We start from the raw sequence: 57,671 nt of genomic DNA, 5'->3' as shown, positions 1-57,671 counted from the left end.
GTCCAGCCCGTTGGCGCAGCCCTGGTCCATTCTCGGCGGCAACATCGTCGCGTCCGTGATCGGGGTGACCTCATCCCTTCTCATTCCAGAGCCGGTGATTGCGGCGGCAGTCGCGGTCGGGCTTGCAATCGCAATCATGCTGCTGCTCGGCTGTCTTCACCCACCGAGCGGCGCGGTCGCCTTGACTGCTGTGCTTGGCGGCACATCGATCCATGAGGCCGGCTACTGGTTCGTATTGTCGCCGGTCGCGATCAATTCCGCCCTCATCCTCGTCGTCGCCCTGTTGTTCAACAACGCAACGGGCCGGCGCTACCCTCACCTGGCGCCTGCCGGCAACACCCACCGCACCGACGATCCCCTGCCGACGCAACGTCTCGGCATCGTGCCGGAGGACTTGCAGGCGGTGCTGGCGCAATATGGCGAGGTTGTCGACATCAGCCCGGGCGAACTCGATGCGCTCATCCACCAGGCGCAGATCCGCGCCTTCAATCGGCGCTCGGGCGAGATCACCTGCGGCGATGTCATGTCTCGCGATGTAGCGACGGCAACGCCGGAAACCTCGCTGCGCAAAGCTTGGCAGACCTTGCTCGAACACGATATCAAGGCCTTGCCGGTGGTGACGGAAAAGGAAGGCCTCGTCGGCATCATCACCCAGACAGACTTCATCAAGCACGCCATGCTGGCACCGCATGGCGGCTTCAGGCAGCGGCTGGGCAACGTCATCGGGCTTGGCCCCAAAGCGCCGCGGCTCGTTTCCGAGATCATGACACGGCGCGTGCAGTCGGCACTGCCGGAAACGATGATCGCCAAACTCGTTCCACCGATGGCCGATATCGGGTTGCACCACATGCCCATCGTCGACGCCGACAACCGATTGGTCGGCATCGTCACACAGTCCGATCTGATTGCCGCGCTCTTCCAGCGGAGGCTGGAGAATGACGACGAGCGCGACGTCGCCTGACATCTTCCGATTTCCTTCCCTGTACCAGCACGGCCAAGCCAAGTTTTAGCCAATGGTAAGCCGGGCTTCCTGCTGAACCAGCGCTGGTCAAATCATCACAAATTCATTCGATTGACTTAATCGATTGACTGGCGTAATATGCGCACATGATGAAAAACAAAAACTCCCAATCCGTACCCAAGCCCGATCGCGGCGACGCCACGAAAGAGAAGCTTCTTTCGATGTCGATCGACGTCTTCGGACGCTATGGGTTCGACGGCGCAAGCACCCGCAAGCTCGCGGATGCTGCCGGCGTCAATCTGCAGGCGATCCCCTATTATTTCGGCGGCAAGGAAGGTCTCTATATCGCTGCGGCCGAGCATCTGGCGGCGATTATCGGCGGGCACGTCGCCGATCTGCGAACGGTCATCCTGCAGCGCCTGGCACGACTGGATGCGGAAGGTGCGGCAATGAGCCCGAAGGAGGCACGCGCCCTGCTGACGCAGATGGTCCAGCGTATGGTCGGGCTGTTTGTCAGCCGCCAATCCGAGAGCTGGGCACGCTTCATTATCCGCGAACAGATGGAGCCGACGGAGGCCTTCGCGCGGGTCTATGAGAACATCATGGGGCCGATGATCGGAATGGCAGGTCGGCTGGTTGGCACGATCCTGGGCGAGGATCCGGCGTCGGAGCGCGTGCGGTTGAAGACACTGTCCTTCGTCGGCAGCATCCTCGTTTTCCGCATGGCGCACGCGGCGCTGCTGCGACAGATGCGGTGGGACGCCGTCGGCCCCGCCGAACTCGAGATCCTGCAACGCCACGCCGCCGGCCTCGTCGAAACACTCGGCGCGGATGGGGAATTGCAGCCATGAATCGGAAGATACTCGTTCCCGTCGTTCTCCTTGCAGGAGCGGCTGCTGCCGGCTGGTGGCTGGACCTTCCTTCGCGCCTCGGCTGGACCGGGCAGCGGCCGGCCTCGGTGCTCTATGGCAATGTCGATATCAGGCAAGTGTCTCTCGGCTTTCGTGTCAGCGGGCGCATAGCCAAATTGGCCGTCGACGAAGGTGACCCGGTCAAGGCCGGCGATCTTCTTGGCAGCCTCGACCCCACTCCTTTTCAACAGGCCGTGGATGCAGCCGAGGCTGATCTTGGTGCGCTGCGTGCCAATCTCGAAAAGCTGAGGGCCGGCGCACGCAAGAGCGAGATCGCCCAGGCGCGAGCCGTCCACGAGGAGCGTATCGCCGAACTCCAGAATGCCGACCTTGCCTATGAGCGGGCCGTGCAGTTGCGGCCGAACGGCACGATTTCGCAGGCGAACCTTGATGAAGCGAGTGCTGCACGCGCGGCCGCCGCAGCCCGCACCACCTCTGCCCGCGAAGCGCTCGCGTTGCTTGAGGAGGGAAGTCGGGTCGAAGACATCGCTGCCGCCGCCGCTCAGGTCCAGGCTGCGGAAGCCAGGCTCGCCAGTGCGCGCACCTCGCTTTCCGATACTCGGCTGTTGGCGCCCGACGACGGCATCGTCCTTTCCCGCGTTCACGAAACTGGCGCGATGATTGCGCCGTCGGACACGGCCTATGTGATTTCCTTGACCCAGCCCGTCTGGGTGCGCGCCTACGTCGCCGAACCCGACCTCGGACGCGTCCATCCCGGCATGAAAGTCGAGATCGTCTCGGATACGGCCCCGGACCGGCCGTACGAGGCAACGGTGGGCTTCATTTCTCCCGTTGCCGAATTCACGCCGAAGTCGGTCGAAACACCGGAACTGCGCACCGATCTCGTCTACCGCCTGCGTATCGTCGTGGCGAAACCGGGAGTGGATCTGCGCCAGGGCATGCCCGTTACCGTTCGCCTGCCGCCGGCTGCAGGAGGTACATCATGACCGCGGACGAGCGCTTCGTGCGGATTTCCGGGGTCGTCAAGCGCTTTGGCAAAGATGCGCCCGCGCTTGATCATGTCGATGGAGACATTCTCGGCGGTCGCATCACCGGCCTTGTCGGCCCCGACGGCGCGGGAAAGACGACGCTGATCCGGCTGATGACCGGCCTGATGCTTCCCGACGAAGGAAAGGTGGCGGTATTGGGTTTCGACACCGCCAAGGACGCCGCCAGCATTCAGGCATCCATCGGCTACATGCCGCAGCGTTTCGGACTTTACGAAGATCTGAGCGTGCAGGAAAACCTTGATCTTTATGCAGACCTGCGCGGCCTTCCACTCGTTGAACGTACGGCGACATACGACCAACTGTTAGAATTCACCGACCTCAAGCGCTTCACATCCCGGCTAGCCGGCAAGCTTTCCGGAGGCATGAAACAGAAACTCGGACTTGCCTGCGCTTTGCTGCGCAAACCGCGTCTGCTTCTGCTTGACGAACCCGGCGTCGGTGTCGATCCCATATCCCGGCGAGACCTTTGGAAAATGGTCGAAAACCTGACCGCTTCCGGTATCGGCGTCGTGTGGTCGACGGCCTATCTCGACGAGGCGGAAGCCTGCGACAGGGTGTTGTTGCTGAACGAAGGCAAATTGCTTTTCGAAGGCGCGCCTGCCGAGTTGACAGGACGGGTCGCCGACCGCGTCTTCAAGATCTCCGGCACGACCGGACGAAAACGCGAGGCCCTTGCACACTACCTTGACGCGGACGGTGTCGTTGACGGCGTTATCCAGGGGGACGCCATCCGGCTGGTCATGGCGTCGGGGTTTGCGGTCCCGGAAGCGCCGACCGACACGACCGGAACCGCGCCACAGGCAACAGTGGCGCCGCCGCGGTTTGAAGACGCATTTATCGATATGCTGGGCGGTGGTCCCGGCGGCCGTTCGAAGCTGGCGGAGGTCCAGACGCCGTTTGCCAACGAGGACGGTAAGCCGGTGATCGAAGCGCATGGGCTGACGAAGCGTTTCGGCGATTTCACCGCAGCCGACGACATAAGCTTCGACATTCCACGCGGCCAGATTTTTGGCCTACTCGGGCCGAACGGCGCGGGAAAGTCGACGACGTTCAAGATGCTGTGCGGACTGCTGAAGCCGAGTGTCGGTGAAGGCCGGGTCGCCGGCTTCGACCTGCGCCGCGATGCCGCCGAAGCCCGCAATCGCCTCGGGTACATGGCACAGAAATTCTCGCTCTATGGCGATCTCAGCGTCGCGCAGAACCTGAATTTCTTCGCCGGCGTCTACGGCCTTTCCGGCTCGCGCAAGCGGGAGCGCACGCGGTTGATGGTCGAGATTTTCGGTTTTGGTCGCCTGCTCGACATGTCTGCCAAGGACTTGCCGCTCGGCCTCAAGCAGCGTCTCGCGCTTGCCTGCGCGGTCTTGCACGAACCGGAGGCCTTGTTCTTGGACGAGCCGACCTCCGGCGTCGATCCGATCACCCGGCGCGAGTTCTGGACCCATATCAACGGCCTGGTCGAGAAGGGCGTGACCGTGCTGGTCACCACCCACTTCATGGACGAGGCCGAATACTGTGATCGCATTTCGCTCATCTATCGCGGCCGTTCGATCGCGCTCGGCTCGCCGGACGACCTGAAAAAGCAGGTGGCCACTGCGGCCTACCCCGACCCGACGATGGAGGACGCCTTCATCGCGCTGGTGCAGGGATCGGAAGAGAGGCAGGCGGCAGCATGACAACGCCTGCGCAAATCGAGACGCAGACATCCGAACGCGGACGTCGCTTTGCTGCGCTGGTGCGCAAGGAAAGCTACCAGATCGTCCGCGATCCCAGCAGCATTCTCATCGCCTTCGTCCTGCCTCTGATCCTTTTGTTTCTGTTCGGTTACGGTGTATCGCTCGACACGACGCAGACACGCATCGGCCTCGTGGTGGAACAGGAGACGCCACTGACGCGCGATCTCGCGGCGGGCTTCCAGGCTTCGCGCTACTTTTCCGTCAGCCTCGGCCGCGACCGCCGCGATTTCGAAGACGATCTTGTGCTTGGGCGGCTCCGCGGCATCGTCGTCATCCCCGCCCGCTTTACGGCCGATCACGCCGCCGGTCGGCATCCGGCATTGCAGGTCCTGGTCGACGGCTCAGACCCGAACACAGCCAACTTCGTGCAGAATTACGCCCAGGCGACAGTCGCCAACTGGGAACGTCAGCAACGCGGGGAAGACGCTGGCCAACCACCGGCAATCTCGGTCGAGCAGCGCTTCTGGTTCAATCCGGAGCTGACCAGCCGCAATTTTCTCGTTCCTGGCTCGATCGCGATCGTCATGACCCTCGTCGGCACGCTTTTGACCTCACTGGTGGTCGCGCGCGAGTGGGAGCGCGGCACGATGGAGGCGATGATGGCGACGCCGGTATCGGCAGCGGAACTGCTTGCCGGCAAGCTCCTGCCCTATTTCCTGCTCGGTCTGGCGTCGATGACGCTCTGCGTGCTCCTGGCCGTCTTTCTTTTCGGCGTGCCGTTCCGGGGCTCGGTTGCGGCACTCTATGCGCTCTCGGCAACATTCCTGATGCCGGCGCTCGGTCAGGGCCTGCTGATTTCGGCGGCGACCAAGAACCAGTTCCTGGCGTCGCAACTTGCGCTGATCTCGGCCTTCCTGCCCGCCTTCCTGCTCTCCGGTTTCCTGTTCGAGATCAACTCCATGCCGACGGTCATTCAGTGGATCACCTTTATCGTGCCGGCGCGCTATCTCATCCCGAGCTTGCAGACAGTGTTTCTGGCTGGCGACATCTGGCCGATGTTCCTGCAGGCAATTGCCGTCATGCTTTTGATCGGGTGCGTCTTTTTCGCGCTCGCGGCACGAAGCACCCGCAAGAGGATCGGCTGACATGTGGTGGACACGGCTGAAGGCACTGATCGTCAAGGAACTTCTGGCGGTGCTGCGCGATCCCAAGGGTCGCGCGATCCTGATTGGGCCGCCGATCCTGCAGCTTCTGGTGTTTTCCTATGCTGCCACGCTCGAAGTGACGAATGTCGATGTCATGGTTCTCAATCGGGACAACGGCCATTGGGGCCAGGAACTGGTCGAGCGGATCGACGGCTCCCCGACGTTTCGAAGCATTGCTTTTACGGACAACCAGAAGGAAGTGCGCGACGCCATCGACAGGCAACGCGCCATAGCGGTTCTGGAGATCGGCCCGACCTTCTCGCGCGAGATCGAGGCGGGCCGGCCGGCGGAGGTCCAGATCATTCTCGACGGACGCCGGTCGAATGCATCGCAGATCGTCTCTGGCTATCTTGGGCGCATCGTCGCCACGCTTGCCGCCGACACGCCGGCCGGAAAGCGTTCTGCGTCCGAGACAATCGCCGTCGTGGCGCGAAACTGGTTCAACCCCAACCTCACCTACCAATGGTTCATGGTGCCCAATCTGGTGGCCAGCATCGCATTGCTGATCGGCCTTATTGTTACTGCACTGTCGATCGCGCGCGAACGGGAACTGGGCACCTTCGACCAGCTAATGGTGTCGCCGCTCAGGACGCATGAGATCCTGATCGGCAAGTTGATACCGCCAATGATGATCGGGATGTTCCACATTACGGTCTACATTCTCGCCGCCGTCTTCATCTTCGGCGTGCCGCTGCGCGGGTCGCTGTTCCTGCTCTACGGCAGCGCGATATTCTATCTTGCAGCGGTCGTTGGTCTCGGGCTGTTCATTTCAGCGTTGTCGATGACGCAGCAACAGGCGATCCTCGGTGCCTTCCTGTTCATGGTGCCGGCAATGTTGCTCTCGGGCTTTGCGACACCGATCGAGAACATGCCTGCCTGGCTGCAGCCGGTCACGCTCGTCAATCCGCTGCGCTACTTTCTGGTCATTGTGAAGGGGGTGTTCCTGAAGGATATCCCGCTGGCCGAGGTCGTGCGCCAGACGATACCGCTCTGCGTCATCGCCCTCGTCACGCTCTCGGCCGCTTCGTGGTTGTTCCGCCGCCGGCTGGAGTAACTGTCAGCCCCTGACGAAGCGCTCGATTGCGGAGATTTCATTCTGGCGGATGTCATGGCCACCGGCATGCCATTCGATTTCAGTGTCAGCGGCCTGCGCCGTGAAATAATCCGCCAGCGCCTGCGTCTGGGGCGCCGGGCAAATCGGGTCGCGTTCACCGGCCGTGATCAGAACGTGGCGCCCTGCAAGCGCCGCATTGTCCTTCGGCCGGAACGGGATCAACGGATGCATCAGCATCGCCTTGTCGAAAAGGCCATTCTCGATCAGCACGTTGGCGAGAATGTTCGCCCCGTTCGAATAGCCAAGGGCAACGATCTCGGACGCCTGGTGTTCGTCGGCAAGCGCCTTTACGAAATGGGTCATCTTCTTCGTCGCTCGGGACAAGTCCGCCATGTCGTAGACGCCTTCGCCGGTCCGCTTGAAGAAGCGCGCCGCGCCATGTTCCGACACGTCGCCGCGCGGTGAGACGATCGTAGCTTCGGGCATCAGTTGCGCACCGAAGGAGAAGAACTGGTTTTCGTCGCCGCCCGTGCCGTGGAAGACGAAGAAGATCGGATTGCCGGGTTGGCCGGCCTTCAGTTTGTGGACGTAGCCGTGATCGGCCATGGAAATCTCCTTGTTTCTTGCGGGATGTCGCATCGGCGGCAAAGCATCGCCCGGCCGCCCTGCGCCCTAAGCTTCCAGCTTCTGCAGATGGCTTTCGAGAACCGGGCGCAGGTGCTTGTGCTGCTGCGGCAGCTTCAGCGCCTCGCCGAGATGGGCCAGATCCTCGTCGCGGCTGAAGCCCGGTTCGTTGGTGGCGATCTCGAACAGGACCCCGCCCGGCGTGCGGAAGTAGATCGCCCAGAAGTAGTCGCGATCGATGACCGGGGTCACCTGATAGCCGGTGTCCATCAGCGCCTTACGCACTTCAAGCTGCTTTTGCCTGTTGTCGACGGCAAAAGCGATGTGATGCACGGAGCCTGCGCCCTGGGCGGCGCGATTGAGGTTCGGCATGGTCTCGAGATCGATCACGCCCGCGCCATTGCCACCCGGCATGATCAGGCGGGTGACGCCGTCCTTGCGGTCCAGTTCCTCGTAGCCCATGAACTTCAGAAGCTCCGCTGTCGCGCCTTCGTCGCGCAGCCGCATCGCCGCCGAATGAAAACCGCGGATCGCGTGGTCGCCCGAAACGCCGCCATCTGTCCAGGGCGCCCGCGGGTCGTCGCGCACTTCGACAAGTGCGAAGCCGTCACCATCAGGACCCGCGAAATTCAGGCGCTTTTCACCGAAGGTCTGTTCGTCCTTGAGGCCGGTGACACCCAGCTTCGAAAGCCGATCGCGCCAGAAACCGAGCGCGCTCTCCGGAACGGAAAAGACCGTGGTACCGACTTCGCCGGTGCCGGCACGTCCGCGCGGCATCTGTGGAAACGGAAAATAGGTCATGACCGTGCCGGGTGTGCCGGCCTCGTCACCATAGTAGAGGTGATAAACGTCAGGGGAATCGAAGTTCACCGTCTTCTTGACGCGGCGCATGCCCAGCGTCTTCGTGAAGAACTGATTGTTGGTGAAGGCATCGTCCGCCATCGACGTAACGTGATGCAGGCCCTTGATCTGATTGAGCATTGCCTTGATCCTTTCCGCCCGCCGTGACCGGGCCTTGTCATGACGCATAGATGCGCTCATCCGGGTCGTTGCGAAAGACAGTTGCCACCAAACGCATTGTCTACGTTTTGTTGACGACCTGGGAGAATCGTTGAACGAACAGTGTGGACATACCCGACGCCTTGTGAGTGGACCGGCGGCTGCTTAAGATTGGTGCCAGCCATAGTATGGCTGTCGGGAACGAACGGGAGGAGGAGCCCAGACATTCCGTGAAATACCGCCTGATCGTTGCTGTCATCCTGCTGCCGCTGGCGGTTGCCGTCCTTGCCTGGCAAGGCAATGCCATGGCGACACGCAGCTATTTCGACGAGGCATCTGCCCAGGCAAACACCGCCCTCCGGCTTGCGGTGGCGGCGCTGGACGGACATCTCAACAGATACCAGGCCCTGCCCGCCCTGATCGCCGATCACGATGACATCAAGGAGCTCGCCACGCGGCCCCGCGACCGGCGTCTGCGGGAAACGGTCAACGCCTATCTCAAGGATATCAATGGGCTGCTGCACTCCTCCGATATCTATGTGATCACGCCCGACGGCGACACCATCGCCGCCAGCAATTATGACGGCCCGACGAGCTTCGTCGGACAGAACTTCAGCTATCGCCCCTATTTCCAGGAGGCGTTGCAAGGGCGACAATCCAGGTTCTACGCGCTTGGCACGACCTCGCTGAAGCGCGGCTATTTCTTCGGTGCTCCCATCCGCGTCGGCGAGGATATCCGCGGTGTCATCGTCTTCAAGGTCGATGTTGAAAGTATCGAGGCGTCCTGGCAGGGCGGCGAGTACAAGATTTTCGTCTCCGATCCCGAGGGCATCATCTTCATGACCGGGACGCCGGAGTGGCTCTATACCGCGATCCTGCCCCTGACGGAGGAGCGGCGCGCCCAGACTGTCGCTTCGAGGCGCTATGCGGATGCCGCCGTTGGCCCTTTGCCCCTCACGCGTCACGACAGCGGCGATCACCACTTGATGCGCGTATCCTCCGGTCAGTCCGGCCGCGAATATCTTGTCGTGTCGCAATACATGACGGACGCTGATTGGACCGTGAACGTGCTCGCCGACACGGCCTCGGTGAAGACACAGGCCCTGACGACGACAATCGCGGCGCTGCTGCTGATCTGCCTTGCCGGATTGGCGGCGGGGATCCTTTGGCAAAGACGTGCGCGGCTCAACGAACGCATCTCGATGCAGGCCGAGGCACAGGCGGAATTGGAACGGCGCGTTGACGAACGAACGGCGGATCTCGCACGCGTCAACGCGCAGATCGAGGAGGAGATCGCCGAGCGCCGCCTGACCGAGCAACAACTGCGCCGCACCCAGGCCGATCTCATCCAGGCCGGCAAGCTGGCGGGCCTCGGGCAGATGTCGGCGGCGTTGTCGCACGAGTTCAATCAGCCGCTGGCGGCCGCAAAGACCTATGCAGACAGTGCAACCTTGCTGATTGAGCGCGGGCGAACCGATGAAGCCAGCGACAATGTCAGGCGGATCTCCGGCCTCGTCGACCGCATGGCGGCAATCAGCCGGCACTTGCGCAATTTTGCCCGAAAGCCCAACGAAAAGCTCGGACCGGTACCGATCGAGGAGGTGGTGCGCGACACGATGGAGATCGTCGCCGTCAGGCTCAAGGCGGCGTCGGCTGAGATTGACATCGATCTCGGGCCGGAGCCTCTGGTCGTGCGCGCCGGTTTCGTCCGTTTGCAGCAGGTTTTGGTCAACGTGATCTCCAATGCGGCCGACGCGGTCGAAGGTCTGGATGATCGCCGCATACGGCTACGCGCCTGGCGCGACGGGCAGAAGGTCATTCTCGCCGTCAGCGATCACGGACCCGGCGTGCCGGCGGCAATCGCCGAGCGGATTTTCGACCCGTTCTTTTCGACCAAGGGTGTCGGCAAGGGGCTGGGCCTTGGCCTGTCAATTTCCTATAACATCGTCAAGGACTTCGGCGGCAGCCTTGTTGCCACCAACCTTGCCGAAGGCGGTGCGGAATTTCGCATCGAACTTCCTGTTGTAGACGACCTGGGCCAGGAGGCCGCCGAATGATCGAAAGCCGTGTCCTGCTCGTCGACGACGAAGAGGAACTGCGCCATTCGAGCGCGCAGGCACTGGAGCTTGCCGGCTTCCGCGTCGAAACATTCGCCAGCGCCGAGCGCGCCCTGGAATTCATCGGCTTCAGTTTTCCCGGCGTCGTCATCAGCGACATCCGCATGCCGGGCATGGACGGCATGACCTTTCTGCAGCGCATTCGCGAAATCGACGTGGAGGTGCCGGTGATCCTTGTTACCGGCCATGGCGACGTTCAGCTCGCCGTCCGCGCCATGCGCGACGGCGCCTATGATTTCGTCGAAAAGCCTTTTACCGCGCAGATGCTCGCCGGCACCATTCGCCGCGCGCTCGACTGGCGCGCGCTGGTGCTCGAGAACCGGCGCCTCAAGGCCGTTGCCGGCAAGCGCGACGACATCGAGCAGCGGCTGCCCGGCCGCAGCCAAGTCATGGTCGACCTGCGCTACCGCATCCGTGCTATCGGTGCCTCCGATGCAGATACCTTGATCATCGGCGAGACCGGTGTCGGCAAGGAGGTCGTGGCCCGTACCCTGCACGATCTGAGCGGCAGGGCAAGCAGTCCCTTCATCGCCATCAACTGCGCGGCCCTGCCGGAAAACCTGATCGAGAGTGAACTTTTCGGCCATGAGCCAGGCGCGTTTCCCGGCGCGATCCGTCCACGCTACGGCAAGTTCGAACATGGACGCGGCGGAACCATTCTGCTCGACGAAATCGGCTCGATGCCGATCGATCTGCAGGCGAAATTTCTGCGCGTGCTGCAGGAGCGCGTGATCACGCGGCTCGGCTCCAACGAGGTCGTGCCGCTCGACGTCCGTTTCATTGCCACCAACAAGGTGGATTTGGAGCAGGAGGTGGCCGCAGGTCGTTTCCGGCCCGACCTTCTCTACCGCCTCAATGTCGCAACGCTGCGCGTGCCGCCGCTCGCACAACGCCGCGCCGACATTCCGCTCCTGTTCCTGCAGCTCGTACGCGAATCCGCTGCACGTTATGGCCGAGATGAAGTCGAGGTCTCACAAAATATGCTGGCGGAGATGGCCGAACGCAACTGGCCGGGCAATGTGCGCGAACTGCGCAACGCTGCCGAAAGGCTCGTGCTCGGGCTTGACGCGACATCAGAGGAGACTGCCTCGCCGACGCCGAATGGCGGCCGTCTGGCAGACAAGGTCGCAGCCTTCGAGAAAGGGCTAATTGCCAATGCCATCGCCGCCCACGGCGGATCGCTGAAACCTGTCTATGAAACGCTCGGCATCTCGCGCAAGACACTCTACGAAAAGATGCAGAAGTTCGGGCTCGACAAGAAGCTCGTGGCGACCGACTTCACCGGCGACAACGATGACCGCTAGCATTACCGAGCCCCTCGAACGAAAACAGGGGCGCGGATATCCACGCCCCTGTAAAGCCGTAACGGAAATGACGCCTCAGACGTTGAAGGCCGCTCCGATCAGCGTCCTGGTATACGGCTCCTTCGGCGCATCGAAGATCCCGTCGGTATCGCCTTCTTCGACGATCTTGCCGTTTTTCATGACGATCACATAGTCCGACATCGCCTTCACCACCGACAGATCGTGGCTGATGAAGATGTAGGACAGGCCGTGCGAGCGCTGCAGATCGCGCAGAAGCTCGATCACCTGCCCCTGAACCGAGCGGTCCAGCGCCGATGTCGGTTCGTCGAGAATGACGACCTTCGGCTTCAGGATCATGGCGCGCGCAATCGCGATGCGCTGCCGCTGGCCGCCCGAAAACTCGTGCGGATAACGGTTGCGCGACGCCGGATCGAGCCCGACTTCCTTCAACGCTTCGATGGCGCGACGGTCGCGATCGGCGCGGCTGAGCGACGGCTCATGCACGTGCAGACCTTCAGTGATGATTTCACCCACGGTGCGGCGCGGCGACAGCGATCCATAGGGATCCTGGAACACCAGCTGCAATGCCCGCCTGAGCGGACGCATCTGGCCGCGGTCGAAGCCGGAGATGTCGGTCGTGCCGAAGCGATAGTAGCCGCTGCTCGGCAAGAGCCGCAGCAATGCCCGCCCGAGCGTCGATTTACCCGAACCGGATTCTCCGACGACGCCGATCGTCTGGCCTTCGCGAAGTCGCAAGGTGACCTTGTCGACCGCGCGGAAGACGGCGTTGCCACGGGTGAAGAAGCCGCCGCCGATCGCGTAGTCGACGCAGACGTCCCGGCCTTCAAGGATGATCGGTGCATTGTCTGCCGGAGGAGCCTTGCGGCCGCTCGGTTCTGCCGCGAGCAACATCTTCGTGTAGTCGGCCTGCGGCCGCTCGAAGATGTCAGCTGTGGTGCCCTGCTCCACCACTTCGCCGCGGCGCATCACCGCGACCCGCTCGGCAAAGTGTTTGACGATGCCGAGGTCGTGCGTGATCAGCACGATCGCCATGCCGAAGCGCTTTTGCAGCGACTTCAGGAGGTCGAGGATCTGGGCCTGGATCGTCACGTCGAGCGCGGTTGTCGGCTCGTCGGCGATCAGGAGATCCGGTTCGTTGGCAAGCGCCATCGCGATCATCACACGCTGGCGCTGGCCGCCCGAAAGTTCGTGCGGATAGCTGTCAATGCGCCGGCCCGGTTCCGGAATGCCCACCAGTTCGAGCAGTTCCAGCACGCGCTTTCGCGCCTGCTTGAACGTGCCGCCGCGGTGATGAACGATCGGTTCGGCAATCTGCCGGCCGATCGTATAGAGCGGGTCGAGCGAGGTCATCGGCTCCTGGAAGATCATGGTGATCTTGGAGCCGCGCACGCCGTTCAGTGCCTTGGGCGAGAGGCCCACCAGTTCCTGGCCGCGATAGCGGGCAGAGCCGGTAACGGTGCCGTTCTTGGCAAGCAGGCCCATGATGCCCATCATCGTCTGGCTCTTGCCCGAGCCGGACTCGCCGACGACGGCAAGCGTCTCACCGGTGCGCACATCGAGGTCGATGCCCTTGACTGCTTCGACCGTACCGTCCGGCGTCGAGAAGTTCACCTTGAGGCCGCGAACGGCCAGAATGGTTTCGTTTGTGTCAGCCATATCAGCGGTCCTTCGGGTCGAGCGCGTCGCGCAGGCCGTCGCCGACGAAGTTCAAAGAGAACAGCGTCAGAACAAAGAAGATGGCCGGGAAGATCAAGAGCCAGGGGTACGACTGGATATTCTTGGCGCCTTCCGAGATCAACGCCCCCCAGCTCGTCAGCGGCGCCTGGACGCCGAGGCCGAGGAAGGAGAGGAAGCTCTCGAGCAGGATCACCTTCGGCACGACGACGGTGACGAAGACGATGACGGGACCGATGGTGTTCGGAATGATGTGCCGGCGGATGATCTGCCAGTCGGTCAGACCGAGCGCCTGCGCCGCGCCGACGAACTCCCGCCGTTTCAGCGCCAGTGTCTGACCGCGCACGATGCGGGCCATATCCAGCCATTCGACCGCGCCGATCACCAGGAAGATCAGGATGAACGAGCGCCCGAAGAAGACGACGAGAACGACGACGAGGAAGACGAAGGGCAGAGAATACATGATCTCCACCAGTCGCATCATGACGTTGTCGACGCGGCCGCCGATGTAACCCGACGTCGCGCCATAGACGACGCCGATGCCGAGCGACACGAGACTGGCGAGCAGGCCGACGGCGATCGAGATCTGGCCACCGAGCATGACGCGCACCAAGAGGTCGCGACCGTTCGAGTCGGTGCCGAACGGGAAGTATTCGCGGTCGACCTGGCCGGTGACCTTGAGGGTGCGCCCCTCATCCTCGGTCGCCACGACCTGAGTGTCGCGGAACTCGTTGGCACGATCGAAGTAGCGCGTCGCGCGTGCATCGATCGGCTGCTCGGAGGTGATGGTCGCGGTGAAGGCCTCACCTTCGACGTTGAACTCCTTCAACGTGACGCGGGCGCGTGTCGCGATCCCTTCCATGACCCCTTGCAGGGTGGACGCATCCGGACGAGGCTCGAGGCTCGGCCCGATATTCACATAGGACGGGAACACCTGATCATAGGTGTGCGGCACGAACAGCGGCCCCAGGAACGAGAAAATCGCGATCAGGGCCAGCATGACGCAGCCCGCCATGGCCGCACGGTTGCGCTTGAAGCGCATGGCAGCCAGCTGGAAGAGGCTACGCCCCTTCGTTTCCGGCGTTGCCGCCGGTGTCTGGACGATATCAGTCATGGCGAACCCTCGGATCGAGCAGGCCGTAAAGAATGTCGACCAAAAGATTGAAAACGATAACGAAGATGGCAACGAGAATGACCGTGCCCATTACCAGCGTATAGTCGCGGTTGATCGCCCCAAGGACGAAGTAGCGACCGACACCCGGAATGGTGAAGATCGTCTCGACCACGGCGGAGCCCGTCAGCAATGCCGCCGCGCAAGGTGCGAGGTAGGAGACGACAGGCAGCATCGCCCCGCGCATGGCGTGCGTGATGACGACTGTCCTCGCGGGAAGACCGTAGGCCTTGGCGGTGCGGATATGATCGGTGTGCAGCGCCTCGATCATCGAACCGCGGGTCAGGCGCGCGAAGACGGCCAATTGCGGCAGGGCGAGCGCGATCATCGGCAGGATCAGGAAGCGCATCGAACCGTCACCCCAGCCGCCGGCTGGCAGCCAGGCGAGGAAGATGGCGAAAATCAGCGTCAAGACGGGGCCGACGACGAAGTTCGGCACGGTAACGCCGAGCGTCGAGACCGACATGATGGTGAAGTCGAGGATGCTGTTTTGCCGAAGTGCAGCGATCGTGCCGGCGATGACGCCGCCGATTACCGCGAACAGCAGCGCGTACAGGCCGAGTTCTATCGAATAGGGCAGGCCCTTCCCGATCAACTGCGCGACGTTGTTGTCCTTGTAGATGTAGCTCGGGCCAAAGTCGCCAGTCACTGCATTGCTGAGGTAGTGAACGTATTGGCGCCACAGGGGCTGGTCGAGCTGATACGTCGCCATCAGGTTCGCCATCGTTTGTGGCGGAAGGGGACGCTCGAGGTTGAAGGGGCCGCCAGGGGCAAACCGCATCAGGAAGAAGGAAATGGTGACGACGATAAACAAGGTCGGCACCGCACTCGCCAATCGGCGAAGGATGAAGGAAATCATGGACGTACTCCGGAGGCGACGCGCGGGTCTTTCACCGCGCGTCGTCCCTGTTCGTTATTCGGCGACGCTCAGGAACCGGCTCAGGTGCTGGTTCGGCGAGTTGTCCTGCCAGCCCTTGACGCGGTCGGAAACCAGCCACAGGTCGGCCTGGGTCAGGAGCGGAGCGATCGGCTGTTCCTTCATCAGCAGAGCTTCGGCTTCATGCAGCAGCTTGGAGCGCGCTGCCGGATCCTGCTCCTCGTAGGACTTCTTCATGAGGCCATCGAATTCAGCGTTTTCGAAGTGGCCGTAGTTGAAAGTCTTGTTGGAGCTGAGGCTGAGAGCGAGGAAGTTTTCGGCGTCGGCGTAGTCGGCAACCCAGCCGGCGCGCGCCACGTTGAACTTGCCGCCTTCCTGCAGGTAGGCGTAGTGCGAGGACACGTCGAGGTTCACCAGCGACACCTTGGCGCCGAAGGTGTTCTTCCACATGTCGGCAACGGCCGTTGCAACGCGCTCGTGGTTCGGGTTGGTGTTGTAGCGCAACTCGATCTCGAGCGGCTTGCCACCTTCGCCGTAACCGGCTTCCTTCATCAGGGCCAGCGCCTTGTCTTCGCGGTCGAGCTGCGACAGGGTGCCGAACTCGGCCTTGGACGGATCGCCATAGCTCTCGATGCCCGGGGGCACCATCGAGTAGGCCGGAAGCTGCGAGCCTGCGTAGATTTCCTTGGCAAGGAAGTCGCGGTCGACGGCCATGGACAGCGCCTGACGGACGCGAACGTCGCTATAGGGCTCCTGGCGGGTGTCGAAGGCGTAGTAGTAGGTCGCGAGCGTCGGCGACACGTGAACCTGTTCGCCGTGGGACTTGCGCAGACGATCGAGCTGATCGGCCGAGAAGTTGTAGGCGAGGTCCATTTCCTTGGCTTCGAAGCGGCGAACCGAAGCGGCCTGATCGTCGATCGGGTAGAAGATGACCTTGTCGAGCTTGACGTTGGCGGCATCCCAGTAGTTGGGGTTCTTGACGGCGGTCAGGCTATCGTTCGGAACGTGCGCGGCGAGCGTGAACGCGCCGTTCGAAACCATGACGCCCGGCTTGACGAAGTCGGCGCCGTTCTTTTCGACGCTGGCCTTGCTGACCGGAAGTGCCGTCTGGTGCGCCAGCAGCTCCAGGAAGAACGGGGTCGGACGCTCAAGCGTGATTTCCAGCGTCTTTTCGTCGACAGCCTTCATGCCGAGCTGGTCGGTCGGCAGTTCGCCCTTGTTGACCTTTTCGGCGTTCTTGATCGGGAAGAGAATGTTGGCGTAACCGGCCGCAACCTTCGGGTCTTCGACACGGCGGAACGAGAAGACGAAATCTTCTGCCGTCACCGGCGAACCGTCGGACCACTTCGCGTCAGCGCGCAGCTTGAAGGTGTAGACCGTGCCGTCGTCCGAAAGCTCCCACGTTTCGGCTGCACCCGGGACGATCTTGCCCGAGGCGTCATAGATCGTCAGGCCTTCGTAGAGATCCTTCAGGATGAACTCTTCGATGTTGATCGACGTATGGGCCTGGTCCAGCGTCTGCGGCTCACCGGCATTGCCACGATGCAGGACAGCTTCGGCAAGAGCCGGGCTTGCTCCGATGAGCAACGAGCCGATCAGCGCGGCAGCGCTTAGGTTGAGTTTCAGTGAGGCCATTTTGTTTCTCTCCTTCCCCTTTTTTGGGTTTGTGATCGCAGGAGAGAAGTGCAAAACTTTCGCAAACGCAAGGCGGATTCTGCAGCCCGCTGCATCTTTATCTATAGCGCCGTAATTTTACACACCTTTTGATTGTATTTCGTTTGCGATCGTTTTCGTCGTTTTTGCGACGCTGATGTGACAGCAGGGCGGTAATCCACGCCTATCTACTGTAACGTTTTAGATACGGTCGCCGTTTTCCCGGACCGCGGCCAAGAATCAGCCGTCATGCAAACTTCGTGAATTCGAGAGGCAGTTTACGTAATGTGCGGAAAGAAATAGGGCCTTAGCCGCAATCTTCTTGCAGGACGTCCGCTGAACGGTCACACCACGCTTCCGCTCAGGCCATTTCCAACTCAGTGTAGCTCGCCAACGGCGCGCGTAAAAGTAGCATTTGGCCCGATTGGTCCGGCCGGCTTTGACGCACCACTAGAAAGCGAAACGGTTAGATCCGTCCTGTTGCATCCAGTCCACAGTAAAATCGATTGAAGCGCATCCGACACCCCTGCCAGCCAGCCTGTCGCCCGTTGCCAAACCACTTTGATGAACTATTGTGCGCCTGACTTCGGTGGGCGCGACCATTTCGCACGCGTTGTCACGTCGCACGGCAAATCCGGCCATCGACTGGCGTCGATGAAACCACGCGCGACGTCATGGCCGGACCATTTTCGTCGCGCACCAAGCTGCGCAGAGACATATAAAGGGAGATTATCGAATGGCATTGATCACATTGCGGCAACTGCTCGACCATGCGGCGGAGAACGACTACGCACTGCCGGCGTTCAATGTGAACAATCTCGAATACATTCAGGCCGTCATGCGCGCTGCTGACGCGACTGATTCTCCCGTTATCCTGCAGGCAAGCCGCGGCGCCCGCTCCTACGCGGGTGACGCCTTCCTGCGCCACCTCATCCTGGGTGCAGCGGAAGAATATCCGCACATTCCGGTTTGTCTGCATCTCGACCACGGCGACCAGCCGTCGACCTGCATTTCGGCGATCACCAACGGCTTTACATCGGTCATGATGGACGGTTCGCTGGAAAAGGACGGCAAGACCGTCGCGAGCTATGAATACAATGTCGCAGTCACCGCCGAAGTCGTGAAGATCGCGCATGCGGCCGGCGTTTCGGTCGAAGGCGAACTCGGCTGCCTCGGCAACCTGGAAACCGGCGCCGGCGACAAGGAAGACGGTCACGGCTTCGAGGGCAAGCTGTCGCGCGAGGAACTGCTGACCGATCCGGAGCAGGCTTTCGACTTTGTCACCAAGACCGGCGTCGATGCGCTTGCCGTCGCCATCGGCACCAGCCACGGCGCCTACAAGTTTACTCGCGAGCCGGATGGCGACATCCTGTCGATCGAAACAATTGCCAAGATCAACAAGCGTCTGCCGAACACCCATCTCGTCATGCACGGTTCGTCCTCCGTTCCGAAGGATCTGCAGGACCTGTTCAACACCTATGGCGGCAAGATGAAGCCGACCTGGGGCGTCCCGGTTTCGGAAATCCAGAAGGCGATCCCGCTTGGCGTTCGCAAGGTCAACATCGACACCGACCTGCGTCTCGCCATGACCGGCACGATCCGCAAGAACTTTGCCGAAAATCCGGAAAACTTCGACCCGCGCACCTACCTGAAGCCTGCAACGGCTCTCATGACCGAGGTTTGCCGCGAGCGCTTCGAAGCCTTCCGTACCGCCGGCAAGGCATCGAAGATCCGTACTCTGCGCCTGCCGGAGATGGCCAAGCGCTACGCTGCAGCCTGATGGGTTCGTCACACGCCGCCCTCAGAATGTCGGCGGCGTGTTGATCCATAGAAGGATGGTTTCGCCGTCATGCCTGTTGGTCCAGGCATGACGGCGTTTGCTTTCGAAATAGAGCGAATCGCCGACATCAAGGTCATAGAACTGGTCGCTGTCGAGAATGAACTCGACGCGCCCCGAAAGCACATAGACGAATTCCTCCCCCTCATGCCGATAGGCGCCTTCGCTCGAAGCTCCCGGCTCGAGCACGAAGCGATGGCAATCCATCTGGTTGCGACCATCCGCCAGCAGTTGCACGGTGACGCCGGGCGTCGTCTTCGGCCAGGCGCGCCACTCTCCCGCACGAACGACGGCTCGGGAATCGCCCTCCTCTTCTCCAGACAGGCTCGAAACCGTCGTTTCGAAATACTCCGCGATGTTATGGAGCACCGCGACAGAGACGCCCTGCGAGGTTCGCTCCAGCGTTGACAGGACCGACGCCGCGATACCGATTTCGCCCGCGACCAGTTCCAGCGTCTTGCCGGCGGCATGCCGCAGACTGCGAAGCTTTCGGCCAACCTGATTGTCGATACCGCTTTCCCCTGGTGCAGGCGCGTCATCGTCCCCGGCCACTTCGGCCTCGAGTGCCTCTCGGATCGCCGCGGGATTGAGCCCACGTTCAACCCGGAACCAGGAAATGCGCTTCAGTCGCGACAGATCACTTTCGGTATATTGCCGATGGCCCGTCGGCGAGCGCTCTGGCACGACCAGCCCTTGTGTTTCCCACAATCGGAGAGTCGAGGCGGAGACACCCGCCAGTCGTGCAGCCTCGGCAACCTTGTAGCGCACGCCGCCCATTTTCCGCTTCCCTGTTTTGTCAGCGCATGCCGGCGCGAATCTGCGCCCCGCTTGCGCATTGGCGAACTTACCTGCCGCACATCACCTTTTACAAGAATGCCCTATCAGTGCCTGTGGTCTCTCGATCACCAAATTTGATTTGCATTCCATTTTGAAAGATGTACCACTTCCCGAACAATCTTGCAGAAAAAATGCAATATATTGCCGACGCCAGCAACAGGGACACGCGCCATGACTAGCCTCACCGATCGCAAAAACGCTGCCATTTCCCGCGGCGTGGGCATGACCACGCAGATCTATGCCGACCGTGCGGAGAACGCCGAAATCTGGGACAAGGAAGGCAATCGCTACATCGACTTCGCCTCCGGCATCGCTGTCGTCAACACCGGGCACCGCCATCCGAAGGTGATCGCCGCCGTCAAGGCGCAGCTCGATCGCTTCACCCACACATGCCATCAGGTCGTACCTTACGAGACCTATGTGCATCTCGCCGAGCGTCTGAATGCGCTAGCACCCGGCGACTTCGCCAAGAAGACAATCTTCGTGACCACCGGCGCGGAAGCCGTTGAAAACGCGGTTAAGATCGCCCGCGCGGCCACCGGTCGCCAGGCCGTGATCGCCTTCGGCGGCGGCTTCCATGGCCGCACCTTCATGGGCATGGCGCTCACCGGCAAGGTGGTGCCGTACAAGGTCGGCTTCGGCGCCATGCCGGGCGACGTCTTCCACGCCCCCTTCCCGATCGAGCTGCACGGCGTCACTGTCGAGCAGTCGCTGGCAGCACTGAAGAAACTGTTTGCCGCCGATGTCGATCCGGGTCGCGTGGCCGCGATCATCATCGAGCCGGTACAGGGTGAAGGCGGCTTCTATCCTGTTCCGCCAGCCTTCATGAAGGCGTTGCGCGACATCTGCGATCAGCACGGCATCCTGCTGATCGCCGACGAAGTTCAGACCGGCTTTGCCCGCACAGGCAAGATGTTTGCGATGGATCATCATGAGGTCGCGGCCGATCTAATGACGATGGCAAAGAGCCTTGCGGGTGGCTTCCCGCTCGCTGCCGTCACCGGCCGCGCCGAGATCATGGACGCGCCAGCCCCCGGCGGTCTTGGTGGCACCTATGGCGGCAATCCGCTCGGCATTGCCGCGGCGCATGCCGTGCTAGACGTGATCGCAGAGGAGAAGCTTTGCGAGCGGGCCGAGCAGCTTGGCGGCCGCCTGAAGCAGCGCCTTGCAGCCATTCGCGAGCAGGCGCCCGAGATCGTCGACATCCGCGGCCCCGGCTTTATGAACGCCGTGGAATTCAACGATGTGAAGACCAATCTGCCGAGCGCCGACTTTGCCAACAAGGTACGGCTGATCGCACTCGAAAAGGGCCTGATCCTGCTGACCTGCGGCGTGCACGGCAACGTCATCCGGTTCCTGGCACCGATCACGATCCAGGACAACGTCTTTGCCGAGGCGCTCGACATCCTCGAAGCCTCGATCCTCGAAGCGCGCGGTTGACGCGGTGCCGGGCGACCGCTAACGCGGTTGTCCGGGCCGATGAGATGGCTCCGGGCGTCGGGAGGAACGACGCCCGCAAGAACAAACAGGAAGCGGGCCGGTCGGCATGCGACGGGCATCGCTGGAGGACGCCCATCATGACCCTGACGCCGGCCTTGACCAAACACCTGCGCGACGCCGAACTGTTTTCTGGTTTGGACGGTGTTGCGCATTGCGCCGGGAATTGGACGGGCGCGACCTTCGACGTCTTCAACCCGTCGAGCGGAGAGTTGCTGGCGTCGTTGCCAGATATGGGCATTGCACAGGCGAGCGCCGCGATCGATGCAGCCGCCGCCGCGCAAGTCCTTTGGGCGGCAAAACCGGCCAAGGATCGAAGTGCCGTGCTTCGACGCTGGCACGACCTGATCATTGCCCATGCCGACGATCTCGCCGCCATCCTCACCGCCGAAATGGGCAAACCGATCGGCGAATCGAAGGGCGAGGTGCTGCACGCTGCCGCCTATGTCGAATGGTACGCAGAGGAGGCCAAGCGTATCTATGGCGAAACCTTCCCGGCACCGGCCAATGACCGACGCATGCTGGTCATCAAGCAGCCGGTCGGCGTCGTCGGGACGATTACCCCTTGGAACTTCCCTGCTTCCATGGTCGCCCGCAAAATCGCGCCGGCGCTTGCCGCCGGCTGCGCCATCGTGCTGAAGCCCGCCGAACAGACACCGCTCGTTGCCGGCGCCATGTTCGTGCTCGCTGAGAAGGCCGGCTTCCCGACAGGCGTCGTCAATCTGCTCTACGCTTCGGAAGGGGCTGCGATCGGGCGCGAACTCTGCAGCAACCCTAGGGTACGCAAGATCAGCTTTACCGGCTCGACGGAAGTCGGCCGCCTGCTGATGCGCCAGTGTTCAGACCAAATTAAGAAGGTGAGCCTGGAACTCGGCGGCAATGCCCCCTTCATCGTTTTCGACGACGCCGATATCGACGAAGCGGTCGATGGTGCGGTCCAGGCGAAATTCCGCAATGCCGGCCAGACCTGCGTTTCGGCAAACCGCATCTATGTGCAGTCGGCCGTGCACGACGCGTTTGCGGAGAAATTCGTCGCGCGCGTCGCCGAACTTTCGGTAGGCGACGGCTTTTCGGCCGGCGTCACCATCGGCCCGATGATCGACCGACATGCGATCGAGAAGATCGAAGCCCACGTCGCGGATGCCGTGTCGAAAGGCGCGCAAGTGCGCGCCGGCGGTCGTCGTATCGGCACGTCGGGCACCTTCTTCGAGCCGACGGTCCTCACCGGCATCTCGACCGACATGCGCGTCGCTCAGGAAGAGACATTTGGCCCGATCGCCCCGATCATCCGCTTCGAGACCGCCGAACAAGTGATCGCCGAGGCGAACGATACGATCTATGGCCTCGCCGCCTATTTCTACGCCGAGAACCTTAGGCGTGTATGGCATGTCGCCGAGGCGCTCGAATACGGCATGGTCGGCATCAACACCGGCCGCATGTCCTCGGAGGCCGCCCCCTTCGGCGGCATCAAGCAGTCGGGTATCGGCCGCGAAGGCTCCCGCCACGGGATCGAGGACTATCTGGAGATGAAGTATCTCTGCATGGGCAACATCTGACGTTTCAAGCGTGATCCTGGCGATCAGTCAACGATGTGGTAGCCGCCGTCGACATAGAGAACCTGCCCGGTTATCAGCCGCGCGGCATCGTGAGCGAGGAACGCCGTAGCCGCGCCGACGTCATCGATATCCACAAGCTCGCGGGCCGGCGACTTGATCTTCGTCTTCTCGAGCAGCGCATCGAATTCTGGTATGCCTGACGCAGCCCGCGTCGCAAGCGCACCGGGCGAGATGGCGTGGACGCGAATGCCCTTGGGGCCGAGCTCTGCCGCGAGATAGCGGACCGCACTTTCGAGTGCCGCCTTGGCGACGCCCATGATGTTGTAGTTCTCCACCACGACCTGCGAGCCGTGATAGGTCATTGTGAAGAGTGTACCGCCATTCTTCATCAGTGGTTCTGCCAGATGCGCCATGCGAATGAAGGACCAGCAAGAAATGTCCATGGTCTTCAGGAAACCGTCACGCGGCACGTCGACGACGCGCCCGCCGAGCGTATCCTTCGGCGAAAAGGCGATGGAGTGCACGACGAAGTCGAGTTCTCCCCAAGTCTTCTCGATCTCCTCAAATACCGCTTCCATCTGCCCGGGAATAGCCACGTCGAGCGGCAGGAAGATCGGCGCTTCGAGCTCGCGCGCCAAGGGCTCCACATGGGGCTTGGCCTTGTCATTGAGATAGGTGACGGCGACTTCGGCCCCGAAGGCGCGGAAGGCGCGAGCGCAGCCCCACGCGATCGAGCGGTCGTTGGCGATGCCGACGATGAGGCCTTTGCGGCCTTCGAGAAGCTTGGCCCTCGCTGCGGGAATGGACATGGATTGCCTCCGTTGGGTCAGGCTGCAGGGGTTTTGAGAAGTGCAAGCGTGTGGCGCGCGATCATCAATTCCTCGTCGGTCGGAAGAACGTAGAGCGCGACGCGGCTTGAAGCCGTGGAGATCAGGGTGGCACCGATGTCGTTGGCGATGGGGTCGAGTTCAGCTCCGAGCCACGCGAGACCTTCCGCGATCCGAGCACGGACCGGGGCGGAGTTCTCGCCGACGCCCGCAGTGAAGACGAAGGCGTCGATGCCACCGAGCGCGGCCGCAAGCATCCCGGCGTTGAGCCCGCAGCGATAGACGAAGTGATCGATGGCGAGCTTGGCGTGCGGATCGTCGCTTGCCAGGAGATCGCGCATGTCGTTCGACACGCCCGAGAGCCCCTTGAGCCCAGCCTCGTGGTAGAGCATATCCGAGACGGCCTGGGCGCTCATGCCGCGCTGCAGAATGAGATAGAGCACAACGCCCGGATCGAGCTGACCCGGCCTTGTTCCCATCGGCAGACCGTCAAGCGCTGTGAAGCCCATGGTGGTCTCGACGCTGTGGCCGTCGCGCAGCGCGCACATCGAGGCACCGCTGCCGAGGTGGGCAACGATCACTCTGCCGCGTGCCACCTGTGGCGCCACCGCGCGAAGGTGCTCGGCGATGTATTCATAGGAAAGACCGTGGAAGCCATAGCGCCGCACGCCCTCGTCATAGAAACGGCGCGGCATGGCGTAGCAGTTAACCTCTTGCGGGTGACCATGATGGAAGGCGGTGTCGAAGCAAGCGACCTGTGGTACATCTGGATTGATCGCCATCGCCTGGCGGATAGGCGCAAGGTTGTTGGGTTGGTGCAGCGGCGCAAGATCCTGGTAGCTCGCCAACCTCTCGAGCACGCCCGCGTCGATCAGCACAGGCGCCGAAAAATCGGGGCCGCCGTGCACCACACGGTGTCCGATAGCGCGAAGCGTGACACCTTCGAGCGTCAGCAGCCAATCCCGTGCTGCAGCAATGGCTGTCGGCAGGTCGCCGACCTTGTCAGCCGGATAGTTCCGGTCAACGAGCACGGCGCCGTCGGCGCCCTTCGCTTGGAGCCGAGGGAACGTACCGATACCACCGATCTGGCCCTTTATCTGTCGTTCGAGCCCCCCATCGGTGATCCCGAACAATTGGAACTTGATGCTCGACGAGCCGGCGTTGACGACGAGGAGTGCATCCATCGCTACACCGCCGCAACTTGTGCCGCCCGCCGCCGTGCCGCATAGAGCGAAGCCACGGCGCAGGATGCAAGACGCGTACGTACGGAATCCGCCCGTGAGGTCAACACGATCGGCACCCGCGCGCCAAGCACGATGCCCGCTGCGTCGGCATGGGACAGGAAGGTAAGGTTCTTGGCGAGCATGTTGCCGGCCTCGAGATCCGGCACCACCAGGATCTGGGCTCTGCCGGCGACCGGCGAGACTATGCCCTTGATGCGCGCTGCTTCCGGATCGATCGCATTGTCGAAGGCGAGCGGCCCGTCGAGCAGGCCGCCGGTGATCTGGCCACGGTCGGCCATCTTGCAGAGCGCGGCAGCCTCGATCGTCGAGGGTATTTTCGTCGTTACAGTCTCCACCGCCGAAAGGATGGCGACACGCGGCTCGCCGAGACCGATCGTCACCCAGAGATCGATGGCATTCTGCACGATGTCGCGCTTTGCCTCGAGGTCCGGGAAGATGTTGATGGCAGCGTCGGTGATGAACAGCGTCTCGGCATGGCCAGGCACATCCATGATGAAGACGTGGCTGATCCTTCGGTCAGTCCTGAGCCCGGTTGCGGAGGCGGCAACTTCCTTCATCAGCTCGTCGGTATGCAGGCTTCCTTTCATCAGGAGTTCGCCCCGGCCCTCGCGTATCATTGCTACGGCCTTGGCGGCGGCCGCATGACTGTGCGGCACATCCACGATCTCGCGCCCGTCGAGGTCGAGGCCGTGTTCGGCCGCGACGGTGCGGATCTTCGCCTGCGGGCCGACGAGAACAGGCGCAATCAGGCCCAACTCGGCGGCCTCCAGCGCACCGCGCAGCGATGTCTCGTCGCAAGGATGCGCCACGATCGTGACAGCCGGCGTTTCGTCCTGCGCGGCTGCGATCAGGCGGTCGTATTTGGACAGTTCAGGCGTCATTGCGCTTGCTTCGGACACGTAGAAATCTCCCTCGTCGATCAGTATGCCTTGCGATGGCGAACGGTCTTGCCGGCAGTCATCAAGACCGGCGGTTCGCTGTCGAGGCGAAAGAGCGTCGCCACCCGTTGCAGCCGCTCGGCTGCCCCCCCCTTCACCGCACCGGACGCTTCGAGGACTTCTCGAAGGGCGGCAAAAGCCGATCGCCGCTCCTCCATCGCATCCGGCAACAACTTCGGAAGGGCCGCAAGGGCGGCATCTTGGTCAATCAGCAGCATGAAGTATTGCTCCCGCATTACCGCCTTGAACGCGGCAAGGTCCAATTGCCTCGTCTGCGAATGAGCCTGACGCAACCGACGCACGGCCTCGAAGCCGCGCTCGTCGGCGCCGCCGCGCGCCATACCGACGAAAATCAGGCATCTGGCGAGACCTTCACAAATACCGCCCTGCACCATTCGGGATCGAAGTTCGGCGATCCGCGTCTCAACAAGTTTCTGATGCAGAAGGCTTTTTGCTGCCTTGCGCGGCTTCCCGGCGCTTGCGTCGATGCCAAGCGCGGCCTGTAGGGTCGGGGAGCCGTAGATGGCGTGAAAGCTCTGTTCTGAAAAATACTCAGCCATCCGCCGCCACCCCTCAAGCCCGTCGACGATCTGTTGCGACAAGCTCTCCTGCCACGCGACGAAAGGGTTCTCCGGGGCCACCGGTTCGCGGGTTTCACGGACCTGGTCTGCAAGAGCCCTGGTCCAACCCATGAAGGGATTGTCTGGCCCGAACAGCGCATATTGCAGGCGCAGCGGATGCAGGTTCCGCATCGCCGCGGCCATGGGCGGCGTCACCGCCGCCTTCACTGCTGGCTGCAGATAGGTGCGGTAGAGCGCGAGATTGACTTCCGAGAGTTTCGCCGCGGTGGCGAAAAGGCGTTCATCCTCGGCGTCGTTGCCGCCAAGCGCCCGGATATCGTCAAGCGTGCGTGGTTCACAGCGCATCAGCCATTCGCCCGAAGCGAACTCCCTGCCTTCGTCCACTTCGCTTGCCGGCGTCAGCACGGCCTCGTACAACCCAGGAGGCAACACATCGATCAGGTCGATGTTGGAAGCGAATTCGTCATGCTCCTTGCGCGCAACACCGGCCGACACGAAGATGCCGAGATGCCCGATCGTCTCGTGTACGGTGTAGACGATGGTCTGGCCATAGGCGCGGATCTCGTCGACGCTGTCATAGAGATCAAGGATCCAGTCGAGTGCCTGCGGCGGCGGCGTAATGTTGTCACCCTTCGAGCAGAAGACCACGATTGGCGAACTTACGTTGCGCAGGTCGATCGCGGTCCCGTCGGACGCCAGAATCTCGCCGGCTGCAAGCTTGTTGCCGACAAAGAGTTCATCGACGATAAACTGCATTTCCTCGGCGTTCAGCGTCACATGGCCGCCCCACCAGCGCTCGAAGCCGAGATAGCGCGCCGCTTCGGTATCGATCTTCGAATAGAGGTTGTACTGCTTGGTCCAGAGCGTGTTGGCTGGGTTCTGGTTTTCGAAGTTTTGCACCAGCCAGGCGCCATCGAAGATGCCGGCGCCGAGATCGCCGGTCAGAGCCGTCAACCAGCTGCCGCCGAGAAGTCCGCCGGAATAACGCATCGGGTTCTGCCCCGTCACGCCGGCCCAATAGGAGAGCGGCGCGCCGGCGATAATGATCGGGCCGAAGAGCTCTGGCCTGAGCGCGGCGACGATCATCACGGCCCACCCGGCCTGGCAATTGCCGATCACGCACGGCTTGCCGTCTGCTGACGGATGGCGCGCAATAACGGTTTCGAGAAATGTCGCCTCGGCAAAAGCAATATCTTCAATGGTCTGACCGGGCACGGGATCTGGAAGAAAGCCGATGAAATAGCAGGGATGGCCCGCCTTCAGCACCACGCCGATTTCGCTATCGGCCTTGAAGCCGCCAATTCCGGGACCGTGGCCGGCACGTGGATCGACGACGACAAAGGGTCGCTTCGACGGTTCAACCGCCACATCTTCGGGCGGAACGATCTTGACCAGTGCATAGTTCACCGGCCGCGCGAGCGTGCGCCCGTCTCGGATGAGTTCGACCTGGAATTCCAGCACGTTTGGAGCGGTTTGCGTGCGGTGTTCCTCGTATTGGGCGCCGCGCTCACGCATGACATCGAGAAACAGAACCGAACGCTGCCACGCGTCCAACGAATAAGCGTAGGCGTCAGCAAATGTCGGGATGGTGGTCGGCTTCGGCATGATGTCCACTCCTCGGTTTGATTGAGGGTCGGGCCTGTTCCCGAACGCTATAGGGCAGTGCAACTGGTCAAGTGTTGATTTACGTCAAGAACGACATGCGTAACGCGACCCGAAACGTCTCATCTGGGCCAAAGGAATAAATCTGCCGAGTGTTGCCGCGAATTCTCACCGTTGCGATATGCTAGGTTCGCACCCGGTCGACGGCGCCCACTTCTCACCTGTAGTTTCGTCTTCTTCGCACTGCAGCATCGTACAGAAACATGCACTCCACAAGACAACCCTTGAAATTTGAGACGCAGCTTGCCAATTGGGGCGAAACCCAAAGGAGGTCCCACCGCGATGAGCGAAATTGAAATGTCCGTAGAGAAACATGTCTTCGAAGCCGATGTAGCCAGGCTGCTCCATCTCATGGTGCACTCGGTCTATTCCGACAAGAACGTCTTCCTCCGCGAACTGATTTCCAACGCCGCGGACGCCTGCGAAAAGTTGCGTTACGAGGCGATCGTCTCGCCCGAGCTTTTGGCCGGCGACACCACGCCCGGCATCCGATTGACGCTCGACGAGGAAAACAACCGCCTCGTCGTTGAAGACAACGGCATCGGCATGAGCCGCGACGAACTCGTGGAAGCGCTCGGCACCATTGCCCGCTCGGGCACGCGCGCCTTCATGGAGCGCATCGAGGCCGCTCAGGGCAAGGAAGGTGCGCAGCTCATCGGCCAGTTCGGCGTCGGCTTCTATTCCGCCTTCATGGTCGCCGATAACGTCGATGTCGTCTCGCGTCGCGCCGGCTCGGACCACGCCTGGGTCTGGTCGTCAGACGGCAAGGGCAGCTACACGGTGGCAGCCGCCGATCTTGCCGACGCGCCGGCCCGCGGCACGCGCATCACCCTGCACCTGATGGAAGATGCCAAGACCTACACCTCGCGCTGGACGGTCGAGCGCATCGTCAAGGATCAGTCAGGCCACGTTCCGGTGCCGATCTCAATCGTCGAGAAACCCGGCGCTGAGCCGGTCTCCGTCGGCGATGGCACGGCGCTCTGGACCAAGCAGAAGAGCGAGATTTCCAAGGAAGACTACGCCGACTTCTACCGCGGCGTCTCCGGCCAGTATGACGATCCGGCATTGACAGTTCATTTCCGCGCCGAGGGCCGGCACGAATATACCGCACTTGCCTTTGTGCCCGGCTCCAAGCCCTTCGACCTCTTCGATCAGGACCGCAAGGGCCGGATGAAGCTTTACGTCAAGCGCGTCTTCATCACCGACGAGGCGGAATTGCTGCCGCGCTACCTGCGCTTCGTGCGTGGCCTGGTCGACACCTCGGATCTTCCGCTCAACGTTTCGCGCGAAATGATCCAGGAAAGTCCGTTGCTGTCGAGTATCCGCAAGGGCCTGACCAACCGCGTTCTGACCGCAATCGAAAAGCTGGCGGAGAGCGACCGCGAGGCCTTCGACACGATCTGGGAAAATTTTGGCAGCGTGCTGAAGGAAGGTATCTACGAGGACTTCGAACGCCGTGTGCAGTTGATTGCGCTTTCCCGCTTCCGCACGACCACGTCCGACGACGGCCACCGCAGCCTCGCCGACTACGTCAAGGACATGAAAGACGGCCAGTCGGCGATCTATTACCTCACCGGCGACAACCTGGCCCAACTCAAGGCATCGCCGCAGCTTGAGGGTTTCCGCGCCCGCGGCATCGAAGTGCTGTTGTTGACCGACCCGGTCGACAGCTTCTGGGTGACGTCGGCGCCGGATTTCGACGGCAAGCCGATGAAGTCGATCACGCAAGGGTCGGCTGATCTCGGCAGTGTCGCAAAACCGGAGGGCAGCGCCGACAACGCGCCGGAAGCAAGCCAAGCGGTGACAGACTTCGTCGCCTTTGCAAAGGAAACGCTTGGCGAAGCCGTGTCGGAGGTTCGCACATCGGATCGGCTGACGGAAAGCGCCGTCTGCCTGGTGGCGCCGGAGCATGGCCCCGACCGCCAGCTCGAAAAGATGCTGCAGGGCGCGGGCCGCCTCGACGGTGCGGCAAAGCCGATCCTGGAAATCAACCCCGGCCATGCGCTGATTGCGGCTATCGCCGCCTGCCCGGCCGACGGTAGCACCTTCAGGACCGACGCCGTTCAGCTTCTGCTCGACCAGGCCCGTGTGCTTGATGGTGACAAGCCGCAGGATCCGCGCGCCTTCGCTGAACGCCTGTCGCGCGTCTTCAACCGGGCGCTCAAGGTTTAACGCACCGGTCCAGCAGACTGTAATTGCAGGAGATGAAGGGGTGAGCGGGAGAAATCCCCCTCACCCTTTCGCTTTTTCCGGCACCTCGGCCATGCCGATCTCCGCCAGCACTTCGGCCGTATGTTCGCCGAGACGCGGAACTCCGCGATCAAGCACCAGCGAGGCGTCGGAAAAGCAGATCGGTGTGCGCACACCCGGCGACGTTCCGTCGGCCGCACCGGAATGCGGTGTGTCGATCTGCATCTGCCGATGTACGACCTGCGGATCGGCAAAGACGTCGGCAACCGAGTTGATCGGACCGCCGGGAACGCCTGCTTCTTCGAGCAAAGCCAAAAGCGTATCCCGCTCGAACCTTGCCGTTTCAGCGCTAAGCGCCGGTGTCAGCGTGTCGCGGTTGTGCACGCGGAGCGCGTTGGTCAGATAGCGCTCGTCCGTCGCCAGATCGCCGCGCTCAAGCAGATTGCAGAACTTGACGAACTGCCGATCGTTGCCGACGGCAACGATCAGATGGCCGTCGGCCGTCGGAAACACCTGATAGGGTGCAATGTTCGGATGGGCGTTGCCCAGCCGGCGCGGCGCCTTGCCCGAAACCAGAAAGTTGAGCGCCTGATTGGCGAGCACACCGGTCATGCAGTCGAGCAGCGCCATATCGACCTGCTGCCCCTTGCCGGTTCGCTCGCGCTGCGCCAATGCCGCCTGGACGGCGATGACGCCGTAGAGCCCGGTGAAGATATCGGCAAAGGCAACGCCGATCTTCTGCGGCTCGCGATCCGGCTCGCCGGTCAGGTCCATGATCCCGCTCATGCCCTGGACGATATAGTCGTAGCCGGCGCGATGGGCATAGGGGCCGTCCTGGCCGAAGCCCGTCACCGAGCAGTAGATCAGCCGCGGATTGACCTTTCTCAGGCTTTCATAGTCGAGGCCGTACTTCTCCAGGCCGCCGACCTTGAAATTCTCGAGCAGCACGTCGGATTGCGCCACCAGCCGCCGCACGGCTTCCTGCCCTTCCTCGGTCGTGAAATCGAGCACAACCGAGCGCTTGCCGCGATTGCAGGCGTGAAAATAGGCCGCATCGAGCTTGTCTCCGTCCTTGCCGGCGACGAAGGGTGGCCCCCAGGTGCGGGTGTCGTCACCCGCCGGGCTTTCCACCTTGATGACGTCGGCGCCGAGATCGGCGAGCGTCTGGCCGATCCAGGGACCGGCCAGAATGCGGGCAAGTTCAAGAACGCGAATACCCTTCAGCGGCGCTTCCATGACCGGCCGCTCAGAAGAAGGCCTGGAGGCCGGTCTGGGCGCGGCCGAGGATCAGCGCATGAACGTCATGCGTGCCTTCGTAGGTGTTGACCGTCTCGAGGTTCACCATATGGCGCATCACCTGGTATTCCTCGGAGATGCCGTTGCCACCGTGCATGTCGCGGGCCATGCGGGCGATATCGAGCGCTTTGCCGCAATTGTTGCGCTTGACGAGCGAGATCATTTCAGGCGCCATGCGGCCTTCGTCCATCAGTCTGCCGACGCGCAACGATCCTTGAAGCCCGAGCGAGATCTCGGTCTGCATGTCGGCGAGCTTCTTCTGGAACAGCTGTGTCTGGGCGAGCGGCCGGTTGAACTGCTTGCGGTCGAGGCCGTATTGACGTGCCGCATGCCAGCAGAATTCGGCCGCACCGAGCGCGCCCCACGAAATGCCATAGCGGGCACGGTTGAGGCAGCCGAACGGACCCTTGAGGCCCTCGACATTCGGCAGCAATGCATCGTCGCCGACTTCGACATTGTCCATGACGATTTCGCCGGTGATCGAGGCGCGCAGCGACAGCTTGCCGGCAATCTTCGGCGCAGACAGTCCCTTCATGCCCTTGTCGAGCACGAAGCCGCGAATGGCGTTGCCATGGGCTTCAGACTTTGCCCAGACGACGAAGACGTCGGCGAGCGGCGCATTGGAGATCCACATCTTCGAACCGACGAGACGGTAGCCACTCTCCGTCTTGATCGCCCGGGTCTTCATACCCGCCGGGTCGGAGCCGGCATCCGGCTCGGTCAAACCGAAGCAGCCGATCCATTCGCCGCTGATCAGCTTCGGCAGATATTTCTGCTTCTGCTCTTCCGAGCCGTAGGCATAGATCGGGTAGATGACCAACGAAGACTGCACACTCATCATCGAGCGGTAGCCCGAATCGACGCGCTCGACTTCGCGGGCAACGAGACCGTAGGCGACATAGGAAGCGCCGACGCCACCATAGGTCTCCGATACCGTCGCGCCGAGCAGGCCGAGCTCGCCCATTTCCCGGAAGATTTCCGGATCGGTCGATTCTTCGCGGTAGGCAGCAATGACCCGCGGCTGCAGCCGATCCTGCGCATAGGCCCGCGCGGTGTCGCGGATCATGCGCTCGTCCTCGGTCAACTGATCTTCCAGGAGGAACGCGTCATCCCATTGAAATTGCGTCTTGCCGGCCATGTCTCTCTCCCATCGGATTTTTCCACTTGCGGTTATGGCAAGCAGAACCAAGGCTTTCAAACGAAATTGAGGCACCGCCTCATGCGTCTGCGGAATGGCCCTGCCGGTCGGGGCGATCTTAACCTTGTTTAGTGATGCCTGATGGACCGAGCCTTATGGTTGTCATATCCTTAACGGGACATTTTATGGGAGTCGTCCGTCATGGATCGTCGAATCTGCAATGTCCGTTTGACACCGCTCATCTGGTTCATCGCGGTGATGGTTGCCGGTCTGATCGCCATTCATTGCTTCGTCATGGTTTGCTGGACGCTGAAGAGCTGTGGGCCCCTCACCGCAACCGTGACGAGTTTCGGCCATCTCTTCGATCTCAATCGAGAACTGAACATTCCAAGCTGGGCAAGCTCCGTGCTGATCGTCCTGGTCGCCGCCGCTTGCATGTTGGTCGGATTGGCCGAACGGCAACAAGGTGGTTCGGCGTGGCCATGGTGGGGGCTCGGCGTCGTGTTCGCCTACATGTCTCTGGATGAAGCGGCAGAGCTTCATGGGTTGCTCGCCACCGACAAATTGGCATTGCCGGGCATGACGGGCGCCGGATTCGCCTGGATCGTGCCAGGGCTTGTGCTCGCCGCCATCATCGCCCTGGCCTATCTGCGCTGGGTGTTGAGACAACCCGCAGAAATACGCAACCTCTTCTTCATCGCCGGCACCATCTATGTCACCGGCGCTCTCGGCTTCGAAGCACTGGGCGGCCTGCTGGCCGACCCGACCTATTTCAACCCCGCCTATCTCGTGGCCTCTACGATCGAGGAAACGCTCGAGTTTCTTGGCATGCTGATCATGCTCTACGCCGTGCTGCGCCGACTGGACATGTCCGGCCTTGCCTTCGAGTTTGCCACGCCTCGGCCAGGCCAAATCGTAACGGCGAAGAGTGACATTCCGCGAAAGGGCTTTGGCGAAGCAACGACCGGCTGAATATTTCGGGCGTAGGGATGGCTATTCGCCCCGCAGGCTCTCTTGCGCGGCGTTGACTTCGTTCGGCGGGCGAGTTGCAAATCCGCGACAATATGGCGACAAGGCTAAAGGATGAACTGCTGAGCAGACCATCAGCATGCGCGCCGAAATGCCATCGACTTGATAGAGGTCCATCGTAATCCACCCCCATGGCCAATGACCGTCTGGAACGCTTCGCCCACAATCTCGACTGGAACCTTCTGCGCACCTTTGTCGTGGTGGTGGAGGAAGGCAGCATAACCGCGGCGGCCAACAGGCTGCTGTTGCAGCAGCCAGCCGTCAGCATGGCGCTCAAGCGGCTCGAACAGACCGTCGGGCAAAAGCTCATCGACCGCCGTCCGGGCCGCTTCGACCTGACCGATGCCGGCGGCAGGTTGCACGCCCAGTGCCGCGACATCTTCGCGGCCGTCATCCGGCTTCCCAACGTTCTGGAAACCGCAGGTGAAGAGATCACCGGCCATCTCAACATCCATGTCGTCAGCCATGCCCACAACCCGGCCTGGGACCGCAAGCTTGAGAGCTTCTTTGCCAAACATCCAAAGGTGACGATATCGGTGACCGTCGCCACCACTGTGGACGTACTGAGCGCCGTCGAACGCAATATCGCGACGATGGGACTTTGCGACGGCAACATCCCGGATTGGCTGAACAAGGCCTTTCATGTCCGCGAACGCTATGCGCTCTACTGCGGTCGCGATCATCCGCTGTTCGGCGTCGAGGGCGTCGATTTCAACGACCTGCGCGGCAATCCCTATATCGCCTTCATCGCCGACGTGCTCGGCGGCCAGCATATGAACTCCGTCACGGCGGTGCGCGCCATCGGCTCGTTCGGCCAGCAGGTTCGGGCCGTATCCTGCAATGTCGAGGAGGTGATGCGGCTGATCGCCTCCAATATCGGCATCGGCATGCTGCCGGATCATCTGGCGGCACCAGCGGTCGCCGAAGGACGACTTTGGCAGCTGCCGCCTTATCACAACCTGCCGACGACGGACGTGTTTCGCATCTCCAACCCCAACTCCATTCTCAACCCTGCCGAAGCCGCCTTCCTCGCGCATGTCGCCGACACCGCCCCGCTCGACCACTGCCTCGACCATCATCAGAATTGATAGCGACATTTCCCGTTATAAATTTGAACGCGGAACATGCTCTGCCTATGGTCCGGCCAAATCAGGAGCGAGGTCGGGACATGCGTGAGTTTGATGTGGCTATCATTGGCGGTGGCATTGCCGGTCTGTCGCTTGCCTATTTCCTGGCGCCGCACCGCTCCGTCGCCGTCATCGAACGGGAAGACGGGCTCGGCTATCACAGCACCGGCCGCTCCGCAGCGGAATTCGTGCTGGGTTACAACGCGCCGGACGTGTGCAAGCTCGCTGCGATCTCCAAAACCTTCTTCGACCAGCCGCCGGAAGGTTTTTCCGAAGTACCGTTGCTGAAGCAGCGCGGTGGCGTGATGATCGCCAACGCAGAGAAGGCGTCACGGCTGGAGACGGTGTTTGCCGAAGAGAGCGCGGCCAATCCTGACCTAAAGAGACTGACCGTCGACGAAGCGATCGCCCTTGTCCCGGTCCTGCGGCGCGATTACGTCGCCAGCGCATTCTACGATCCCAATTTCTGGGATATCGAGGTCGAAAACCTTATGCAGGGCTACCTTCGTGGTGCCCGTCGCCATGGCGCGGAGGTGATCGAACGCAGTGATGCCATTGCTCCGCGCCGCGTGGATGGCGGCTGGGCGCTATCGACGAGTGCAGGCGAGGTTTGCGCAAAGGTCATCGTCAATGCCGCCGGGGGCTGGGCCGATCCAGTCGCCGCCCTCTTCGATGTGGAGCCAGTCGGCATCGTGCCGCACCGCCGCACCGCGATCACCGTGGACCTTCCCTCGGAGATCGATGCCCTGACCCTGCCCGAGATCAACGAGATCGACGAAGACTTCTATATGAAGCCCGAAGGTGGACGGCTGCTGGCTTCCCCCGCCGATGCGACACCGTGCGAGCCGAGCGACGTCCAGCCGGAAGAAATCGACGTCGCCTGGGCCGCCCATTATGTGGAGGAGGCAACGACCGTCCCGGTCCGCCGCATCTTCAAGAGCTGGGCGGGCCTGCGCAGTTTCTCACCCGACAGGCTGCCCGTGATCGGCTATGCGAAGGATCGCCCGGACTTCTTCTGGCTCGCCGGCCAGGGCGGCTTCGGCATTCTGACATCGCCCGCGTTGGGTGCACTTGCCGCCAACCTGCTGATCGGCGCGCCCGCGCCCGAGGGCTTCGTCGCCCACGGCCTTGGTGCCACCATCTTTAGCCCCGAGCGCTTCCAGCGGTAGTCACGGGTCTTCCCGTCCCGCTGAATGTGTCACATTTTGTTAACGACATCCTTGAGGGTGTGAACTGTAACATAAACGACAAGAAACTGACATTTCGCTTTCATGAAGCGCCGCTATGGCAGGTGTCACACCGATGACCGGTCTCCCCGAAAGAGGACCTGCTAGAAATGTTTCAGTTGAAGAACGTAACCCGCCAGTTCGGCAAGAAGACAGCCGTGAGTTCGGTTACATTCGACATTCCCCAGGGCCAGATGGTCGGCGTAATCGGCCGCTCTGGTGCTGGCAAGTCGACGCTCTTGCGCATGATCAATCGCCTTGTCGACCTGTCCTCAGGCTCGATCGAGTTTGCAGGCACGGAAGTCTCGTCGCTGCGGGGCGCCGCCCTACGCAACTGGCAGCGCGACTGCGCGATGATCTTCCAGCAGTTCAATCTGGTCCCGCGCCTTGACGTGCTGACCAATGTGCTGCTCGGTCGCCTCAACCACCGTTCGACGGTGCTGAGCATCCTCAACATGTTTACCCGCGAGGAGCGCATCATGGCGATCGGCGCGCTGGAGCGCCTCGGCATCGAGCAGACCGCGCTGCAGGCGGCCGGCACGCTTTCCGGCGGCCAGCAGCAGCGCGTGGCGATTGCCCGCGCACTGATGCAGCAGCCGAAGGTTCTGCTCGCTGACGAGCCGATCGCCTCGCTCGACCCGCTCAACGCCAAGATCGTCATGGATGCGCTGCGCGACATCAACGAGCGCGACGGCATCACCGTGATCACCAATCTCCACACGCTCGATACCGCGCGCAACTACTGCGAACGCATCATCGGCATGGCCCATGGCCGCGTCGTCTTCGACGGCCAGCCAAAGGATCTGACGGCGGCCGCCGTCGCCGAGATCTATGGCGCCGACACGGGCATCGAGGAATCGATGACCTCGACAAGCATCAATATTCCGGCGGCAATCCCGCAGGAACAAACGGCATCTGCCGGCCTCCAGCCGCTGGCACTGGCCGGCATCTGACGCCCGCCAGGATCGAAGGCCCACGTCAAGGGCACCTCTTTGAAACCGAATATCATCCGGCACAGCCGGAGAAACGGGAGAACCTTATGCTGAAGAAAGCTCTTCTGGGCACTGTTGCCCTGCTCGCCCTCCTCGGCCACGCCCAGGCCGAAGACCTCAAGGAATTCCGCGTCGGCATCATCGGCGGCGAAAACGAAGCCGACCGCCTGCGCAACTTCCAGTGCATCGTCGACAAGCTGCCGGCTGCAATCGGCGTCGAAAAGGTCTCGCTATTCCCGGCCGCCGACTATGACGGCGTCATCCAGGGCCTGCTCGGCGGCACGCTCGACTACGCCGAACTTGGCGCTTCAGGCTTTGCCAAGATCTACCTCGCCAAGGCCGACGCCGTCGAGCCGATCCTGACGACCGTCCAGACCGACGGTTCGACCGGCTACCACTCGATCATGGTTGCCCGCAAGGATTCGGGCATCACCAAGCTCGAAGACCTCAAGGGTAAGAAGCTCGGTTTCGCCGACCCGGACTCGACCTCGGGCTACCTCGTCCCGCTCGTGACCCTGCCGGAATCGATCGGCGCGCCGGTCAAGGAATTCTTCGCTGAAACCGGCTTCGGCGGCGGTCACGAGAACCTCGTTCTCGAAGTCGTCAAGGGCACCTTCGATGCCGGCACGACCTTCGGTTCCGGCGTCGGCGAATTCAAGGACGGCTACACCTCGGGCAATCTGAAGAAGATGGTCGACAAGGGCATCCTCGACATGAACGACCTGGTCGAACTCTGGAAGTCGCCGCTGATCCCGAACGGTCCGATCGTCGTGCGCTCGACGATGAACGACGACATGAAGGCAAAGTTCAAGCAGTTCATGCTCGACCTGCCGAAGACCGATGCCGCCTGCTTCTCCGCCATCCAGGGTGGCGATTTCACCGGCTTCACCGAAGTCAACGCCGACTTCTACAAGCCAATCATCGACGCCCGCAAGGCAACGATCGGCGGCTGATCTTCCCGATCATTCAAGGACGCTGGCCGCCAAAGCGGCCAGCGTTCGCCTTTTTGCTAGGGCGCAGGTGGCGCCTGTCGACAGAGGCCGGCATTGCCGGAACATTCATGGCAACTTCCATGCTCCCGAAGCATCTGAGTGACAACGGCGCGCTGGTCGAGCGTCACTGGCAGGAACTGAACTCCCGCCGCCGGCTCTACTCTTGGCTCGGCTTCGCCGTGCTTATGCTCGCTCTTTCCGGCTCGCTCTGGTTTGCCAACGATTCCAACGCCGGCAAATTCTTCGACCGTTTGCCGCACTTCTTCGATTTCGTCGGAGATCTCGCGCCGCGCGACGGTCTCGAAATCTTCCGTGCCATGTTCGACCTGCCTTCGCCCTATGACGACGGCAGCTTCAAGTACAATTATCCCGAAGGCCGGCTCTACCTGACGGAGAGCTTCTACATTCCCGAATATGTGCACAAGATGCTGGAGACCGTGAACATCGCGATCTTCTCCACCGTCATCGGCACGTTCTTCGGCTTCATCTTCTGTTTCCTCGCCGCCCGCAACCTGATGCCCAACCCGTGGATACGCGGTTTCGTGCGGCGGCTGATGGAAATCCTGCGTGCCTTTCCCGAAGTGGTCATCGCCGGTTTCTTCCTGGCGATCCTCTCGCTCGGGCCGATCCCGGCGATCGCCGCCGTTTCGATCCACACCATCGGCGCGCTCGGCAAGCTGTTCTTCGAAGTGGTCGAGAATGCCGACATGAAGCCGGACGAAGGCCTGCGGGCTGCCGGCGGCAACTGGATCGAGCGGGTCTGGTTCGGCATGGTGCCGCAGGTCCTGCCCAACTTCGCCAGCTATTTCCTGCTGCGCCTAGAGATCAACGTGCGCGCCTCGACCATCATCGGCGCCGTCGGCGGCGGCGGCATCGGCGAGTTGCTGCGCCTTTCGATCGGCCAGGGTCACCAGGCCAAGACACTGGCGATCGTCCTGCTATTGTTTGCGACGATCTTCGCCGTCGACCAGTTTTCCGCATGGCTGCGCCGTCGCCTCGTCGGCGACCAGGCCTTCCAGCTTGCCCAGTAGGTGCGCATCATGACCTCCGCGAACAGACTAAGCCCGCTTGAAATGGATGCGATCGCATCGCGTCACCCGCATTTGCTGCAGGGCTCCTCCAACAAGCGCCTGCGCACCATCCTCATCAGCGCCGGTCTCGTCGTCTACCTCATCTTCAGCTGGTGGTTCTTTTCGATCGGGCATGTGCTCGGCAACGCCAATTGGGGCATTGCCGGAACCTACCTTGCCGATTGGGTCTCCTACGAGGTTCGCCCCGAGATCAGGATCGCCCGCGACAAGACGATGACGCTCGATTACCAGCGCAACTCGCCGCTCGGGCATAATCCCAACCCATCATGGGTGGTACTCGACAAGGAAACAGTGACCCGGACGGTCGAGATCCCCGCGTCCACGACACAGGCTTCAAAGCCAAAGACAAGCTCGTCGTTCAGCTTCATGACGCCCGGTTCAGCACTGGGTGGCGCCAATGCCGCCAGCGAGAAAAGCCGGACCGAAACCCGCACCGATGAGGTCATTACACGGGCGCTCGTGACCCTGAACCGCTCGACGAAGATCGAAGTCTCCGACGGCCTGGTAAGGGCCACCCATGGCGGCGAAACGCTGACTATGGCCGTCGATGGCCAGAACACGGTCACGCCACAAGGCGTGCTTCCGACCTGGGCGACGCAAAAGCGCCCGGGGGAAAAGATCACGCTTGCCTTCGGTGCCACGGGTTGGGCGGAAGTCGAAGGTGACGAAGTCTCGGTGCGCAACCGCTTCTTCGGCTGGGCCAATTTCCTGTTCGACACCAACTCGCCGTTCTTCGGCAAGAGCTACGGCGAAGTCCTCAAGCTGATCGCCAGCGGAGAACGCATCGATCCCACGCGGTCGAACCTGTCGCTCGCCTGGAACAACATTCTCTACAATGCCGAATGGCAGCATCTCGACGTCTGGACCAAGCTGCTGCAGACGGTGGTGATGGCCTTCGTCGGCACGCTGTTTGCCTCGCTGGTGGCATTCCCGCTCTGCTTCCTGGCCGCCCGCAACATCACCCCGAATTTCCTGACCAACCAGATCGTCAAGCGCTTCTTCGACTTCCTGCGGTCAGTCGACATGTTCATCTGGGCCCTGTTCTTCACCCGAGCCTTCGGCCCGGGACCGCTTGCCGGCATGTCGGCGATCTTCTTCACCGACACCGGCACGCTCGGCAAGCTCTACTCCGAGGCGCTGGAGAACATCGACGACAAGCAGCGCGAAGGCGTGAAATCCGTCGGCGCCACGCCGCTTGCCGTGCAGCGGTTCGGCGTGCTCCCGCAGGTGCTGCCGGTTTTCGCCAGCCAGGCGCTCTATTTCTGGGAATCCAACACGCGTTCCGCCACGATCATCGGCGCCGTCGGCGCCGGCGGCATCGGCCTTAAACTCTGGGAAGCAATGCGCACCAATTCGGATTGGGAAAATGTCGCCTATATGGTGCTTCTGATCTTGCTGGTTGTGTTTATTTTCGACAGCATCTCGAACGCCTTGCGCTCGCGGCTGATCGGACAGAAAGCGCATTGACGAGATGAGCGTTTTGCAGCCTCGCCATCATGATGTTGTCATGGAAATCGGCTAGCTGCGCATCGCGTCCCGCGAACAATCGACCCGCCGTCCCGGCGGGCCGGTCGATACAAGAAAGTGAAGACCGTGCGTTATGCAATCTACTTCGCGCCGCCGGCGGATGACCGGCTGTCGCAGACGGCGGGCCGTTGGCTCGGCCGCGACGCCTTTACCGGCGAGACCAGTGAATTTCCGGCACTGGCCGGTCTCGACGCCGAAACGCGGCATACATTGACCGCCGACCCTCGACGCTATGGTTTTCATGGGACCCTCAAGGCTCCCTTCGCCCTTGCCGAAGGCAGCAACGAAGCCGAACTTGTCGCAGCCTTCGAGGCGTTTGCCGCAGATCTCGAACCTTTCGAGATACCGGAATTGACGCTGCATCAACTCGGCCCCTTCTTTGCGCTCGTCTCCGCAACCCATTGCGGGCCGCTGCAGGATCTGGCGGCTCAGGCCGTGCAACATTTCGAGCCGTACCGGGCACCTCTGTCGGAGGCCGACATGGCACGGCGCAGTCCGGACAAACTGCCGGAGCGGCAGAGAGAGTACTTGAGAAAATGGGGGTATCCCTATGTTTTCGAAGAATTCCAGTTCCACCTGACGCTGACCGGGCCCGTTCCCGCCGAGACAGCGAAACCCATGCGGACCATGCTTGAGAACACCTTTGCCGAGCATATCGGCAAGCCGCTTGACGTTGCGTCAGTTGCGCTCTTCGTCGAGCCGCACCGTGGCGCACCGTTCCTGGTCCATTCCCTGCTGCCATTGGGCAGCGCGACACAACGAAAGATCGCATGAGATGAGCAAAGAACAAGTCCTGACCAACGCCCGCATCGTTCTCGAAGACAGCATCCTCGACGGTTCTGTGTTGATCCGCGACGGCAAGATTGCCGACATCTCGAAGGGCACGACCAGCACCGGCGAAGACTTCGAAGGCGATTATCTGCTGCCGGGTCTTGTCGAGCTGCACACCGACCATCTCGAAGCGCACTATTCGCCGCGGCCGGGCGTTCGCTGGCTGAAGATCGCCGCGATCCAGGCCCATGATGCCCAGGTGGTCACATCAGGCATCACCACCGTGTTCGATTGCCTGCGCCTCGGCTCAGACGAGGACGGTGGTTTCCAGAAGGGCGAGATGCGCAGCATGGCCGACGCACTGGCGCAAGCCCAGCAGGAGGGCCGCCTGCGCGCCGACCACCTGATCCACCTGCGCTGCGAGGTTTCCACTTCGGACGTGCTCGACCACTACGAGGATTTCCAGAACGACCCGCAGGTCAAGCTCGTTTCGCTGATGGACCACGCACCGGGACAGCGCCAGTTCCAGACGATGGATCAGTACACGCTCTACTACAAATCCAAGCGCGGCCTGTCGGATGCCGAGTTCGAAAAATTCGTCGCGCGCCAGCAGGCGCTGTCGGCGAAATATGCCGGTCCGCACCGTGACGCGCTCGCCAAGGCCTGCGCCGAACGCGGCATCACCATCGCGAGCCATGACGACGCGACGATCGCCCATGTCGACGAATCAATCGGCTATGGCATCAAGCTCGCAGAATTCCCGACCAGCTTCGAGGCAGCCGAAGCCTCCCATCGCGCCGGTCTTAGCGTGCTGATGGGCGCACCCAACATCGTGCGCGGCAAGTCACATTCGGGCAATATCGCAGCGCGCGACCTCGCCGACCGCGGCGTGCTCGACGTGCTTTCGTCGGACTATGTGCCATTCAGCCTGATCCACGCGCCATTCGTGCTGGCTGACGAACTTGAGGCCATCGACCTGCCCAAGGCGATTGCCATGGTCAGTGCGACACCCGCCCGCACCGTCGGCCTTGATGATCGCGGCCGCATCGCCGTCGGTCTGCGCGCCGACATCTCGCGGGTGCACCGACAGGAAGGCATTCCAGTCGTGCGTTCGGTCTGGCGTGAAGGCCGGCGCGTCGCATGAGTGGGTTCGAACCCAGACGCGGCGCACTCGTCGTCGTAGTCGGCCCGAGCGGCGCCGGCAAGGACAGCGTCATGGGCTTTGCCGCCCGGCACTTTTCCGATTGCGCCGACATCCACTTCGTTCGCCGCGTGATCACGCGGCCCTCCGATGCGGGCGGCGAGGTGCATGAGAGCGTTTCGATTCCCGAATTCGTCGAGATGGAGCAGGCAGGCGCCTTCGCCGTGTCCTGGGACGCGCATGGTCTGAAATACGGCATTCCCGAGGACGTTCGCCGCAATGTCGAAAACGGCGCCACTGCGATCGTCAACGGCAGCCGCAGCGCACTTCCGGCATTTCGCACTTCCTTCGGGGACATCGCCGTCGCGGTGATCACGGCCGAGCCCGCCGTTCTCGCCAGGCGTCTTGCCGAGCGTGGACGCGAAAGCGAAGAGGATGTGCTGCGCCGGCTTTCACGGCAGGTGCCCGACGTCACATCGGGTCCGGATGTCATGCTGATCGACAACAGCGGTCGCCTGGAGATTGCCGGGCGGCATTTCGTCGATCTCGTTGAAAAACTGCGCATGAAGGCCGCTCATCCGGCCTGAAGGACGTGTTTTTCAAACGCCAATTTTCTGGACCCCGGAGCAGTCTCCGGGGTCTTTTTGCATTTGCAGCCAACCGTATGACGGCAATGCCTTGCCGCCTGCCCTTTCCTTTTCCGCAGACGAGCCAATTTTTCCCCTTGCCGGGGTGTTTATTATGTATATACATTATATCCAACGAGAGGGGATCGGCTGATGAGTCAATTTTCGACCACCGCAAAAGCGTCCGGCATCTGCCGCAATCTGCGCCTCGCGACGCTGCGACCGGATCCTGACGGCCTTGGCATGGTGGAAAAGGGCGCGGTGGCTATCGTCGACGGACGCATCGCCTTTGCCGGCGCCGAAAGCGACCTTCCCTCAGATCTGTCTCGCACGCTTGAAACGATCGATTGCCAGGGGCGGGTGATGACCCCCGCCTTCATCGATTGCCATACGCATCTCGTGCACGGCGGCAATCGCGCCCGCGAATTCCAGATGCGGCTTGAAGGTGCCTCCTACGAGGAAATCGCCCGCGCCGGCGGCGGCATCGTCTCTTCGGTCAAGGCAACAAATGCGCTCTCGGTCGATGCGCTCGTCGAAAGCGCGCTGCCGCGGCTCGACACCCTGCTGGCCGAAGGCATTTCGACGGTCGAGATCAAGTCGGGCTACGGCCTGAACATGAACGCCGAGCTCAACATGCTGCGCGCCGCACGCAAGCTTGGCGAGAAACGTCCTGTGCGGATCGTCACCAGCTATCTCGCAGCCCATGCGACGCCCTCCGAATACAAAGGGCGCAACGACGACTATATTTCCGAAGTGGTGCTTCCGGGTCTTGATGCCGCCCACGCCGAGGGCCTGGTCGATGCCGTCGATGGCTTTTGCGAAGGCATCGCGTTTTCGACCGCCGAGATCGCCCGCGTCTTCGATCGGGCCAAGGCCTTGGGCCTGCCGGTCAAGCTGCATGCCGAACAGCTGTCTAACCTCGGCGGCGCCAAGCTCGCCGCCTCCTACGGTGCGCTATCCGCCGACCATCTCGAATATCTTGACGCTGACGGCGCGAAGGCGCTCGCCACATCGGGTACCGTTGCCGTGCTGCTCCCCGGCGCGTTCTACGCACTGCGCGAAAAGCAGTTGCCGCCGGTCGACGCGCTGCGTGCCGCCGGTGCGCATATCGCCATTGCGACAGACTGCAATCCCGGCACCTCGCCGCTGACGTCGCTGCTGCTGACCATGAACATGTCGGCGACCTTTTTCCGGCTGACCGTTGCCGAATGCCTCGCAGGCGTCACCCGCGAGGCGGCGCGTGCGCTCGGCCTTCTCGCCGAGACCGGCACCATCGAAGTCGGCAAGTCAGCCGACCTCGCACTCTGGAACATCGAAGACCCGGCCGAACTCGTCTACCGCATCGGCTTCAATCCACTTCACACACGCATCTTTAGGGGCGAAAGGACCGGTCTATGACCATCATTCTGCATCCGGGCTCGGTTCCGCTTCAGGATCTCGAGACCATCTACTGGACCGGCGAACCTGCCCGCCTGCATCCGTCTTTCGACGCCGGCATCGAGAAGGCAGCCAGACGCATCGCCGAGATCGTTGCCGGTAACGCGCCCGTCTATGGCATCAACACCGGCTTCGGCAAACTGGCGTCGATCAAGATCGATAGCGCCGACGTTGCCACCCTGCAGCGCAACCTGATCCTGTCGCACTGCTGCGGCGTCGGTCAGCCGCTGGCCGAAAACATCGTCCGCCTGATCCTGTCGCTGAAGCTCGTTTCGCTCGGCCGCGGCGCGTCGGGCGTCCGGCTCGAATTGGTCCGGCTGATCGAAGCGATGCTCGACAAGGGCGTCATCCCGGTGATCCCGGAAAAGGGCTCGGTCGGCGCATCCGGCGACCTCGCCCCGCTCGCCCATATGGCGGCCGTGATGATGGGGCACGGCGAGGCATTCTTCGCAGGTGCCCGCATGTCCGGCGCTGCGGCACTTGCCAAGGCCGGGCTGACGCCGGTCGTGCTGGCGGCGAAGGAAGGGCTGGCGCTGATCAACGGTACCCAGACCTCCACGGCACTTGCTCTCGCCGGCCTCTTCCGCACCCACCGCGCCGCCCAGGCCGCACTCGTCACCGGCGCCATGTCGACCGATGCGGCGATGGGATCGTCGGCCCCGTTCCATCCCGACATCCACACACTTCGCGGCCATCAGGGCCAGATCGACACCGCGGCCGCCCTTCGCGCACTTCTTTCAGGCTCGGCCATTCGCGAAAGCCATATCGAAGGCGACGAGCGAGTGCAGGACCCCTACTGCATTCGCTGCCAGCCGCAGGTGGACGGTGCCTGCCTCGACCTCTTGCGCTCCGTCGCGCGCGTCCTCGAAATCGAGGCGAATGCCGTTACCGACAATCCGCTGGTGCTTTCCGACAATTCCGTCGTCTCCGGTGGCAACTTCCATGCCGAGCCGGTCGCCTTTGCCGCCGACCAGATCGCGCTCGCGGTCTGCGAGATCGGCGCGATTTCACAGCGGCGCATTGCGCTGCTCGTCGACCCTGCCTTATCCTACGGCCTTCCGGCCTTTCTCGCCAAGAAGCCAGGCCTCAACTCCGGCCTGATGATCGCCGAAGTGACGTCCGCGGCCTTGATGTCGGAAAACAAGCAGCTCTCGCACCCAGCCTCGGTCGACTCCACCCCGACTTCGGCCAATCAGGAAGACCATGTGTCGATGGCCTGCCACGGCGCACGCCGTCTGCTGCAGATGACCGACAACCTGTTCTCGATCATCGGCATCGAGGCGCTGACGGCCGTGCAAGGTGTCGAGTTCCGCGCGCCATTGGCGACAAGCCCCGAACTGCGAAAGGCCGCAGCGGCGCTGCGGGCCGTCTCTGCGACAATCGAGGAAGATCGCTACCTGGCAGACGACCTGCAGGCAGCCGGCGAACTGGTCGCCTCAGGCACGCTGAATGCCGCGATTTCCGCCGGTATTCTGCCGAAGCTGGGGGCATGAGATGAGCGTCTTCGAAGTCCGTCAGGGCACTTCGCCCGTCATTCTCGGCTTTCCGCACACCGGCACGGATGTGCCAGCCGAAATCTGGGAGCGCCTCAACGGCACCGGCCGCCTGCTCGCCGACACCGACTGGCACATCCACAAGCTTTACGAGGGGCTGCTGCCTGACGTCACCGTTGTGCGCGCCACCTTCCACCGCTATGTCATCGACGCCAACCGCGCCCCGGAGAACGTCAGCCTCTACCCCGGGCAGAACACCACCGGCCTCATCCCGGAGACCGATTTCGACGGGTTGCCGATCTGGAAGGACGGCGCGGCGCCGAGCGAGGCCGATACGGCTGAACGCCTGCGCCAATTCCATGCGCCCTACCACGCCGCGTTTCTGGCCGAGATCGAGCGGGTGAAGGCGATCCATGGCATCGCCATCGTCTACGACTGCCACTCGATCCGCTCGCATATCCCGTTCCTGTTCGACGGCAAGCTGCCGGACCTCAACATCGGCACGGATATGGGCCGCACCTGCGCGCCTGAAATCGAGAAGGCCGCCGTCGATATCGCCGCGGCGGCCGAGGGTTACACCAGCGTTCTCAACGGGCGTTTCAAGGGTGGCTGGACCACCCGCCACTACGGGCGGCCGGAAACCGGCGTGCACGCGATCCAAATGGAACTGGCACAATCGACCCACCTTGCCGCCGAAGAGCCGCCTTTTGCGCTCGACGCAAGCAAGGCAGAACGCCTGCGCGTGCCGCTCAAGGCCATTCTTCAACGCATCGAAAACAAAGCATTCGACCTTAAAACGCTGACAGGGAGCGAGGCATGAACATGAACAATCCGCGCCACAACATTCGCGACGTGCGCGCCCCGCAGGGCACCACGCTCAACGCCAAGAGCTGGATGACCGAAGCGCCGTTGCGCATGCTGATGAACAACCTCGACCCCAACGTTGCGGAAAACCCGCACGAGCTGGTGGTCTATGGCGGCATCGGCCGCGCCGCCCGCACCTGGGCCGATTTCGACAAGATCGTCGAGACGCTGAAGGACCTCAACGAGGACGAAACGCTGCTGGTCCAGTCCGGCAAGCCCGTCGGCGTCTTCCGCACCCACAAGGATGCGCCCCGCGTTTTGATCGCCAACTCAAACCTGGTGCCACATTGGGCCACCTGGGATCACTTCAACGAGCTGGATAAGAAGGGTCTGGCGATGTACGGCCAGATGACGGCCGGCTCGTGGATCTATATCGGCACGCAAGGGATCGTTCAGGGCACCTACGAAACCTTCGTCGAAGCCGGCCGCCAGCACTATGGCGGCAGCTTGAAGGGCAAGTGGGTCCTGACTGGCGGCCTCGGCGGCATGGGCGGTGCGCAGCCGCTGGCAGCCGTCATGGCCGGCGCCTCGTGCCTTGCCGTCGAGTGCAATCCTGACTCGATCGACTTCCGCCTTCGCACCCGCTACGTCGATGAAAAGGCCGAAACGCTCGACGAGGCTATGGAGATGATCGCCCGCTGGACGAAGAACGGTGAAGCAAAATCCGTCGGCCTGCTCGGCAACACCGCAGAAATCCTGCCGGAGATGGTCCGTCGCGGCATCCGCCCCGACATGGTCACCGACCAGACGTCGGCACACGACCCTGTCAACGGCTACCTGCCCAAGGGCTGGACCATGGCTGAATGGAAGGCCAAGCGCGAGAGCGATCCGAAGGCGGTCGAAAAGGCCGCGCGCGCCTCGATGCGCGAGCATGTCGAAGCCATGATCGCGTTTCAGGACATGGGCATCCCGACCTTCGACTACGGCAACAACATTCGCCAGGTCGCCAAGGAAGAGGGCCTCGAAAACGCCTTTGCCTTCCCCGGCTTCGTGCCGGCCTATATCCGCCCGCTGTTTTGCCGCGGCATCGGTCCGTTCCGCTGGGCCGCCCTGTCGGGTGATCCGGAAGACATCTACAAGACCGATGCCAAGGTCAAGGAACTGACCCCAGGCAACACCCACCTTCACAACTGGCTCGATATGGCACGCGAGCGCATCTCGTTCCAGGGCCTGCCGGCGCGCATCTGCTGGGTCGGCCTCGGCGACCGCCACCGCCTCGCCCTCGCCTTCAACGAGATGGTCCGGAACGGCGAACTGAAGGCGCCCGTCGTCATCGGCCGCGACCACCTCGATTCCGGCTCGGTCGCCTCGCCGAACCGCGAAACGGAAGCGATGAAGGACGGCTCGGACGCCGTCTCCGACTGGCCGCTCTTGAACGCGCTCCTCAACACCGCGTCGGGCGCCACCTGGGTGTCGCTGCACCATGGCGGCGGCGTCGGCATGGGCTTCTCGCAGCATTCGGGCGTCGTCATCTGCGCCGATGGCACCGATGATGCAGCCAGGCGACTGGAGCGCGTGCTCTGGAACGACCCGGCCACCGGCGTGATGCGCCACGCGGACGCGGGCTACGATATCGCGCTCGATTGCGCCAAGGAAAAGGGCCTGCGCCTGCCGGGCATCCTCGGCAATTGATTGACAACAAGGGGCGCCCGCAAGGCGCCCCTTTTGCTATATAGGACATGAAGTTTCGGCTATAGCCGAATGGAATTTCTAAGCTTTAGGCTGCTGCGCTATTGTTCTTGCGACGACCATCGAGGATCAGCAGCAGCACCAGCCCGGCAAATCCGCCCACGCCGCCGAGCAGTGCGGTACCCGAATAATTGCTGATGCGGGTTCCAAGGGCAAAGAGTCCGGCGCAAAGTCCGCCGCTCAGGAAGATGTTCACCGCGAGCAGTGAGCTCCCGAGCCCCGGCCTGTCGGCGATCAATTCCTGAAGATAGCTGATCGGGATGGTGATCAATGCGGCCGCGCCGAAGGCGCTGATCAGGCTGAGAGCATAGATGTGCCACGGGGCTGAGGAAAAGCCGAGCAGCACCATGTAGACAATATAGATGACGGTCCCGAGCGCCAGCGCCTTGAACGGAGCAAGATCCATCTGGATGCGCGCCCAGACGAGGATGAAGACGACTTCGAGGAAGGCGACGATGCCGACGATGATGCCGATATCAGTGACGCTGCCGCCGATCTCGTCGGTCATGATCAGCGGCAGCACGGCGGCATTGACGTGCAGCGTCGAGGTGATGGTCGCGACCGCGATCACGCGCAGGAAAATGCGCGGCGCCAGGATCTCCCGGAACGACGTCCAGTAGGAAAGCCGCTTGCCCAGCGCCGGATCGGCGCCGCCTTCGTTGGGCAGTGAAAAGAAGACGATCAACAGATTGACGACACAGCCGAGACAGGCGAGCAGATAGGCGGGTAGCATGCTGTCTCCGCCGGCGAGCGCAAAGCCGACCAGTCCGGGGACCAGCACCCATGCGAGAGAGATGGCGGCTCGCGCGCCCGTCGTCAGCGAGGCCGCGTCATGGCCGCTCATCCTTCGTGCGATGCTACGCACATTGGCAAAGAGCAGCGTATAGACTGCGCCGTAAATCGGCAGCAGCAGCAGGACGCTGACGACGAAGCTCGTCTGGTACGGCATCACATAGACGATGCCGTAGCCGACGACGCCGAACAGGATCGCCGACGACATCAGCACTCGATAGTTGCCGACACGGTCGGCCAGGATGCCGATCGAGACGCTGACGATGACATTCACTAACGAGGCGACGAGGATCAGCAGCGAATAGAGCGCATCGCTGAGGCCGAGCTCGTTAATCCCGACGACGGACTGATAGGGCGAGGTCGCTGCACCCGCGAAACCGAACAGGAAGATTGCCAGCATGCTGACCCGCATAGCCGGGTTGCGCATGGCGCTGAGAAGCGTTGATGTCATGATGATGCACGTCCGCGAAGGAGGCGATTTCAGAAGGGGAGCTTGGCGCCGGCGGATTGCACCGGCGGTTGCATTGCAGGGCGCTGCTTACACCGATTCCACCCAGCGCGCCGAGAGTATTGCCTCGGGCGCAAAGTCGAACTCCGGGTCGAAGGGAAAGGCGGGCCGAGAGCGATGCAGGCTCGCAAGATTGGCGATGTCCTGGTTGACGACACCATCGGTCAAAGCCATCAGGTTGGGGTTGGCGATCGGCGCAAGCTCTGGCGAGAGATAGCCCGATTTGACCACCAGCAGGCGTACAGCTTTCGGGTCGAGGCCCAGCCGCCGGAAATCCTCGATATTGTGATAGGGCCGGCGGCGGGCCGAAAGCACCACATCGATCGCACCTGTGCGAACGACCGCCTGGCGCTCCTTTTCCGGACCGGGATCATCGAGCCGCACGACATCGACGAGCATCTCGGCAACAGGGCTTGTCGGATCAAGGCTGCCGCCGATCTTCAGCATCAGCGTTTCCCCGGCGCCGGCGGCAAAACAGGCATCGACCGCCGGACGGTCGGCGATCCCGGCGATCAGCGCGCCGCGCCAGCCACGCGCCAACAGTGCTTTCAGCACGTCGGCGCGGTCGCCGACGCCGCCGCCGGTCGGGTTGTCGCCGGAATCGGCGAGAATGACAGGTGTCGTGGTCGCGCTTTCGGCGATATCGAGCATGGCGTCGAGCAGGCCCGTCACCGGACCGAAGCGGAAATTATGGCGTTCGGACCAGTATCCTGCCGCGATGTCGGCAGCCGCCTGCTTGGCCGCGGCCCGGTCGGTTGCAGTAACCACCGCGCAGGCCGTCGCGCGCGGCTCATCCGCCCAGACGTAACCGACCATCAGATTTGCATCGAGCACACCCGGCCGCGCGTCGATATCGGGCAGTTGCAGGTAGAGGCTCTTGGCCGGTTCGTCCTCGGTCGAGGTGCATTCCCCCGGCAGCAGCACCGGGATCTTCGCCCACGCGACACCCGGCCGGATGCCGCTGCGCAGCGCCGAAATCAGCATCGTCCAGGCACGGATCATCGTTTCGCGCGTGTCAATGTGCGGCGCTGTGCGGTAACCTGCGAAGATGTCGATCTGGTCGATGATGCGCTGGCTGACATTGCCGTGCAGGTCATAGCTGGTTGCAATCGGGCAATCCGGTCCGACGACGGCGCGCGCGGCAGAGATCCAGTCGCCCTCGGCATCGACCATGCCGTCGACCTTGATCGCACCATGCATGGCAAGATAGAGCCCGTCGATCGGCAAGGCCTGCTGCAGCCGTTCGAGGAACTCAGCCTTGAAAGCGTCGTAGACCGGTTGTGATACCGGCCCGCCGGGCACAGCACGGGCATGCAACAGCGGCAGATGCGAGATACCCTCGGTGTTCAGAAAGTCGAAATAATCTGCCTGGAGCAGCTCTGCACCACGCAACACCCTAAAATCCTCAGTCGTCATCAGCACCGGCGAATAGGTGCTGCACTCCGTGTGGATACCGCCGACGGCAATGCGCATGGAAGCTCCTGTCACAGTTCTGGGCTCAAGGGCGCGATCGCAGCAAAGCGCCGCCAATCCTTGCCGGCTTTCGGGGTCCAGGCGGCTTCGGCGACGGCACAAAGCCTGGGGAAGACCAGACTGTTGAAATAGCCGCGCGACAGGAAGTGCTCAGACCATATGCAAGCCTGAACGCCCTTCATGCGCGCCTTCAGTTCATCCGGAAATTCGCCTTCGGCCTCGTAGGCATAGGTATGCGCCGGCGTTGCCGTCCCGGCCCAGCTCGCGCCTGGCTCCTGCCAGGCATCCGCCTGCGCCATGTCGAGATAGTAGGCCTGTCCGGGCGTCATGACGACATCGTAGCCTTCACGCGCAAGCTCGATGCCGACCTCCGGGCGCTCCCAGGCCATCAGCAACGTGCCCTCGCTCGAAACGCCGCCGCCATGGGCGACCTCGTTCCACCCGGCAAGCTTGCGGCCGCGGGCCGTCAGCATCTGCTTGACCTTTTTCAGGAAGTAGGACTGCAAGGCGAAGGTGCCGGAAAGACCTTCCTTTTCCATCAGCTTCTTGGCCAGCGGCGAGGCAAGCCAGGCGCCGTTGGCAACCTCGTCACCACCGATATGAATGTACGGGCTCGGGAACAGCTCGACGATTTCGTCGAGCACTTTTTCGAGGAATTCGTAGGTAAAGTCGATTGCGGGATTGAGCGCGTTGTTCGGATAACCTTGAACCGAGTGGTAGCTGTCCGGCGCCTCCTGGCCATCCGTCAAATCAGGCAGGGCGACGAGCGTCGCCGTGCTGTGGCCGGGAATGTCGATCTCGGGCACGATCTCGACATGAAGTGCGGCGGCCTGCGCAACAAGCGCTTTCACATCGTCCTGGCTGTAGAAGCCTCCGACGGGTGCCGCACCGTTGCCGAGTTGCGGCAGAAGCGGTTCATCAGGACCACGCAAAACGCCGAGCGTCGTCAAGGTCGGAAACGCCTTGATTTCGAGCCGCCAGGCCTCATCGTCCGTCAGGTGCCAGTGGAAGATATTGAGCTTGAACCAGGCGAGAATATCGATGAGCCGCGAAACGTCCGATATCGGATAGAATTGCCGGGATACGTCGAGATGGCAGCCGCGCCAGCCGTAGCGCGGCGCATCGCTAATCGTGCCCTGCGCCGGAAAGCGGAATTTTTCCGGATGCGTGCGTGCACCGTTCAACAGATGCGCCAAGGTCGTCAGCGCGTATTGCCTGCCGGCTGCACCGCCATAGGCAAGGCCAATCTCCCTGGTCGAAAAGCTGAGCTCGTAGGCATCGGGCGCGAGTGCGGCATTCTTTGAAAAGACAATCGCCCGCCCCTGACTAGAGGCAACCAGGCTGAACGGAGCATGTCCTTCCGAAAACAGCCGGTGAAACAGTGCCAGCACGTCGCCGACCGCCGCGATATCGTCAGGCGCGGCACCGAGGGCCGGGTAAAGAACGACCGGAAAGCCATCACCCGCCCATGCATCGATTTGCGCCGGCCACGGCTGCATCGAAAATGGCAGCTCGAGTTTTCCCTCCGGCAATCGCGGTGGCGGCGGTTCACTGACCGCATTTTCAAGGAGCAGATCGGAAACGGCAACCGGCACATGTTCGCCGCTCGAAAGCGTGAGATAGGCCGACTTTGCGCCATCAGTGCAGTGCTTTGCCTTGCGATGCAGGCCGCTCACCGTAAACGTCCAGCTTTCGCCGGCAGCAAGCGTCAATCCCGCAGGCGGCGCGAATTCGTGGAAATTGGCATTGCGCCGCAGGAACGTGGCGTTGTCACAGGCCTCCGGCACGATGACACGCGTCAGCGAGGTATAGACCAGACGAAAGCCCGTGAGCGGCGCAGCTGAGAAATTGAAGAGCGTAAAGGTGAACCGGCCAAATGCGCCACCATCAGGCTGCCAGGACGCTTCGAGACGATAGGAAACCGGCGCCATGATCTTCCTCCCAGAAGTCTTACAGTCAGTAGTGGCTTGATTGCGAGAAGGTTCGCGCGAGCTCCGCTTGGCCGGCCGTCAGACCGCAATCCACCGGCAGGCATACGCCCGATATCGCCGCGGCCATCGGACCCGAGAGGAAGTGTACGGCGTTGGCGACATCATCAGGATCGACAATGCGCTGCAGCGGATACCAGCGGCGCGCCTCCTCGAAGATCTGCGGATTCGCCGCTGCCCGCGCGTCCCAGGCCTGCGTTCTGACCGAACCCGGCGCAACGGCATTGGAGCGAATGCCGAACTTGCCATATTCGACGGCAATCAGGCGCGTCAGGTGAAGAAGACCGGCCTTGGCGACGCTGTAGGCGGGGTGGCCAAAGACGTTCATGCCATTGACGGAAGCGATGTTGATCACCGAGCCGCGGCTTTCCTTCAGCATGTCTTCCACTGCGCGGAAGCACAGGAAGGCGGCCTCGAGGTTCAGCGCATTGTCCATGCGCCAGATATCCGGCGTCGTGTCGTGCAGGCTGACGGCACGCGCGGCGCCGGCATTGTTGACGAGCGTGCGCACGATCCCCTGCTCCCTCGCAGTCGCGGCCAATTTGTCGACGCTTGTCGTATCGGTCACGTCACACGCGACCGCGATGAAGCGCTTGCTGTCGCCGATCTCACGCGCAGCCGTCTCGGCAGCGCCGCTATCGATGTCTGCCAGCAGTACGACCTCATGATCCTCGCCAAGGCGCTTGGCAATTGCGCGGCCGATATCGCCGGCTGCACCGGTGACGATGGCTATGGACTGCGTCATGTGGGAACCTTTCGCGGCACGTCAGTCTCCCAACAGTTGGCGGTCGTCACCGTCGCGGTGGGTCACCAGCTGTTGTTTGATGCGCCGAAGTGTGACGGTCGCCTGCGGCTGAACGCGGTAGGCGACGAGGCTGGAGAGGATATCGAGCAGCGCCAGATAGGCGATGCGCGTGGAGGTCGGGCGATAGATGTTGTTGCCCTCGGGCAAATCGACAGGAACCGTGATCGTCGCCGCAGCCGCGACCGGGCTGTTGCTCTGGGTCAGCGCAATCGTCGGCACCTTGAGTTCGCGCGCCAGCGTAAAGGCGCGCACCAACTCGGCATTGCGGCCGGAAAACGACGAGCCGATCAGCAGGTCGGTCGGACGAGCGGCCGCGGCCATCATCAGCTGCATGCTGTGGTCCGAGCTGGCGGTCACGCGCAGGCCGTAACGAAAAAGCCGGTTCTGCAATTCGCTGGCAATCATCGAGGAATTGCCGCCCGAGCCGAAGGCATAAATCATTTCAGCCGTTGCGATGCGCTCGACAGCCTGCTCGATCGCCGCGAGATCGAGCGAGCGATGCAGGAGGAACAGCGCGTTCTGCGCCTTGGTGATGATGTCCTGGGCGACATCACCGGTTTCGCGGCTCTTCGGCTCCGGTTTCAAATAACGCATGCCGATATAGGCGGTGCGCGCCAATTGCACCTTGAAGTCTGAAAAGCTGTCGCAACCGAGCCGGCGACAGAAGCGCGTAACCGTGGGGGGAGAAACATCAGCCTTGCCGGCCAACTCGATGATCGACGCATTCACCGCGAACTCGAAGTCATTCAGAAGAATGTCGGCTATCCGGTTCTCAGATTGCGAGAGCCGGCCTTTTTCTTCCTGCAGTGTCGCGAAAATATCCATCGGCTGCTGTTGTCCTTAGGGTCTATCAGCCTTCCTTCGGCTTGTAGGCGATGCAGTCGACCTCGACCTTGCAATCAACCATCATCGCCGACTGGACGCAGGCCCGGGCCGGAGGATGCGCACCGAAATACTCCTGATAGATCTTGTTGAAAGTCCAGAAGTCACGCGGATCGTCGAGCCAAACGCCGCAACGCACCACGTGCTCGGTACCGTATCCGGCCTCTTCCAGAATGGCCAGAAGATTGGCGATCGCCTTGTGCGTCTGCGGGATGATACCGCCCTCGATGATCTCGCCTTTTTCCATCGCGACCTGGCCGGAAACGTGCAGCCAACCGTCCGCTTCCACCGCGCGCGCAAAGGGTAATGGCTTACCGCCCGCACCGACTTGTTCAGTGCCATACCGTTTGATGGTCATGTGTGCCTTCGTGCAAATTATTTTCTTTGATCGTTGACAAATGACCATAGAAAGCTGAATTTGGCCAGAGAAAAACACCATTCATGAAAAGAATTTCAATACAGGGCGAAAACATGCGGGATCCCTTCCTCAATCCGTTCCCCTCCTCCGACACTGCGCGCCATGCCATCTGGGAGATGCTGGTTGCGCGCGATATCGACGCTTTTCTTTCGGCCGACTGGTCGATGGTCGCAGGTGATTTTGTCGAAGACGGCTTCATCGGCATTGATGGCCGCAAGGAGACCAATCCCGACAATTGGCGCCTCACCTTTCCGTCGCTTGTCGCCTATCGCGACGAGTGGCTGCGCCAGGCGAGAGACTTCGCCGGCCTTTCCTTCGCCGAGGATACCCGCACGGCGATCTTCACCACAACGACGCTCGAGGACATCGAGATCAACGGTGATTTTGCGCTGGCACGCAAGAAGTTCGATGGTGGCCTGAAGAAATCGGACGGTAGCTTCGACGTGATGCAATGGCAGACCGTCTATTCCTGCCGCCTGCACGAGGGACGCTGGAAGATTTCCGGCTTCACCGGCTACCTGCCGAACCCGATGGGATCGGCTTAAACAAGCGACGCACGAGAAAGGCAACGGCATTGCGGATCTTCACAGCGGCGCTTGCGACAGAAACCAACACCTTCTCTCCCATCTGCATAGACCGCCGAGCCTTCGAGGCGTCGCTCTATGCACCACCGGGCGAACATCCGGAGACGCCGACGCTCTGTACGGCGCCGATCACGGTCGGCCGCCGCATTGCCGCGGAGAGGGGCTGGACGTTGATCGAGGGCACCGCCACCTGGGCGGATCCGGCCGGCCTCGTCAACCGCCAGACCTATGAGGGTCTGCGCGACGAAATTCTCGACCAATTGCGTGCTGCATTGCCGGTGGATGCCGTTGTTATGGGACTGCACGGCGCCATGGTCGCCGCCGGCTACGAGGATCCCGAAGGCGATCTTCTGACCCGCATTCGCAAGATCGTCGGTCCCGACGCCCTCGTCTGTGCCGAACTGGACCCGCACAGCCATCTCACCGCAAAGCGCGTTTCGGCGGCGGACTTCTTCGTCTTCTTCAAGGAGTTTCCGCACACCGACTTTGTCGACCGAGCGGAAGATCTCTGGCGGATCGCCATTGATACGCTTGAAGGCCGCGTCACGCCGGTGATGTCCGTTTTCGACTGCCGAATGATCGATGTCTATCCGACGTCGCGTGAGCCTATGCGCTCGTTCGTCGACAGACTGATGCAAATCGAGGCGGAGGATCCGGACGTCCTGTCGCTGTCGGTCGTGCATGGTTTCATGGCCGGCGATGTCCCGGAAATGGGGACGAAGGTGCTTGCCGTGACCAACGGCAAACCGGAAAAGGGCGAGACGCTGGCACGGGAACTCGGGCTCGAGCTCTTTTCGAAGCGCGGAACCTTCATCATGCCGCAGATCGATGAGAAGCAGGCGGTCGCCGAGGCGCTGGCTGCCACCGCAGGCCCGGTTGTGATTGCCGATGTCTGGGACAATCCAGGCGGAGGAACCGCCGGAGACGCGACCGTGCTGCTCGAAGAATTGCTAGCGCAAGGCGCGACCAACGCAGCCGTCGGAACGATCTGGGATCCGATGGCCGTGCAGATCTGCATGGCCGCCGGCGAAGGTGCAGAAATTCCGCTGCGGTTTGGCGCCAAGTCAGCGCCGGGAACGGGCAACCCGGTCGATGGCATCGTCAAAGTCATCAAGCTGGTGCGCAATGCGGAGATGCAGTTCGGCGAGAGTTTCGCGCCTTTCGGCGATGCGGCTCTCATCTCCTATCGCGGTATCGACATCATCCTGAATTCGACGCGGGCGCAAAGCTTCGACCCGAGCCTGTTCTCGGTGATGGGCGTCGACCCAGAAGCAAAAAGCATTCTGGTCATCAAATCGACCAACCACTTCTATGCCTCGTTCTCAAAGATCGCCGCGCAGATCCTCTATTGTTCGGCCG

The 57,671-nt window shown here is 62.1% G+C and carries 47 protein-coding genes (2 of these 47 only partly in view); 28 read left to right on the top strand and 19 right to left on the bottom strand.

What is annotated here, in order from left to right; all coding sequences use genetic code 11:
* The 6 genes from BLJAPNOD_RS24105 to BLJAPNOD_RS24080 all read left to right on the top strand — a co-directional run.
* On the top strand, positions 1–961 hold the 3' portion of the coding sequence (locus BLJAPNOD_RS24105; protein ID WP_115421720.1) for an HPP family protein. 206 nt of this gene lie to the left of the window's left edge; only the last 961 of its 1,167 coding nucleotides appear in the window; the start codon falls outside the window, past its left edge; its stop codon occupies positions 959–961.
* A gap of 146 nt (positions 962–1,107) precedes the next feature.
* Positions 1,108–1,812 (top strand): CerR family C-terminal domain-containing protein, encoded by a 705-nt coding sequence (locus tag BLJAPNOD_RS24100; RefSeq protein ID WP_115421719.1) that lies wholly within the window; start codon positions 1,108–1,110, stop codon positions 1,810–1,812.
* Positions 1,809–2,819: a secretion protein HlyD gene (gene hlyD, locus BLJAPNOD_RS24095; RefSeq protein ID WP_115421718.1), complete on the top strand. Its 1,011-nt coding sequence runs from the start codon at positions 1,809–1,811 to the stop codon at positions 2,817–2,819. The genes BLJAPNOD_RS24100 and hlyD overlap by 4 nt, the downstream gene beginning before the upstream one ends.
* A complete protein-coding gene (locus tag BLJAPNOD_RS24090) occupies positions 2,816–4,555 on the top strand; it encodes an ATP-binding cassette domain-containing protein (RefSeq protein ID WP_115421717.1) in 1,740 nt (579 codons plus the stop codon). The genes hlyD and BLJAPNOD_RS24090 overlap by 4 nt, the downstream gene beginning before the upstream one ends.
* On the top strand, positions 4,552–5,700 hold the full coding sequence (locus tag BLJAPNOD_RS24085; protein ID WP_077505639.1) for an ABC transporter permease: 1,149 nt from the start codon (positions 4,552–4,554) through the stop codon (positions 5,698–5,700). The genes BLJAPNOD_RS24090 and BLJAPNOD_RS24085 overlap by 4 nt, the downstream gene beginning before the upstream one ends.
* Before the next feature lies 1 nt (position 5,701).
* On the top strand, positions 5,702–6,814 hold the full coding sequence (locus tag BLJAPNOD_RS24080) for an ABC transporter permease (RefSeq protein ID WP_115421716.1): 1,113 nt from the start codon (positions 5,702–5,704) through the stop codon (positions 6,812–6,814).
* 3 nt (positions 6,815–6,817) lie between these two features.
* Here the strand turns inward: BLJAPNOD_RS24080 and BLJAPNOD_RS24075 are convergent, their stop codons facing one another.
* Together BLJAPNOD_RS24075 and BLJAPNOD_RS24070 are read right to left on the bottom strand one after the other, a co-directional pair.
* Entirely contained in the window at positions 6,818–7,420 is a 603-nt protein-coding gene (locus BLJAPNOD_RS24075) for an alpha/beta hydrolase (protein WP_115421715.1), read from the bottom strand.
* Positions 7,421–7,486: 66 nt separating this feature from the next.
* Positions 7,487–8,419 (bottom strand): VOC family protein, encoded by a 933-nt coding sequence (locus BLJAPNOD_RS24070; RefSeq protein WP_115421714.1) that lies wholly within the window; start codon positions 8,417–8,419, stop codon positions 7,487–7,489.
* 248 nt (positions 8,420–8,667) lie between these two features.
* On the opposite strand from BLJAPNOD_RS24070, the gene BLJAPNOD_RS24065 reads away from it, so the two are divergent.
* Both BLJAPNOD_RS24065 and BLJAPNOD_RS24060 read left to right on the top strand, forming a co-directional pair.
* On the top strand, positions 8,668–10,494 hold the full coding sequence (locus BLJAPNOD_RS24065) for a sensor histidine kinase (protein ID WP_115421713.1): 1,827 nt from the start codon (positions 8,668–8,670) through the stop codon (positions 10,492–10,494).
* Positions 10,491–11,858, top strand: coding sequence for a sigma-54 dependent transcriptional regulator (locus tag BLJAPNOD_RS24060; protein WP_115421712.1), 1,368 nt, complete (start codon positions 10,491–10,493; stop codon positions 11,856–11,858). The genes BLJAPNOD_RS24065 and BLJAPNOD_RS24060 overlap by 4 nt, the downstream gene beginning before the upstream one ends.
* Before the next feature lie 75 nt (positions 11,859–11,933).
* Here the strand turns inward: BLJAPNOD_RS24060 and BLJAPNOD_RS24055 are convergent, their stop codons facing one another.
* From BLJAPNOD_RS24055 to BLJAPNOD_RS24040, 4 genes are read right to left on the bottom strand one after another with little or no spacing between them, the layout of a single operon-like run.
* Entirely contained in the window at positions 11,934–13,535 is a 1,602-nt protein-coding gene (locus tag BLJAPNOD_RS24055; RefSeq protein WP_077505627.1) for an ABC transporter ATP-binding protein, read from the bottom strand.
* Position 13,536: 1 nt separating this feature from the next.
* Positions 13,537–14,667 carry an ABC transporter permease subunit gene (locus tag BLJAPNOD_RS24050; protein ID WP_077505626.1) on the bottom strand — a complete coding sequence of 377 codons (1,131 nt, stop codon included), beginning with the start codon at positions 14,665–14,667 and terminating at the stop codon, positions 13,537–13,539.
* Positions 14,660–15,583 (bottom strand): oligopeptide ABC transporter permease OppB, encoded by a 924-nt coding sequence (gene oppB / locus BLJAPNOD_RS24045; RefSeq protein WP_077505624.1) that lies wholly within the window; start codon positions 15,581–15,583, stop codon positions 14,660–14,662. The genes BLJAPNOD_RS24050 and oppB overlap by 8 nt, the downstream gene beginning before the upstream one ends.
* Before the next feature lie 54 nt (positions 15,584–15,637).
* The gene (locus tag BLJAPNOD_RS24040; RefSeq protein ID WP_077505622.1) at positions 15,638–17,236 is read right to left on the bottom strand and encodes a peptide ABC transporter substrate-binding protein; all 1,599 of its coding nucleotides are present in this window, start codon (positions 17,234–17,236) and stop codon (positions 15,638–15,640) included.
* A 754-nt stretch (positions 17,237–17,990) separates the two neighbouring features.
* On the opposite strand from BLJAPNOD_RS24040, the gene fba reads away from it, so the two are divergent.
* On the top strand, positions 17,991–19,034 hold the full coding sequence (gene fba, locus BLJAPNOD_RS24035) for a class II fructose-bisphosphate aldolase (RefSeq protein ID WP_057211221.1): 1,044 nt from the start codon (positions 17,991–17,993) through the stop codon (positions 19,032–19,034).
* A 21-nt stretch (positions 19,035–19,055) separates the two neighbouring features.
* Here fba and BLJAPNOD_RS24030 read toward each other — a convergent pair whose 3' ends face one another.
* Positions 19,056–19,868 (bottom strand): MerR family transcriptional regulator, encoded by an 813-nt coding sequence (locus BLJAPNOD_RS24030; RefSeq protein ID WP_077505620.1) that lies wholly within the window; start codon positions 19,866–19,868, stop codon positions 19,056–19,058.
* Between the two features lie 231 nt (positions 19,869–20,099).
* Between BLJAPNOD_RS24030 and BLJAPNOD_RS24025 the strand changes: the two genes are divergently transcribed.
* Together BLJAPNOD_RS24025 and BLJAPNOD_RS24020 are read left to right on the top strand one after the other, a co-directional pair.
* Positions 20,100–21,368: a 4-aminobutyrate--2-oxoglutarate transaminase gene (locus BLJAPNOD_RS24025; protein ID WP_115421711.1), complete on the top strand. Its 1,269-nt coding sequence runs from the start codon at positions 20,100–20,102 to the stop codon at positions 21,366–21,368.
* 137 nt (positions 21,369–21,505) lie between these two features.
* The gene (locus tag BLJAPNOD_RS24020; protein ID WP_115421710.1) at positions 21,506–22,981 is read left to right on the top strand and encodes an NAD-dependent succinate-semialdehyde dehydrogenase; all 1,476 of its coding nucleotides are present in this window, start codon (positions 21,506–21,508) and stop codon (positions 22,979–22,981) included.
* Positions 22,982–23,004: 23 nt separating this feature from the next.
* On the opposite strand, the gene fabI is transcribed toward BLJAPNOD_RS24020, so the two are convergent.
* From fabI to BLJAPNOD_RS24000, 4 genes are read right to left on the bottom strand one after another with little or no spacing between them, the layout of a single operon-like run.
* Positions 23,005–23,790: an enoyl-ACP reductase FabI gene (fabI, locus tag BLJAPNOD_RS24015; protein ID WP_077505614.1), complete on the bottom strand. Its 786-nt coding sequence runs from the start codon at positions 23,788–23,790 to the stop codon at positions 23,005–23,007.
* A 17-nt stretch (positions 23,791–23,807) separates the two neighbouring features.
* Complete coding sequence (locus BLJAPNOD_RS24010) at positions 23,808–24,992, bottom strand: acetate/propionate family kinase (protein ID WP_077505612.1); 1,185 nt, start codon at positions 24,990–24,992, stop codon at positions 23,808–23,810.
* 2 nt (positions 24,993–24,994) lie between these two features.
* A complete protein-coding gene (locus BLJAPNOD_RS24005; RefSeq protein WP_115421709.1) occupies positions 24,995–25,951 on the bottom strand; it encodes a phosphate acetyltransferase in 957 nt (318 codons plus the stop codon).
* Positions 25,952–25,971: 20 nt separating this feature from the next.
* Positions 25,972–28,176: a DUF3141 domain-containing protein gene (locus tag BLJAPNOD_RS24000; RefSeq protein WP_115421893.1), complete on the bottom strand. Its 2,205-nt coding sequence runs from the start codon at positions 28,174–28,176 to the stop codon at positions 25,972–25,974.
* Between the two features lie 339 nt (positions 28,177–28,515).
* Between BLJAPNOD_RS24000 and htpG the strand changes: the two genes are divergently transcribed.
* Positions 28,516–30,405, top strand: coding sequence for a molecular chaperone HtpG (htpG, locus tag BLJAPNOD_RS23995; protein ID WP_115421708.1), 1,890 nt, complete (start codon positions 28,516–28,518; stop codon positions 30,403–30,405).
* A gap of 60 nt (positions 30,406–30,465) precedes the next feature.
* Here the strand turns inward: htpG and BLJAPNOD_RS23990 are convergent, their stop codons facing one another.
* Both BLJAPNOD_RS23990 and BLJAPNOD_RS23985 read right to left on the bottom strand, forming a co-directional pair.
* Complete coding sequence (locus BLJAPNOD_RS23990) at positions 30,466–31,659, bottom strand: CaiB/BaiF CoA-transferase family protein (protein WP_115421707.1); 1,194 nt, start codon at positions 31,657–31,659, stop codon at positions 30,466–30,468.
* Positions 31,660–31,669: 10 nt separating this feature from the next.
* The gene (locus tag BLJAPNOD_RS23985) at positions 31,670–32,857 is read right to left on the bottom strand and encodes an acyl-CoA dehydrogenase (protein ID WP_077505604.1); all 1,188 of its coding nucleotides are present in this window, start codon (positions 32,855–32,857) and stop codon (positions 31,670–31,672) included.
* Between the two features lie 201 nt (positions 32,858–33,058).
* Here BLJAPNOD_RS23985 and BLJAPNOD_RS23980 point away from each other — a divergent pair, with 201 nt between their 5' ends.
* The 14 genes from BLJAPNOD_RS23980 to hutU all read left to right on the top strand — a co-directional run bounded on the left by BLJAPNOD_RS23980 (position 33,059) and on the right by hutU (position 48,805).
* The gene (locus tag BLJAPNOD_RS23980; protein ID WP_115421706.1) at positions 33,059–33,829 is read left to right on the top strand and encodes a hypothetical protein; all 771 of its coding nucleotides are present in this window, start codon (positions 33,059–33,061) and stop codon (positions 33,827–33,829) included.
* A gap of 188 nt (positions 33,830–34,017) precedes the next feature.
* Entirely contained in the window at positions 34,018–34,974 is a 957-nt protein-coding gene (locus BLJAPNOD_RS23975) for a LysR family transcriptional regulator (RefSeq protein WP_115421705.1), read from the top strand.
* A gap of 80 nt (positions 34,975–35,054) precedes the next feature.
* Positions 35,055–36,182, top strand: a complete 1,128-nt coding sequence (locus BLJAPNOD_RS23970) for an FAD-binding oxidoreductase (protein WP_115421704.1) — start codon at positions 35,055–35,057, stop codon at positions 36,180–36,182.
* 167 nt (positions 36,183–36,349) lie between these two features.
* The gene (gene phnC / locus BLJAPNOD_RS23965) at positions 36,350–37,192 is read left to right on the top strand and encodes a phosphonate ABC transporter ATP-binding protein (protein ID WP_025428674.1); all 843 of its coding nucleotides are present in this window, start codon (positions 36,350–36,352) and stop codon (positions 37,190–37,192) included.
* An 86-nt stretch (positions 37,193–37,278) separates the two neighbouring features.
* Entirely contained in the window at positions 37,279–38,184 is a 906-nt protein-coding gene (phnD, locus tag BLJAPNOD_RS23960) for a phosphonate ABC transporter substrate-binding protein (RefSeq protein ID WP_077505596.1), read from the top strand.
* 107 nt (positions 38,185–38,291) lie between these two features.
* Positions 38,292–39,254 carry a phosphonate ABC transporter, permease protein PhnE gene (gene phnE, locus BLJAPNOD_RS23955; protein WP_115421703.1) on the top strand — a complete coding sequence of 321 codons (963 nt, stop codon included), beginning with the start codon at positions 38,292–38,294 and terminating at the stop codon, positions 39,252–39,254.
* 9 nt (positions 39,255–39,263) lie between these two features.
* Entirely contained in the window at positions 39,264–40,781 is a 1,518-nt protein-coding gene (gene phnE, locus BLJAPNOD_RS23950) for a phosphonate ABC transporter, permease protein PhnE (RefSeq protein ID WP_115421892.1), read from the top strand.
* A 126-nt stretch (positions 40,782–40,907) separates the two neighbouring features.
* Entirely contained in the window at positions 40,908–41,615 is a 708-nt protein-coding gene (locus BLJAPNOD_RS23945; protein ID WP_115421891.1) for a DUF1045 domain-containing protein, read from the top strand.
* Between the two features lies 1 nt (position 41,616).
* Entirely contained in the window at positions 41,617–42,756 is a 1,140-nt protein-coding gene (locus BLJAPNOD_RS23940; protein ID WP_077505592.1) for an alpha-D-ribose 1-methylphosphonate 5-triphosphate diphosphatase, read from the top strand.
* Entirely contained in the window at positions 42,753–43,340 is a 588-nt protein-coding gene (gene phnN, locus BLJAPNOD_RS23935) for a phosphonate metabolism protein/1,5-bisphosphokinase (PRPP-forming) PhnN (RefSeq protein ID WP_115421702.1), read from the top strand. The genes BLJAPNOD_RS23940 and phnN overlap by 4 nt, the downstream gene beginning before the upstream one ends.
* Before the next feature lie 192 nt (positions 43,341–43,532).
* Positions 43,533–44,777: an imidazolonepropionase gene (gene hutI, locus BLJAPNOD_RS23930; RefSeq protein ID WP_115421701.1), complete on the top strand. Its 1,245-nt coding sequence runs from the start codon at positions 43,533–43,535 to the stop codon at positions 44,775–44,777.
* Complete coding sequence (gene hutH, locus BLJAPNOD_RS23925; protein WP_115421700.1) at positions 44,774–46,309, top strand: histidine ammonia-lyase; 1,536 nt, start codon at positions 44,774–44,776, stop codon at positions 46,307–46,309. The genes hutI and hutH overlap by 4 nt, the downstream gene beginning before the upstream one ends.
* Position 46,310: 1 nt before the next feature.
* Positions 46,311–47,129, top strand: coding sequence for an N-formylglutamate deformylase (gene hutG / locus BLJAPNOD_RS23920; RefSeq protein WP_115421699.1), 819 nt, complete (start codon positions 46,311–46,313; stop codon positions 47,127–47,129).
* A 2-nt stretch (positions 47,130–47,131) separates the two neighbouring features.
* Positions 47,132–48,805 carry a urocanate hydratase gene (hutU, locus tag BLJAPNOD_RS23915; protein WP_077505667.1) on the top strand — a complete coding sequence of 558 codons (1,674 nt, stop codon included), beginning with the start codon at positions 47,132–47,134 and terminating at the stop codon, positions 48,803–48,805.
* An 85-nt stretch (positions 48,806–48,890) separates the two neighbouring features.
* Here the strand turns inward: hutU and BLJAPNOD_RS23910 are convergent, their stop codons facing one another.
* The 6 genes from BLJAPNOD_RS23910 to BLJAPNOD_RS23885 form a co-directional block, all read right to left on the bottom strand.
* Positions 48,891–50,105, bottom strand: coding sequence for an MFS transporter (locus BLJAPNOD_RS23910; RefSeq protein ID WP_115421697.1), 1,215 nt, complete (start codon positions 50,103–50,105; stop codon positions 48,891–48,893).
* 87 nt (positions 50,106–50,192) lie between these two features.
* Entirely contained in the window at positions 50,193–51,635 is a 1,443-nt protein-coding gene (locus BLJAPNOD_RS23905) for a M81 family metallopeptidase (protein ID WP_115421696.1), read from the bottom strand.
* An 11-nt stretch (positions 51,636–51,646) separates the two neighbouring features.
* Positions 51,647–53,566 (bottom strand): beta-N-acetylhexosaminidase, encoded by a 1,920-nt coding sequence (locus BLJAPNOD_RS23900; RefSeq protein ID WP_115421695.1) that lies wholly within the window; start codon positions 53,564–53,566, stop codon positions 51,647–51,649.
* A gap of 25 nt (positions 53,567–53,591) precedes the next feature.
* On the bottom strand, positions 53,592–54,368 hold the full coding sequence (locus tag BLJAPNOD_RS23895) for an SDR family oxidoreductase (RefSeq protein WP_077501808.1): 777 nt from the start codon (positions 54,366–54,368) through the stop codon (positions 53,592–53,594).
* Between the two features lie 21 nt (positions 54,369–54,389).
* A complete protein-coding gene (locus BLJAPNOD_RS23890) occupies positions 54,390–55,253 on the bottom strand; it encodes a MurR/RpiR family transcriptional regulator (protein ID WP_077501810.1) in 864 nt (287 codons plus the stop codon).
* Positions 55,254–55,278: 25 nt separating this feature from the next.
* Entirely contained in the window at positions 55,279–55,668 is a 390-nt protein-coding gene (locus tag BLJAPNOD_RS23885; protein WP_077501812.1) for a RidA family protein, read from the bottom strand.
* A gap of 113 nt (positions 55,669–55,781) precedes the next feature.
* Between BLJAPNOD_RS23885 and BLJAPNOD_RS23880 the strand changes: the two genes are divergently transcribed.
* Positions 55,782–56,273, top strand: coding sequence for a hypothetical protein (locus BLJAPNOD_RS23880; RefSeq protein ID WP_077501813.1), 492 nt, complete (start codon positions 55,782–55,784; stop codon positions 56,271–56,273).
* A gap of 29 nt (positions 56,274–56,302) precedes the next feature.
* Positions 56,303–57,671 carry the 5' portion of a M81 family metallopeptidase gene (locus BLJAPNOD_RS23875; RefSeq protein ID WP_077501814.1) on the top strand. It continues 107 nt past the right edge of the window, so 1,369 of the gene's 1,476 nt are visible here — the first part of the coding sequence; the start codon lies at positions 56,303–56,305; its stop codon lies beyond the right edge, outside the window.

The sequence above is a fragment of the Ensifer sp. M14 genome (genome assembly GCF_003355565.1).
Lineage (GTDB): Bacteria > Pseudomonadota > Alphaproteobacteria > Rhizobiales > Rhizobiaceae > Ensifer.
The sequence above is the reverse complement of the archived record's forward strand: the minus strand, read 5'-3'. Positions and strand labels throughout refer to the sequence as shown.

Bases quoted from the DNA above. Each gene is read 5' to 3' on its own strand.
- BLJAPNOD_RS24100 (WP_115421719.1), top strand. From the start codon at position 1,108: ATGATGAAAAACAAAAACTCCCAATCCGTACCCAAGCCCGATCGCGGC.
- hlyD (WP_115421718.1), top strand. From the start codon at position 1,809: ATGAATCGGAAGATACTCGTTCCCGTCGTTCTCCTTGCAGGAGCGGCT.
- BLJAPNOD_RS24090 (WP_115421717.1), top strand. From the start codon at position 2,816: ATGACCGCGGACGAGCGCTTCGTGCGGATTTCCGGGGTCGTCAAGCGC.
- BLJAPNOD_RS24085 (WP_077505639.1), top strand. From the start codon at position 4,552: ATGACAACGCCTGCGCAAATCGAGACGCAGACATCCGAACGCGGACGT.
- BLJAPNOD_RS24080 (WP_115421716.1), top strand. From the start codon at position 5,702: ATGTGGTGGACACGGCTGAAGGCACTGATCGTCAAGGAACTTCTGGCG.
- BLJAPNOD_RS24075 (WP_115421715.1), bottom strand. From the start codon at position 7,420: ATGGCCGATCACGGCTACGTCCACAAACTGAAGGCCGGCCAACCCGGC.
- BLJAPNOD_RS24070 (WP_115421714.1), bottom strand. From the start codon at position 8,419: ATGCTCAATCAGATCAAGGGCCTGCATCACGTTACGTCGATGGCGGAC.
- BLJAPNOD_RS24060 (WP_115421712.1), top strand. From the start codon at position 10,491: ATGATCGAAAGCCGTGTCCTGCTCGTCGACGACGAAGAGGAACTGCGC.
- BLJAPNOD_RS24055 (WP_077505627.1), bottom strand. From the start codon at position 13,535: ATGGCTGACACAAACGAAACCATTCTGGCCGTTCGCGGCCTCAAGGTG.
- BLJAPNOD_RS24050 (WP_077505626.1), bottom strand. From the start codon at position 14,667: ATGACTGATATCGTCCAGACACCGGCGGCAACGCCGGAAACGAAGGGG.
- oppB (WP_077505624.1), bottom strand. From the start codon at position 15,583: ATGATTTCCTTCATCCTTCGCCGATTGGCGAGTGCGGTGCCGACCTTG.
- BLJAPNOD_RS24040 (WP_077505622.1), bottom strand. From the start codon at position 17,236: ATGGCCTCACTGAAACTCAACCTAAGCGCTGCCGCGCTGATCGGCTCG.
- fba (WP_057211221.1), top strand. From the start codon at position 17,991: ATGGCATTGATCACATTGCGGCAACTGCTCGACCATGCGGCGGAGAAC.
- BLJAPNOD_RS24030 (WP_077505620.1), bottom strand. From the start codon at position 19,868: ATGGGCGGCGTGCGCTACAAGGTTGCCGAGGCTGCACGACTGGCGGGT.
- BLJAPNOD_RS24025 (WP_115421711.1), top strand. From the start codon at position 20,100: ATGACTAGCCTCACCGATCGCAAAAACGCTGCCATTTCCCGCGGCGTG.
- BLJAPNOD_RS24020 (WP_115421710.1), top strand. From the start codon at position 21,506: ATGACCCTGACGCCGGCCTTGACCAAACACCTGCGCGACGCCGAACTG.
- fabI (WP_077505614.1), bottom strand. From the start codon at position 23,790: ATGTCCATTCCCGCAGCGAGGGCCAAGCTTCTCGAAGGCCGCAAAGGC.
- BLJAPNOD_RS24010 (WP_077505612.1), bottom strand. From the start codon at position 24,992: ATGGATGCACTCCTCGTCGTCAACGCCGGCTCGTCGAGCATCAAGTTC.
- BLJAPNOD_RS24000 (WP_115421893.1), bottom strand. From the start codon at position 28,176: ATGCCGAAGCCGACCACCATCCCGACATTTGCTGACGCCTACGCTTAT.
- htpG (WP_115421708.1), top strand. From the start codon at position 28,516: ATGAGCGAAATTGAAATGTCCGTAGAGAAACATGTCTTCGAAGCCGAT.
- BLJAPNOD_RS23990 (WP_115421707.1), bottom strand. From the start codon at position 31,659: ATGGAAGCGCCGCTGAAGGGTATTCGCGTTCTTGAACTTGCCCGCATT.
- BLJAPNOD_RS23985 (WP_077505604.1), bottom strand. From the start codon at position 32,857: ATGGCCGGCAAGACGCAATTTCAATGGGATGACGCGTTCCTCCTGGAA.
- BLJAPNOD_RS23980 (WP_115421706.1), top strand. From the start codon at position 33,059: ATGGATCGTCGAATCTGCAATGTCCGTTTGACACCGCTCATCTGGTTC.
- BLJAPNOD_RS23975 (WP_115421705.1), top strand. From the start codon at position 34,018: ATGGCCAATGACCGTCTGGAACGCTTCGCCCACAATCTCGACTGGAAC.
- BLJAPNOD_RS23970 (WP_115421704.1), top strand. From the start codon at position 35,055: ATGCGTGAGTTTGATGTGGCTATCATTGGCGGTGGCATTGCCGGTCTG.
- phnC (WP_025428674.1), top strand. From the start codon at position 36,350: ATGTTTCAGTTGAAGAACGTAACCCGCCAGTTCGGCAAGAAGACAGCC.
- phnD (WP_077505596.1), top strand. From the start codon at position 37,279: ATGCTGAAGAAAGCTCTTCTGGGCACTGTTGCCCTGCTCGCCCTCCTC.
- phnE (WP_115421703.1), top strand. From the start codon at position 38,292: ATGGCAACTTCCATGCTCCCGAAGCATCTGAGTGACAACGGCGCGCTG.
- phnE (WP_115421892.1), top strand. From the start codon at position 39,264: ATGACCTCCGCGAACAGACTAAGCCCGCTTGAAATGGATGCGATCGCA.
- BLJAPNOD_RS23940 (WP_077505592.1), top strand. From the start codon at position 41,617: ATGAGCAAAGAACAAGTCCTGACCAACGCCCGCATCGTTCTCGAAGAC.
- phnN (WP_115421702.1), top strand. From the start codon at position 42,753: ATGAGTGGGTTCGAACCCAGACGCGGCGCACTCGTCGTCGTAGTCGGC.
- hutI (WP_115421701.1), top strand. From the start codon at position 43,533: ATGAGTCAATTTTCGACCACCGCAAAAGCGTCCGGCATCTGCCGCAAT.
- hutH (WP_115421700.1), top strand. From the start codon at position 44,774: ATGACCATCATTCTGCATCCGGGCTCGGTTCCGCTTCAGGATCTCGAG.
- hutG (WP_115421699.1), top strand. From the start codon at position 46,311: ATGAGCGTCTTCGAAGTCCGTCAGGGCACTTCGCCCGTCATTCTCGGC.
- hutU (WP_077505667.1), top strand. From the start codon at position 47,132: ATGAACAATCCGCGCCACAACATTCGCGACGTGCGCGCCCCGCAGGGC.
- BLJAPNOD_RS23910 (WP_115421697.1), bottom strand. From the start codon at position 50,105: ATGACATCAACGCTTCTCAGCGCCATGCGCAACCCGGCTATGCGGGTC.
- BLJAPNOD_RS23905 (WP_115421696.1), bottom strand. From the start codon at position 51,635: ATGCGCATTGCCGTCGGCGGTATCCACACGGAGTGCAGCACCTATTCG.
- BLJAPNOD_RS23900 (WP_115421695.1), bottom strand. From the start codon at position 53,566: ATGGCGCCGGTTTCCTATCGTCTCGAAGCGTCCTGGCAGCCTGATGGT.
- BLJAPNOD_RS23895 (WP_077501808.1), bottom strand. From the start codon at position 54,368: ATGACGCAGTCCATAGCCATCGTCACCGGTGCAGCCGGCGATATCGGC.
- BLJAPNOD_RS23890 (WP_077501810.1), bottom strand. From the start codon at position 55,253: ATGGATATTTTCGCGACACTGCAGGAAGAAAAAGGCCGGCTCTCGCAA.
- BLJAPNOD_RS23885 (WP_077501812.1), bottom strand. From the start codon at position 55,668: ATGACCATCAAACGGTATGGCACTGAACAAGTCGGTGCGGGCGGTAAG.
- BLJAPNOD_RS23880 (WP_077501813.1), top strand. From the start codon at position 55,782: ATGCGGGATCCCTTCCTCAATCCGTTCCCCTCCTCCGACACTGCGCGC.